At 42.8% G+C, this 53,608-nt stretch carries 49 protein-coding genes, 1 tRNA gene and 5 pseudogenes; 33 read left to right on the forward strand and 22 right to left on the reverse strand.

The genetic code is table 11. The features are described from left to right. Together Xedl_RS27240 and Xedl_RS04230 are read left to right on the forward strand one after the other, a co-directional pair. On the forward strand, positions 1–309 hold a 309-nt coding region (locus Xedl_RS27240), incomplete at its 5' end, for a hypothetical protein (RefSeq protein WP_158024342.1). 171 nt (positions 310–480) lie between these two features. Then, positions 481–666, forward strand: a pseudogene (locus Xedl_RS04230) (ATP-binding cassette domain-containing protein); the annotation flags it as partial. 215 nt (positions 667–881) lie between these two features. On the opposite strand, the gene Xedl_RS04235 reads toward Xedl_RS04230, so the two are convergent. From Xedl_RS04235 to Xedl_RS04245, 3 genes are all read right to left on the reverse strand, one after another. Next, positions 882–1,076, reverse strand: coding sequence for a helix-turn-helix domain-containing protein (locus Xedl_RS04235; protein WP_244149664.1), 195 nt, complete (start codon positions 1,074–1,076; stop codon positions 882–884). A gap of 228 nt (positions 1,077–1,304) precedes the next feature. Beyond that, positions 1,305–2,828: a p-aminobenzoyl-glutamate transporter gene (gene abgT, locus Xedl_RS04240; protein WP_074022603.1), complete on the reverse strand. Its 1,524-nt coding sequence runs from the start codon at positions 2,826–2,828 to the stop codon at positions 1,305–1,307. A gap of 40 nt (positions 2,829–2,868) precedes the next feature. Beyond that, entirely contained in the window at positions 2,869–4,185 is a 1,317-nt protein-coding gene (locus Xedl_RS04245) for a M20 family metallo-hydrolase (RefSeq protein WP_074022604.1), read from the reverse strand. Positions 4,186–4,447: 262 nt separating this feature from the next. Between Xedl_RS04245 and Xedl_RS04250 the strand changes: the two genes are divergently transcribed. Next, positions 4,448–5,347 carry a LysR family transcriptional regulator gene (locus tag Xedl_RS04250; protein ID WP_074022605.1) on the forward strand — a complete coding sequence of 300 codons (900 nt, stop codon included), beginning with the start codon at positions 4,448–4,450 and terminating at the stop codon, positions 5,345–5,347. A 94-nt stretch (positions 5,348–5,441) separates the two neighbouring features. Here Xedl_RS04250 and Xedl_RS04255 read toward each other — a convergent pair whose 3' ends face one another. Continuing rightward, positions 5,442–5,969, reverse strand: coding sequence for a P-loop NTPase family protein (locus Xedl_RS04255; protein WP_074022607.1), 528 nt, complete (start codon positions 5,967–5,969; stop codon positions 5,442–5,444). Between the two features lie 192 nt (positions 5,970–6,161). Then, a tRNA-Leu gene (locus Xedl_RS04260) sits at positions 6,162–6,246 on the reverse strand. Between the two features lie 396 nt (positions 6,247–6,642). Between Xedl_RS04260 and ampH the strand changes: the two genes are divergently transcribed. Beyond that, positions 6,643–7,848, forward strand: coding sequence for a D-alanyl-D-alanine-carboxypeptidase/endopeptidase AmpH (gene ampH, locus Xedl_RS04270; protein ID WP_074022611.1), 1,206 nt, complete (start codon positions 6,643–6,645; stop codon positions 7,846–7,848). Positions 7,849–7,927: 79 nt separating this feature from the next. Here ampH and lptG read toward each other — a convergent pair whose 3' ends face one another. Continuing rightward, positions 7,928–9,004 carry an LPS export ABC transporter permease LptG gene (gene lptG / locus Xedl_RS04275; RefSeq protein ID WP_074022613.1) on the reverse strand — a complete coding sequence of 359 codons (1,077 nt, stop codon included), beginning with the start codon at positions 9,002–9,004 and terminating at the stop codon, positions 7,928–7,930. After that, entirely contained in the window at positions 9,004–10,101 is a 1,098-nt protein-coding gene (lptF, locus tag Xedl_RS04280) for an LPS export ABC transporter permease LptF (protein ID WP_074022614.1), read from the reverse strand. Before lptF ends, lptG begins: the two co-directional genes overlap by 1 nt. A gap of 280 nt (positions 10,102–10,381) precedes the next feature. Between lptF and pepA the strand changes: the two genes are divergently transcribed. The 5 genes from pepA (at position 10,382) to Xedl_RS04305 (ending at position 16,292) form a co-directional block, all read left to right on the forward strand. Continuing rightward, the gene (gene pepA / locus Xedl_RS04285) at positions 10,382–11,890 is read left to right on the forward strand and encodes a leucyl aminopeptidase (protein WP_074022616.1); all 1,509 of its coding nucleotides are present in this window, start codon (positions 10,382–10,384) and stop codon (positions 11,888–11,890) included. An 81-nt stretch (positions 11,891–11,971) separates the two neighbouring features. Next, positions 11,972–12,466, forward strand: coding sequence for a DNA polymerase III subunit chi (locus tag Xedl_RS04290; RefSeq protein ID WP_074022618.1), 495 nt, complete (start codon positions 11,972–11,974; stop codon positions 12,464–12,466). Between the two features lie 13 nt (positions 12,467–12,479). Beyond that, a complete protein-coding gene (locus Xedl_RS04295) occupies positions 12,480–15,377 on the forward strand; it encodes a valine--tRNA ligase (protein WP_074022620.1) in 2,898 nt (965 codons plus the stop codon). 255 nt (positions 15,378–15,632) lie between these two features. Then, a complete protein-coding gene (locus Xedl_RS04300; protein ID WP_074022621.1) occupies positions 15,633–15,821 on the forward strand; it encodes a type II toxin-antitoxin system HicA family toxin in 189 nt (62 codons plus the stop codon). 63 nt (positions 15,822–15,884) lie between these two features. Next, on the forward strand, positions 15,885–16,292 hold the full coding sequence (locus Xedl_RS04305) for a type II toxin-antitoxin system HicB family antitoxin (protein ID WP_074022622.1): 408 nt from the start codon (positions 15,885–15,887) through the stop codon (positions 16,290–16,292). A gap of 93 nt (positions 16,293–16,385) precedes the next feature. On the opposite strand, the gene Xedl_RS04310 is transcribed toward Xedl_RS04305, so the two are convergent. After that, complete coding sequence (locus Xedl_RS04310; protein ID WP_074022624.1) at positions 16,386–16,715, reverse strand: AzlD domain-containing protein; 330 nt, start codon at positions 16,713–16,715, stop codon at positions 16,386–16,388. Beyond that, positions 16,712–17,392, reverse strand: coding sequence for an AzlC family ABC transporter permease (locus tag Xedl_RS04315; protein WP_074022626.1), 681 nt, complete (start codon positions 17,390–17,392; stop codon positions 16,712–16,714). Before Xedl_RS04315 ends, Xedl_RS04310 begins: the two co-directional genes overlap by 4 nt. Positions 17,393–17,634: 242 nt before the next feature. On the opposite strand from Xedl_RS04315, the gene Xedl_RS04320 reads away from it, so the two are divergent. The 7 genes and pseudogenes from Xedl_RS04320 to Xedl_RS04350 all read left to right on the forward strand — a co-directional run bounded on the left by Xedl_RS04320 (position 17,635) and on the right by Xedl_RS04350 (position 22,713). After that, entirely contained in the window at positions 17,635–18,402 is a 768-nt protein-coding gene (locus tag Xedl_RS04320; protein WP_074022627.1) for an amino acid ABC transporter substrate-binding protein, read from the forward strand. Positions 18,403–18,565: 163 nt separating this feature from the next. After that, positions 18,566–19,267 (forward strand): amino acid ABC transporter permease, encoded by a 702-nt coding sequence (locus Xedl_RS04325; RefSeq protein ID WP_074022629.1) that lies wholly within the window; start codon positions 18,566–18,568, stop codon positions 19,265–19,267. Next, a complete protein-coding gene (locus tag Xedl_RS04330; RefSeq protein ID WP_074022630.1) occupies positions 19,245–20,009 on the forward strand; it encodes an amino acid ABC transporter ATP-binding protein in 765 nt (254 codons plus the stop codon). Before Xedl_RS04325 ends, Xedl_RS04330 begins: the two co-directional genes overlap by 23 nt. A gap of 58 nt (positions 20,010–20,067) precedes the next feature. Beyond that, positions 20,068–20,841 (forward strand): amino acid ABC transporter substrate-binding protein, encoded by a 774-nt coding sequence (locus Xedl_RS04335; protein WP_074022632.1) that lies wholly within the window; start codon positions 20,068–20,070, stop codon positions 20,839–20,841. A 40-nt stretch (positions 20,842–20,881) separates the two neighbouring features. After that, positions 20,882–21,091 (forward strand): annotated as a pseudogene (locus Xedl_RS04340) (transposase); the annotation flags it as partial. Between the two features lie 6 nt (positions 21,092–21,097). After that, positions 21,098–21,718, forward strand: coding sequence for an aminotransferase class V-fold PLP-dependent enzyme (locus tag Xedl_RS04345; RefSeq protein ID WP_339373754.1), 621 nt, complete (start codon positions 21,098–21,100; stop codon positions 21,716–21,718). 491 nt (positions 21,719–22,209) lie between these two features. Beyond that, positions 22,210–22,713 carry a GNAT family N-acetyltransferase gene (locus tag Xedl_RS04350; protein WP_074022637.1) on the forward strand — a complete coding sequence of 168 codons (504 nt, stop codon included), beginning with the start codon at positions 22,210–22,212 and terminating at the stop codon, positions 22,711–22,713. A 105-nt stretch (positions 22,714–22,818) separates the two neighbouring features. Here Xedl_RS04350 and rraB read toward each other — a convergent pair whose 3' ends face one another. Continuing rightward, positions 22,819–23,241 carry a ribonuclease E inhibitor RraB gene (gene rraB, locus Xedl_RS04355; protein WP_139292462.1) on the reverse strand — a complete coding sequence of 141 codons (423 nt, stop codon included), beginning with the start codon at positions 23,239–23,241 and terminating at the stop codon, positions 22,819–22,821. A 232-nt stretch (positions 23,242–23,473) separates the two neighbouring features. On the opposite strand from rraB, the gene argF reads away from it, so the two are divergent. The 8 genes and pseudogenes from argF (at position 23,474) to pyrB (ending at position 31,894) form a co-directional block, all read left to right on the forward strand. Continuing rightward, positions 23,474–24,487 (forward strand): ornithine carbamoyltransferase, encoded by a 1,014-nt coding sequence (gene argF, locus Xedl_RS04360; protein WP_074022638.1) that lies wholly within the window; start codon positions 23,474–23,476, stop codon positions 24,485–24,487. 356 nt (positions 24,488–24,843) lie between these two features. Beyond that, positions 24,844–25,998, forward strand: a complete 1,155-nt coding sequence (locus Xedl_RS04365; RefSeq protein ID WP_422645900.1) for a trans-sulfuration enzyme family protein — start codon at positions 24,844–24,846, stop codon at positions 25,996–25,998. 44 nt (positions 25,999–26,042) lie between these two features. Further along, positions 26,043–27,467, forward strand: coding sequence for a Na+/H+ antiporter NhaC family protein (locus Xedl_RS04370; protein ID WP_074022640.1), 1,425 nt, complete (start codon positions 26,043–26,045; stop codon positions 27,465–27,467). Between the two features lie 22 nt (positions 27,468–27,489). Next, positions 27,490–28,470 (forward strand): D-cysteine desulfhydrase, encoded by a 981-nt coding sequence (locus Xedl_RS04375; RefSeq protein WP_074022641.1) that lies wholly within the window; start codon positions 27,490–27,492, stop codon positions 28,468–28,470. Between the two features lie 151 nt (positions 28,471–28,621). Continuing rightward, positions 28,622–29,358 (forward strand): annotated as a pseudogene (locus tag Xedl_RS35060) (sigma 54-interacting transcriptional regulator); the annotation flags it as partial. A gap of 27 nt (positions 29,359–29,385) precedes the next feature. Next, a complete protein-coding gene (gene rnz, locus Xedl_RS04390) occupies positions 29,386–30,303 on the forward strand; it encodes a ribonuclease Z (RefSeq protein ID WP_074022644.1) in 918 nt (305 codons plus the stop codon). A gap of 218 nt (positions 30,304–30,521) precedes the next feature. Further along, positions 30,522–30,650, forward strand: a complete 129-nt coding sequence (locus Xedl_RS35065) for a carboxymuconolactone decarboxylase family protein (protein ID WP_279625349.1) — start codon at positions 30,522–30,524, stop codon at positions 30,648–30,650. 299 nt (positions 30,651–30,949) lie between these two features. Continuing rightward, a complete protein-coding gene (gene pyrB / locus Xedl_RS04400; RefSeq protein WP_074022645.1) occupies positions 30,950–31,894 on the forward strand; it encodes an aspartate carbamoyltransferase in 945 nt (314 codons plus the stop codon). Positions 31,895–32,081: 187 nt separating this feature from the next. On the opposite strand, the gene Xedl_RS04405 is transcribed toward pyrB, so the two are convergent. Next, a complete protein-coding gene (locus Xedl_RS04405; RefSeq protein ID WP_074022647.1) occupies positions 32,082–34,400 on the reverse strand; it encodes an FdhF/YdeP family oxidoreductase in 2,319 nt (772 codons plus the stop codon). Positions 34,401–35,162: 762 nt separating this feature from the next. On the opposite strand from Xedl_RS04405, the gene Xedl_RS27245 reads away from it, so the two are divergent. Then, the gene (locus Xedl_RS27245) at positions 35,163–35,924 is read left to right on the forward strand and encodes a hypothetical protein (RefSeq protein ID WP_074022648.1); all 762 of its coding nucleotides are present in this window, start codon (positions 35,163–35,165) and stop codon (positions 35,922–35,924) included. A 61-nt stretch (positions 35,925–35,985) separates the two neighbouring features. Here Xedl_RS27245 and Xedl_RS38720 read toward each other — a convergent pair. The 3 genes and pseudogenes from Xedl_RS38720 to Xedl_RS04430 form a co-directional block, all read right to left on the reverse strand. Further along, positions 35,986–36,307 (reverse strand): annotated as a pseudogene (locus Xedl_RS38720) (IS982 family transposase); the annotation flags it as partial. 191 nt (positions 36,308–36,498) lie between these two features. Next, positions 36,499–36,960, reverse strand: coding sequence for an aminoglycoside 6'-N-acetyltransferase (gene aac(6'), locus Xedl_RS04425; RefSeq protein WP_074022649.1), 462 nt, complete (start codon positions 36,958–36,960; stop codon positions 36,499–36,501). Positions 36,961–37,024: 64 nt separating this feature from the next. Further along, entirely contained in the window at positions 37,025–37,699 is a 675-nt protein-coding gene (locus tag Xedl_RS04430) for a DUF819 family protein (protein WP_244149666.1), read from the reverse strand. A gap of 414 nt (positions 37,700–38,113) precedes the next feature. Here Xedl_RS04430 and pyrI point away from each other — a divergent pair, with 414 nt between their 5' ends. The 4 genes from pyrI to nrdG all read left to right on the forward strand — a co-directional run bounded on the left by pyrI (position 38,114) and on the right by nrdG (position 41,761). Next, positions 38,114–38,578, forward strand: a complete 465-nt coding sequence (pyrI, locus tag Xedl_RS04435; RefSeq protein ID WP_074022650.1) for an aspartate carbamoyltransferase regulatory subunit — start codon at positions 38,114–38,116, stop codon at positions 38,576–38,578. Positions 38,579–38,719: 141 nt separating this feature from the next. Beyond that, the gene (gene ridA / locus Xedl_RS04440) at positions 38,720–39,106 is read left to right on the forward strand and encodes a 2-iminobutanoate/2-iminopropanoate deaminase (protein WP_074022651.1); all 387 of its coding nucleotides are present in this window, start codon (positions 38,720–38,722) and stop codon (positions 39,104–39,106) included. Positions 39,107–39,372: 266 nt separating this feature from the next. Further along, positions 39,373–41,295 (forward strand): anaerobic ribonucleoside-triphosphate reductase, encoded by a 1,923-nt coding sequence (gene nrdD / locus Xedl_RS04445; RefSeq protein ID WP_074022768.1) that lies wholly within the window; start codon positions 39,373–39,375, stop codon positions 41,293–41,295. A 4-nt stretch (positions 41,296–41,299) separates the two neighbouring features. Further along, the gene (gene nrdG / locus Xedl_RS04450; protein ID WP_074022652.1) at positions 41,300–41,761 is read left to right on the forward strand and encodes an anaerobic ribonucleoside-triphosphate reductase-activating protein; all 462 of its coding nucleotides are present in this window, start codon (positions 41,300–41,302) and stop codon (positions 41,759–41,761) included. On the opposite strand, the gene Xedl_RS04455 is transcribed toward nrdG, so the two are convergent. Then, positions 41,758–42,189, reverse strand: a complete 432-nt coding sequence (locus Xedl_RS04455; RefSeq protein ID WP_074022653.1) for a YhbP family protein — start codon at positions 42,187–42,189, stop codon at positions 41,758–41,760. The genes nrdG and Xedl_RS04455 overlap by 4 nt on opposite strands. 117 nt (positions 42,190–42,306) lie before the next feature. Next, positions 42,307–42,558: a multiple stress resistance protein BhsA gene (bhsA, locus tag Xedl_RS04460; RefSeq protein ID WP_074022654.1), complete on the reverse strand. Its 252-nt coding sequence runs from the start codon at positions 42,556–42,558 to the stop codon at positions 42,307–42,309. 288 nt (positions 42,559–42,846) lie between these two features. On the opposite strand from bhsA, the gene Xedl_RS04465 reads away from it, so the two are divergent. Then, positions 42,847–43,197: a GIY-YIG nuclease family protein gene (locus Xedl_RS04465; RefSeq protein ID WP_279625351.1), complete on the forward strand. Its 351-nt coding sequence runs from the start codon at positions 42,847–42,849 to the stop codon at positions 43,195–43,197. Here Xedl_RS04465 and Xedl_RS04470 read toward each other — a convergent pair. The 5 genes from Xedl_RS04470 to Xedl_RS04495 all read right to left on the reverse strand — a co-directional run bounded on the left by Xedl_RS04470 (position 43,160) and on the right by Xedl_RS04495 (position 47,417). Beyond that, positions 43,160–43,669 (reverse strand): GNAT family N-acetyltransferase, encoded by a 510-nt coding sequence (locus Xedl_RS04470; RefSeq protein ID WP_074022656.1) that lies wholly within the window; start codon positions 43,667–43,669, stop codon positions 43,160–43,162. The two genes, Xedl_RS04465 and Xedl_RS04470, sit on opposite strands and share 38 nt — an antisense overlap. After that, complete coding sequence (locus Xedl_RS04475) at positions 43,663–43,803, reverse strand: hypothetical protein (RefSeq protein ID WP_208605025.1); 141 nt, start codon at positions 43,801–43,803, stop codon at positions 43,663–43,665. Before Xedl_RS04475 ends, Xedl_RS04470 begins: the two co-directional genes overlap by 7 nt. 302 nt (positions 43,804–44,105) lie before the next feature. Next, complete coding sequence (locus Xedl_RS04485) at positions 44,106–45,281, reverse strand: ABC transporter permease (RefSeq protein WP_074022658.1); 1,176 nt, start codon at positions 45,279–45,281, stop codon at positions 44,106–44,108. Beyond that, a complete protein-coding gene (locus tag Xedl_RS04490) occupies positions 45,281–46,426 on the reverse strand; it encodes an ABC transporter permease (protein WP_074022659.1) in 1,146 nt (381 codons plus the stop codon). The genes Xedl_RS04485 and Xedl_RS04490 overlap by 1 nt, the downstream gene beginning before the upstream one ends. Positions 46,427–46,445: 19 nt before the next feature. Continuing rightward, positions 46,446–47,417: an HlyD family secretion protein gene (locus tag Xedl_RS04495; RefSeq protein WP_074022660.1), complete on the reverse strand. Its 972-nt coding sequence runs from the start codon at positions 47,415–47,417 to the stop codon at positions 46,446–46,448. A gap of 664 nt (positions 47,418–48,081) precedes the next feature. Here Xedl_RS04495 and Xedl_RS04500 point away from each other — a divergent pair. Next, positions 48,082–51,159, forward strand: a complete 3,078-nt coding sequence (locus tag Xedl_RS04500) for an inverse autotransporter beta domain-containing protein (protein ID WP_074022661.1) — start codon at positions 48,082–48,084, stop codon at positions 51,157–51,159. Positions 51,160–51,447: 288 nt separating this feature from the next. Here the strand turns inward: Xedl_RS04500 and Xedl_RS04510 are convergent, their stop codons facing one another. Continuing rightward, positions 51,448–51,591, reverse strand: a complete 144-nt coding sequence (locus Xedl_RS04510; protein WP_074022662.1) for a type II toxin-antitoxin system RelE/ParE family toxin — start codon at positions 51,589–51,591, stop codon at positions 51,448–51,450. 100 nt (positions 51,592–51,691) lie between these two features. Between Xedl_RS04510 and Xedl_RS04515 the strand changes: the two genes are divergently transcribed. Together Xedl_RS04515 and Xedl_RS25040 are read left to right on the forward strand one after the other, a co-directional pair. Next, entirely contained in the window at positions 51,692–53,398 is a 1,707-nt protein-coding gene (locus tag Xedl_RS04515; protein WP_074022663.1) for a sensor histidine kinase, read from the forward strand. A 74-nt stretch (positions 53,399–53,472) separates the two neighbouring features. Continuing rightward, positions 53,473–53,608, forward strand: a pseudogene (locus tag Xedl_RS25040) (IS982 family transposase); the annotation flags it as partial.

The following is a 53,608-nucleotide window of genomic DNA, read 5'->3' on the forward strand; positions in this document are numbered from 1 at the left end:
AATGAGGTTCAAGCAGGCTCCAGGCGCGATCTGAAATATCGTGGCGGCGGTGTGCAGGTGTACTCATGGTTAATCGACTCTTATGATGGAATGATGGGGCATTATTATTGCACGAAATTTCTCATGACGACACCATCTAGCGTATTCCATAAAGATTTTGATAACATTGTTCTTGGCATGATGAGCTGGAGTAATGGTTTTTTCGCGAAGACAATGATACCAGATCATCATGCTGTTCAAATTCCCCTCACAAAACGTCAACACGCCCTAAATAGGATGAAAAATAAATTGCGTTATTATCATTCATAAGATAATCATAACCAATAGCATATTGTCACTGTTTCGGCTTTCAATTTGGGCTTACTGCGTTTATGATTCTGCTAGTTAACACAGTCTTTTCCCGTGGCGGCTCTATCTGCATTATTCCAAAGGATAAATGATAGTACAAATGACTGAGCCCCCCTAACACCGCTCGTTGAACTGAAAGCCTTGAGTAAGGGCTTCGGCGGTAAACAAGTTATTTTACAGCTCGATCTGACAATCAATGATGGCGAGTTCCTGACCATTATTGGGACATCCAGTTGTGGCAAAACCACAGTACTCCGTCTGATAGCAGGGCTAGAAGATGCAGATAGCGGCAAAATTTTATTGGAAGGGCAGAAATTACTACCTTCTTGGTAGAGCTGGATGGCACCAACGCAATCCCTCCCAACACTAACTAAGAGATCAAAATAGATGCTTACTGGCTATATGAAATCTGGCTTGCATACGGGCTATAATTTCACTGGAGTTCGGTAGTAAGTTATCGAAAAAATTAAATACTTCCTGACCTACAAGGTGCCTACTCCCAATCCATTCAATACAACGGTCAACTTGTTCATTTACCACTCCCTTGTCCAACCACTATTTGGCTTTGTTGAGGCATTATGCTCTGTAACTTGTAGCCCTAAATCTAGTACTGAGAGTAGCTTGAACAACGTTTCCAGTTTGCTTTTTTCAGGACTGTTCTCAAATCCAGAAACCGTACTTTGCTTTATTCCAAGTCGATCAGCCGTCTCTTTTTGGGTTAGACGCATTTTTTACGTTGCTCCCGCATTGCCACAGAAAGTGTTTGTGGTGATGTGATCTTCATAAATATCCCCTATAGAGGATAAATACAACATATCCTCTACAAGTTATACAGCGGGTTATTACAACCAAATGAGTTCCCCCGCCAATATAATTATGGATTGATATCTAATGATGCAGAAAGGCTATTTGAGAAATAACGCTATTATCAGCCAGACGCTTTAAATAATCATTACTTACAACGTCGGATAAATCCCCGGCCCAATCGGCAACCCAGCAAAATACCATCCTACTAACAACACTATCCAAACAGCATAAAACACCAGTGGATAAGGCAATATTAAGGTGTAATAAGTGCCTAACTGGGCATTTTTATAATAACGCTGGAGAAATCCCAGGAAGAGCGGTACAAAAGGTGATAACGGTGCTAAGGGCAAGACAGCGGAATCGGAAATACGGAAGACTATTTGGGCAAAAGCAGGATGAAAGCCCAGCAAGACAAACATCGGCACAAAAATCGGCGCCAGAATCGACCAGATGGCCGAGCCACTCGCGATAAACATACACAGGAAAGAGGATAAGAACATTAACCCGATGAAAGCCGGAACACCTGTCACTCCTAAGGTTTCCAGTATGTCGGTTAACCCTATCGCCATAAATTTGCCCATATTGCTCCAGTTAAAGAAAGCAACAAATTGCGCCAAAGGGAAGACCATAATGAAAAACCCCGCCATGCTTTTCATGGGATCAACCAGCAGCTCAGGAATATCATTAGGTTTTTTTATCTGTTTTATGGAAACACCATAGGTAATCGAAACCACAAAGAAAAACAGGATAATGACAGGCACGATCCCTTTTATAAATGGCGATGGAATAATGGTTCCGGTCTGTGGATCACGCAGTAAGGCATTTTCAGGGACGACCAATAACGCAATAATTCCAATGAAAACTAACGCTGATAGACCACTCATCAACAATCCACGGTTCTGTTGTGAAGTGAGTTTTTCCAGCTTCTCATTGTGATCACCTTTCCAGGCGGGGAGACGTGGCTCGACAAATTTATCCGTTAAAATTGCTCCTGCAATTGTCAGGACAATCACCGACGTTGCCATAAAATACCAGTTATCAATAACACTGACTTGTAAATCAGGATCAAGTATTTTGGCTGCTTCTGTGCTGATACCCGATAACAGAACATCGGTTGTCACAATCAATAGGTTCGCAGTAAATCCCGAAGCGACTCCCGCAATCGCAGCCAGTAATCCCGCAACGGGATGTCGACCTACTGCAATAAAAATCAACGCCCCTAACGGTGGCATGATAACAAGCGCAGCATCCGACGAAATATGGCTAAAAAAGGCAATAAATAGCACCATGTAACTGGCATAACGTTGATTAATACCAGAAGCCATTTTGTACATCAGGGCTTGCAATAACCCGACTTTTTCCGCAAGTCCCGCACCAATAACCAAAGCTAATATGGCTCCAAGTGGGGCAAAGCTACTAAAATTTTTAACGATATTCGGTAAGATCCACTGTAATCCTTCAGCACCCAATAAATTTTTAACTCTGATAAGTTCTCCATTGGTGGGATTTTTTACACTTAAATCAAACCAGGAAAAAATAGCCGTCGCTATCATTAATACAGCGGTTAAATAAACGAATAAAACAAAAGGATTTGGAATTTTATTTCCGATTCTTTCAATCCAACCAAGAATACGCCCCGGACTTTTATTTACAGGAATAGTTACTTCACTCATCGTTATTTCCTTTGTGCTTGCTGTTGTTATTATTTTGTCATCAGGTAGCATCGAAATAAGGGAGATGCAGGGCGATAGTCGCCAAGGTTTTTACTGCGGTTGTCATCACATTTTCATCAAAGTCAAACCGCTCATTATGGTGACCCGCGCTCAGTTCTGCGCCGAAAATCAGGTAGGTAGCTTGACCGCCATTCGCTTTGACACGTTCCATAAAATAGGTCGCGTCCTCCGAACCCGCAGGTTGCTGACGGCTTTTGACAACAGATGAAAGCTCTGGAATATATTGTCGGGTTTGTTGATCAATAAAATCGACCCATGCAGGGCTAGGTGGGCTACTTTGCGCAGCGCCCATTAACGCTATTTCATATTCAACACCCTGCATTTTTGCCGCCCCATCAATAATATTCAGGGCTTGATGGTAGACAAAATTATTGATTTCATTGGTTTTGCCACGTGTTTCTACTTTCATTAAGGCATAGTCAGGGATAACGTTACGGCCAATGCCTGCCCGCAATACTCCGACGTTGATGCGTGAACTACCCTCACTGTGGTGAGCAATTGCCTGTAACCCTAAAACTGCGTGAGCAGCGGCCAACAACGCATTTTTTCCATCTTCAGGTTTGGCGCCAGAATGGGCAGCAACGCCACGATAAGTGACATCGATTTTGGTCGTAGCAAAAAAATTATCACTCCCGCAGACCAGTTCTCCCTGAGGCACGCCAAGGCCGATATGAAGGGCGATAAATAAATCAACATCATCAACAACTCCCGCTTCCACCATGGATTTTGCCCCACGGGTTCCCTCTTCCGCAGGCTGAAAAATCAGTTTTATTTTTCCTGTCAGTTGGCTTTCATATTTTTTCAAGATATGAGCAAGCCCCAGGCCGATTGCTGTATGACCATCGTGCCCACAGGCATGCATCATATTTGCGTTGCAAGAGGAAAAACCTTCCGCGTAAGGGAGATGTCGATGAGTTTGCGCCTCATTCTGGTCAAGGGCATCCATATCAACCCGAAAAGCCAGCGTTGGCCCAGGCTTTCCTGTATCGAGTGTCGCCACAATACCCGTAAAGCCACCGGAAAAATGAGGCAGCCAGGCAGTCAAAGCACCTTGCTTAATCGCGCGCTGTTCCTGTGCTTGCAATGCCTGCTCCGGCGGTACGCCCATTCGAGCGTCTGCTTTGATAACCTCTTTTCCCATTTTTAGGCTATAACCTAAACGATGCAGTTCATCTGCCACGATAGTTGCGGTTCTGAATTCGAACCAACCTGACTCAGCAAACTGATGAAAATCACGGCGCCAGCTTTGTAATTTCCCGGCAATTTGCTGAATAGATTCGCTTAATAAAATATCCATAGTCATTATCTCTTTTAGTTGTCTAAAAAGATGGAGAGTGTTTTGCTTTATTTCATCAACATTGATTCACGTTAATAAATAAAGTTAATCCGATTCCAATTAAATTATTTCCATTTAATTATGAGAATAATTAATAAATATGTTCATTCTCTAACGTGGAACCTATTTTTATTACTCCACTCTAATGTAGACAGTAAATTCCATTTAAATAAGATACAATTAACTTTTCCTATATAATTAAAAGTTATCGCAAGAGAAAAAAATGACGACACCAATAAAACTCAATCAACTGCGTGCTTTTGTTGAAATCAACCGTCACGGCAGTATCAGAGCTGCCAGTCGTTTTCTGTCACTCTCCCAACCTGCTTTAACGAAAGCAATACGTGAGTTGGAGGATGTGCTCGGTACAAAATTATTTATCCGTAGTAATCAAGGTATTCATTTAACCGAATGTGGTAAAGGTTTTCTACAACGTGCCAGCTTAATACTTGAAGAGCTTAGGATTGCTCAGGAAGATATTCAACAACGTATTGGATTAATTGGTGGTGTTGTTAATATTGGTGTTGCCGGCAGTATTACGCGTACCATTATGCCAAAGGTCATTACACAGTTTCATCGTGATTACCCGACAATAAAATTAAGAATTGTAGAGGGTCAATTATTGACAATGTTGCCTCAACTCAGGCAAGGTGAATTGAATTTCACCGTAAATACTTATTATCCCGGCAATCTGGATGCAGAATTTAATGTCGAAAAACTGATGGAAAAAGAGTACAAAGTCATTGTACGAAAAGGACATCCCAAAGCGAATGCCACTTCTTTGGAGGAATTAGTGGATTGTGACTGGACTATGCCAACACCAAAAGGCACTTATTATCACCGATTATTTGAGAATTTTTCATCTCTGAATAAACCCCCTATCTTTAGTGTTACATGTGAAACATTGATGTCTTGTATGAGCTTAGTCGCTGAAAGTGATTTTTTAACGATTGTGGCGGTAGATGTCGTTAATGAGGCTTTATTTGCTCAGCAATTTGTCGCTTTAAACCTTAAAGAACAATTGCCGTTTGCAACTTTTGGACTTATTCAACGCAGGGATACAAAGCTCACTCCCGCAGGAGAACATTTAGCGAAGCTTTTTCGGATGTATTGTCGTGATTGATTTTTAATTGCATCTGCTACATCGGCAAATAATTCTGTTAGTTTATCCATTTAATGTACTTTTTCCACATGATGAAAATAATTTACATAAGTAACTACCGAATAAGTTCCCATTTATCAAATTGCTCCTTAATTTCTTTAATGGATGTCAGTTTGATCTTGGGTGTGGTCACTTGTTCAAATAAGTCCGCATAACGTTTTCTGCTCTTTGGTGCGACAACGGAAATATGATGGATCATTTTCCATTTGATACTATCCCTATTACCTTCCAGACCACCATAGCGATCGCGTTGGAATAGTGTTCTATTGACATAACGGAGCAGGCTTGAGGGTGTTGAGACATCCAATAAAATCATCCCTGTTGCTCTGGATAACCGTTGTGGTAAACATTTTCTATAATTCCCATCTATCACCCAATTCTCTTCTTCTATTGCCATATCATGCAATGAGATGAATTCATCTACAGAACGTTCTTGCCAGTTTGTATTGGGTAAATGAAAAAGCTGATCCAGATGAATGACCTTCAAGTTACACTTCCTTGAGATAGCATTAGCAAGTGTAGATTTACCGCTATTTGAAGGCCCCATAATGCAAATTCTATTGCCTAAATCTGAAAGTTTCATTACATTCACCAGTAGTAATAGCGTCAATTTTTGTTATCGAGATGAGAGCATTCGCTCACTTACATTAATGAAGCTATGGTATGAGTAAACTCATAATGATATTGATGACCAGAATTCTTATAGAAGCTTTGCAATACGTGAATTTCAGACATAAAAAAAGACGCTTCTTTTTATTGAGCGTCTTAATTTATATGGTGCCGAAGGCCGGACTCGAACCGGCACACCCGAAGGCGGTTGATTTTGAATCAACTGCGTCTACCGATTTCGCCACTTCGGCACTGAAATGGTTCGGAGAACGGGGGCCATTATACCTGTCAGAAGCGCATTCGCAACACTTATCCTTTCGATTTTGTTCAAGTGCCGAAAAAAGAATCGCTTATTCTGTTTTTTCACCAGACCTTTCCCCGTAACGCTTAAAATCCAACCATCTTTTCCACCACACCCCACCAATTCCTCCTCACACAATTCCTTCCAACCAATAGACAATCCATAAGCTCCTTATATAATTCAAAACAATACACTGCTATGAGGGAAATTATCATGACTATTATCAGTTGGATTTTTACAGGTATCCTGTTGGGTGTCGTTATTGGTGCCATTATGGCGATTTTTAAGAAAAACAAATAACTGCTTTATTTCCCACTTGAATGCTCCCTGATTGGTTAATCCAAAAATGAAAAAACGGCTATATAAACTGTGTGCAGTTTCTGTCATGGCATGGGCGATTTCAGCTTGTGCCGATTCTGGTCATTCACACCAGAAAAAATTTCAGCAATCCAATGCGCAACCTGCAAAATGGGAAGTGTTCGAGAGTAATGACAATATCAGGAAAATGGCTACAGCATTGGTCGATCAGTATTCTCAATCCATCTTCGAAGAAGGTAATCCTTTGGGAATGGCGATGGTGGTTATCGATAATAATCAAGTCATACATCGCAGTTTTGGAGAAACTTATCCAGGGAGCGGCGTTCGGCCACGGCAGGACTCTTTGATTCGTATTGCTTCTATTACCAAATTGATGACCAGCGAGGTCATGGTGAAGCTGGCACAGAGGAAACACCTCAAAATTACCGATCCATTGCAGAAATACACTTATTACGGTGTCCATGTGCCGAACTACGGCACAGGTCAACCAATTCTCTTGTATCATCTGGCGAGTCATACCAGCGGATTGCCACGGGAACAGCCTGGTGGAAAATGGGGACGCCCTGTATTTATTTGGCCGACCCAATCGAACCGTTGGGCTTGGCTGAAAACCGCCAAAATAGATACCACGCCCGGCACGACGGCTTCGTATTCCAATCTGGCCTATGATTTATTGGCTGATGCCCTTTCTAAAGCAACGGGAAAACCCTATTCCCGTCTGCTGCAAGAGGAGATTACTTATCCTTATCGCATGAAAGATACGACGCTGACGCCCACGCCATCCCAATGTACCCGCTTGATGGCAGGGGTTAAATCCAGCCCGTGCGTAAATACTATTGCTGCTGCGGGCAGTGGCGGGGTTTATTCCACTCCCGCCGATATGCAGCGCTGGATGCAACAGTTTTTATCTTCCCATAATCAGTTAAGGAAACAGACTGCCAGCCGTGAACAAGGTATCTACTTTAAGCGTGCCGATCTGAAATCAATCAAAGGGATGGATGTTGCGGGTCAGGCGGATGGTATCGGTCTTGGCTGGGTATATATGGATGCCGAAGGTATTTATCAGAAAACAGGCGGCGGCGGTGGATTTAATACCTATATGGCAATGATCCCTGAACGCAATATCGGCGTATTTGTGGTGATGACGCGCAAGGAGCAAAGTAAATTTAGTCACGTGACAAGTGGAGTTAATGAATTGGTTGCCGCATTGGCGCGCAATCATAATCAAATTTAGTTTCGTTAAGATAGGAATCGCCTCCACTATTGAAGGTGGAGGCGATAGATACATTTGATTATTTATCAGGTTATTATCGCTATTTTCTATGTAAGAGTAAGTAAACACTCACTACAAAAAACAACAAACTTGGCACCAGCGCCCCTAATATCGGCGGCATACTATAAACCAGACTGAGTGGGCCGAATATCTCATTTAAGACATAGAACACAAACCCCATACTGATACCCACAACGACCCTAAATCCCATCGGCACGCTACGCAATGGCCCGAAGATAAAGGAGAGAGCCATCAGCATCATCACCGCAACCGATAAAGGTGCGAAGATTTTCTTCCACATATTAAGCTGGTAACGTCCGGCATCCTGCTGACCCTGTTGCAGGTAGGTAATATATTGATGCAGGCCGCGTATGGAAAGCGCTTCAGGATCGAGAGAAACCACGCCCAACTTTTCTGGTGTCAGCCTGCTTTTCCAGTCCGCAGAAATACGTTGTGATCCAGTAATCTGCCCATTTTGAGTTAAATCGGATTCTTCAACCTGAGATAACTTCCATTGATGGTTATCTTGGTCATACACCGCTGAAGCTGCATATTTTATGGATAACAGTTTTTGATTATCATCAACATGATAGATGCTGATGCCGTTCAGAGCGTTGTCCTTATCAACACTCTGGATATAGACAAAATCGTAGCCATCTTTCGCCCAAAGCCCTTTCGTGGTGGACATCAGTGAGCCACCATACATTTTTTGCGAGCGATAATTACGGGCAAGCTGCTCTCCTTGTGGGGCAACCCATTCGCCAATGACCATTGTCAACAAAACCAGCGGAATTGCCGTTTTCATGACGGAGCCCGCCACTTGCAGGCGGGTAAAACCTGAGGCCTGCATCACCACCAGCTCACTGCGTGTTGCCAGTGCTCCCAAGCCCAATAACGCCCCAAGCAGGGCAGCCATTGGGAAGAAGATCTGAATATCTTTGGGAACACTTAGCAGAGTATAAATGCCAGCGGAAAGTGCGGTATATTCCCCCTGCCCCACTTTGCGGAGCTGATCGACAAACTTAATAATGCCGGAAAGTGATACCAGCATAAACAAAGTCATCAAGATGGTTTGCAGGATGGTACGGCCAATATATCTATCCAATACCCCAAACATCATGACGCTCCTTGAGTCTTAAAGCGTGAACGCAGTTTACGCATGGGCACGGTATCCCACAGATTAAGTGTCATAGCCAACGCAAAATAGACTCCGTTGACTAACCACATCCAGAACAGGGGATCTAGTTTGCCTTTACTGCCATTGGAATGCAGGGAGCTTTGCAACAGGAAGAAGATCAGATAGAGCAACATGGCTGGTAACATACTGAGTATCCGCCCCTGGCGTGGGTTCACGGCACTTAACGGCACCACCATCAACGCCATAACTAGCACCGAAACAACCAACGTCAGACGCCAGTGAAATTCCGCGCGGGAGTCGTTGTCAGTGTCATGCCAAAGCTGTTCAATCGATTTTTGTTCAACTTTGTTATCGATATCTGCTTTTTGGTGCCCAATCACGGCCTGGTAATCAGTGAATTCAGTAATGCGGAAGTCACGTAACAGAGCGGTGCCTTCATAGCGCGTTCCTTGATGGAGTACCGCTACCTGATTACCATTCGGGCGCTCTTCCATATGGCCACCATCGGCAATGACCACAGAAGGACGCTGCTCATTCGTCGGACGGAGCTGAGCCAAAAAAACATTTTCAAAAGAATTGCTCTTCACATTACCGATATACAACACCATGTTGCCATCACGGGAAGGCTTAAACTGCCCCTCCACGATCGCCGCAAGGCTTGGATTGGCTTTTACATCGGCTAGGACTTGTGCTTTATATTTGGCAGACCACGGCGTGATCCAGATAACGTTAGCCGCCGCCAACGCTGATGTGAACAGAGCCAGAATAATGGCTGATTTCACCAATACACTTTTACCCAACCCGCAGGCATGCATGACGGTGATTTCACTTTCGGTATAGAGTTTACTAAACGTCATTAATACCCCAAGAAATAAACTCAGGGGCAAAATAAGCTGCGCCATCTCTGGCACACCTAAACCTAACAACGATAAAACCAAATTTGCGGGAATATTCCCTTCCACCGCCGCACCTAATACTTCAACTAATTTCTGGCTGAAAAAGATCAGCGATAAGATGAACAGTATTGCGATTTGGCTTTTCAGGGTTTCCCGTACTAGATATCTAATGATGATCACGCTTATTACGCCTGTGAAAACTTGTCTTTTTGCAGGAAAGTCGCTAACTTCGTCGTATATCTACCATTTATATGAATCAGTTTGGCTTCCCCATCGCTAAAATGATACCAAAGCATTCCATATATTGGTTCCCAATTAGAACATAGTTATCGTTATCTAAGTACCAAAAAATAATGTGCTTAGCTTAACATAACCGTTAATTTTCTTTGGGATGCATTAATGCGGAACGCGGTATTTTAGCGATTGTATCCGTCTTTGTCTTTAAGATTCAGGAGAACTCATGGAGTTTAGTGTAAAGAGCGGTAGCCCAGAGAAACAGCGCAGTGCCTGTATTATTGTCGGCGTGTTTGAACCCCGCCGTCTTTCCCCTATCGCAGAGCAACTTGACAAAATAAGTAATGGCTATATCAGTGCCTTATTACGCCGTGGTGAACTTGAAGGCAAGGTGGGTCAAACCTTGTTGCTACATCATGTTCCGAATGTACTGTCCGAGCGTATTTTACTGGTTGGATGTGGAAAAGAGCGTGAACTGGATGAACGCCAGTATAAGCAAATTATCCAGAAAACGATCAATACCCTCAACGAAACCGGCTCAATGGAAGCCGTTTGTTTCTTGACAGAACTGCATGTGAAGGCGCGCAATAATTACTGGAAAGTACGTCAAGCGGTCGAAACAGCTAAAGAATCACTGTATGTTTTTGATCAGCTCAAAAGCAGCAAAAATGAACTGCGTCGTCCACTGCGCAAAATGGTATTCAATGTACCGACCCGCCGCGAGTTGACCAGCGGTGAACGCGCTATTCAGCACGGTCTTGCCATTGCATCGGGTATCAAGGCGGCGAAAGATCTCGCCAATATGCCACCCAATATCTGTAATGCTGCCTATTTGGCATCACAGGCGCGCCAGCTTGCTGACAACGCGGCTAACCTGACCACCAAAGTCATTGGTGAAGAGCAGATGAAAGAGCTGGGCATGCATTCTTATCTGGCGGTTGGTCAGGGTTCGCAGAATGAATCCCTGATGGCAGTCATGGAGTATAAAGGCAGCACAGACGCCAATGCGAAACCTATCGTATTGGTGGGCAAAGGGCTGACTTTTGATTCCGGCGGTATCTCGCTCAAACCAGCCGAAGGTATGGATGAGATGAAATATGATATGTGCGGTGCTGCTTCCGTCTATGGCGCCATGCGCGTTGTTGCCGAACTGCAATTGCCAATCAATGTCATCGGTGTCCTGGCCGGTTGTGAAAATATGCCTGGCGGACGCGCCTATCGTCCTGGAGATATTCTGACTACCATGTCCGGCCAGACCGTTGAAGTGACGAACACCGATGCGGAAGGTCGTCTGGTATTGTGTGATGCGCTGACTTATGTTGAGCGTTTTGAGCCGGAATCGGTCATTGATGTTGCAACCTTGACCGGCGCCTGTGTCGTCGCTCTGGGTGGCCATTATACCGGCCTGATGTCTAACCATAATCCCCTGGCGCATGAACTTCTGAATGCGTCAGAGCAAGCAGGCGATCGTGCATGGCGCCTGCCTTTGGCTGATGAATATACCGAGCAGTTAGAATCCAATTTTGCCGATATGGTAAACGAATGTGGACGCTCTGGTGGTGCCATTACCGCAGGTGCTTTCCTATCCCGCTTTACCAGCAAATACCACTGGGCACATCTGGATATAGCGGGTACAGCATGGCGTTCAGGTAAAGCGAAAGGAGTAACAGGTCGTCCGGTTGCACTCCTGTCACAATTCCTGTTAAATCGTTCAGGTTTGAATTCTGACGATTAATGCTCCTGCCGCTTAATGGAAGTAAGGGTATTGCAACTGCAATACCCTTACTGTTTCCAGTAACCTTGCAAGCAAGAAACTATGAAAAACGCCACCTTCTATTTATTAGAAAAGCTACCATCATTAGAAAAGCTGTCACCGGAAAAGCGGTTATCGGAACAATCATCGTCAGATGATCTACAGCCACATGAATGGCTGGCATGTCAGCTTGCTGCTGATCAATGGCGTGCAGGGAAGCGGGTTCTGATTGCTTGTGAAAGCCAGCAACAGGCTGAAAAATTGGATGAAGCATTATGGCAACGAGAGCCAAGTCAATTTGTACCGCACAATCTTGCCGGCGAAGGCCCCCGCTATGGTGCCCCCGTGGAGTTGTGCTGGCCGCAAAAAAGAGGCAATACTCCCCGCGATGTGTTGGTGACACTGCTTCCTTATTTTGCAGACTTTGCCACAGCTTTCCATGAAGTGATAGACTTCGTTCCTATTGATGAAAATCTGAAACAGTTAGCGCGCGAACGATATAAATCTTATCGTAGCGTCGGCTTTAATTTGACCATGGCAACCCCGCCAACCTATTGAATATCAAGACACAATGGAAAAGACACCCGCTAATCAAACGCAATCTGAGCCATCTCTCGATAAAACATACAACCCGACAGAGATAGAGCAACCCCTTTACAACCACTGGGAACAGAGTGGTTACTTTAAGCCGAATGGCGATACCAGCCGTGAAAGTTTCTGCATCGTCATTCCGCCACCAAACGTCACTGGCAGCCTGCATATGGGACATGCATTCCAGCAGACTATTATGGATACCATGGTGCGTTACCAACGTATGCAGGGTAAAAATACCCTGTGGCAAGCCGGGACTGACCACGCGGGTATCGCGACTCAAATGGTTGTTGAGCGCAAGATCGCGGCAGAAGAAGGCAAAACCCGCCATGATTATGGTCGTGAAGCTTTTATCGACAAAATTTGGCAATGGAAAGCAGAATCGGGTGGCAATATCACCAACCAGATGCGCCGTCTGGGTAACTCCGTAGATTGGGAGCGTGAGCGCTTCACTATGGATGAAGGCTTGTCCAAAGCGGTTAAAGAGGCCTTTGTTCGCCTGTATCAAGAAGATTTGATTTACCGTGGCAAGCGTCTGGTTAACTGGGACCCGAAATTACGCACTGCGATTTCTGATCTGGAAGTCGAAAACCGTGAAGTGAAAGGTTCTATGTGGCACCTGCGCTATCCGCTGGCTGACGGCGCTAAGACTGCGGAAGGCAAAGACTACCTGATTGTTGCCACAACCCGCCCAGAAACCATGCTGGGGGATACCGGTGTTGCCGTGAATCCGGAAGATCCGCGTTACAAGGATCTGATTGGCAAAGAGATCCTCTTGCCACTGGTGAACCGCCGCATTCCTATTGTTGGCGATGAACACGCAGATATGGAAAAAGGCACTGGCTGCGTGAAAATCACCCCAGCCCACGATTTCAATGACTATGAAGTCGGTAAGCGCCACAACCTGCCAATGATCAACATCCTGACTTTTGACGGCAATATTCGCGAAGCCGCAGAAGTCTTCGATAGCAACGGCGAAGCTTCTGATCACTACCCGACCGACATCCCTGCCGAATACCGTGGTATGGAGCGTTTCGCTGCCCGTAAGGCAATTGTGGCCGAATTCGAAAAACAGGATCTACTGGTTGAGATCAAACCTCATGACCTGACGGTTCCTTACGGCGACCGTGGGGGCGTAGTGATCGAGCCAATGCTGACCGACCAATGGTATGTTCGTACCGCACCACTGGCGAAAGTGGCGATTGAAGCGGTTGAGAACGGTGATATCCAGTTCGTACCAAAACAGTACGAAAACATGTACTACTCCTGGATGCGTGACATTCAGGATTGGTGTATTTCCCGTCAATTGTGGTGGGGTCACCGTATTCCGGCGTGGTATGACGCACAAGGCAATGTCTATGTTGGCCGCGATGAAGAAGAAGTTCGCCGCGAGAACAACCTGAGTGCAGATATCATCCTGACCCAAGACGAAGACGTACTGGATACCTGGTTCTCTTCTGGCCTGTGGACATTCTCTACCCTCGGTTGGCCTGAGCAGACCGACGCTCTGAAAACTTTCCATCCAACTGATGTGCTGGTCAGTGGCTTCGACATTATCTTCTTCTGGATTGCCCGCATGATCATGATGACCATGCACTTCATCAAAGATGAAAACGGCAAGCCACAAGTGCCATTCAAAACAGTCTACATGACTGGCTTGATCCGCGATGAAGAAGGCCAGAAGATGTCAAAATCCAAAGGGAACGTTATCGACCCTCTGGATATGATCGACGGTATCTCGCTGGAAAACCTGCTGGAAAAACGTACCGGCAATATGATGCAGCCACAACTGGCAGAGAAAATCCGCAAACGTACTGAAAAACAGTTCGCGGAAGGTATTGAAGCCCACGGTACTGACGCCCTGCGTTTCACTCTGGCAGCACTGGCTTCTACCGGCCGTGATATCAACTGGGACATGAAGCGCCTGCAAGGCTATCGCAACTTCTGTAACAAACTGTGGAACGCCAGCCGTTTCGTGCTGATGAATACGGAGGGACAGGATTGCGGCCAGAACGGTGGTGAAATGTCGCTATCACTGGCAGATCGCTGGATCCTGGCCGAATTCAACCAGACCGTTAAAGTTTATCGTGAGGCACTGGATACTTATCGTTTCGACATCGCCGCAAATATTCTTTACGAATTCACATGGAACCAATTCTGTGACTGGTATCTGGAGTTGTCCAAACCGGCAATCAATAAAGGGACAGAAGCCGAAGTCCGTGCGGCTCGCCATACCCTGATTGAAGTTTTGGAAGGTTTGCTGCGTCTGGCACACCCAATCATTCCATTTATCACTGAAACCATCTGGCAACGAGTGAAAGTCGTCAAAGGCATCGAAGCGGATACCATCATGCTGCAATCTTTCCCTGCATTCGATCAGGCGAAAGTCGATGAATTGGCGCTGAACGATCTGGAGTGGATCAAGGAAGCGATCATTGCAATACGTAACATTCGTGCAGAAATGAACATTGCGCCAAGCAAACCGCTGGAAGTTCTGCTGCGTGATGCAAATGATGATGCACAACGCCGTGTCGCTGAAAACCTCAATTTCATTCAGGCAATGGGTCGTCTTTCTTCTGTTACCGTATTAGCGGCAGGAGAAGAAGCACCTGTTTCTGTTACTAAACTGATCAATGGGGCGGAAGTGTTGATCCCAATGGCCGGTTTGATTAATAAAGATGCAGAACTGGCGCGTCTGGATAAAGAAATCGAGAAGCTGGATAAAGAAATCGACAGCATCGAGGCCAAACTGGCTAACGAAGGTTTTGTCAGCCGAGCACCGGAAGCCGTTGTTGCCAAAGAGCGCGAACGTCTGGCAAGCAACAAGGCTGCAAAAGAGAAATTACTGGCGCAAAAAGAGACTATCGCTGCACTATAATTTTTCCTAGTTGAAATTTCTTCATATAAGCCACTGTAATGTAATTTGCAGTGGCTTTTTTGTGCTATCTATTCTGCATTAACAGTATGCCACCATGAATATAGAGGTAACTTGCCTCTCCCCTATTTCGTCAATGAAGTTGGAGAAATATGTGTCATATTTATGACTAGCTTTATGGGTATAACACCTATAAATATATTGATCACTAGAAATTTTGTAGGCATTATACCCACTCATTAGCAAAATGGAGGGTTGATGAGTAGTACAGAGTTAATCAAACGCCTGATGGCTAACGGATGGACAAAGGCACGACAAGACGGAAGCCATATCACGTTAACCAAACCGGGGATCACAAAGATAATCACCGTACCGCATCCCCGAAAGGATGCGTCAAAGGGAGTTATCCGGCAGGCACAGAACATTTCAGGATTGAAATTGTTGTAACAAAAAGGAGCGGTATAACCGCTCCTTATCTGTACTACTTATCATAAATGACGAGGTAATATTATGATTTATCCGCTTTTTATCTTTAAAACAGAAGATGGTTTCGACGGTTACTTTCCCGATGTTGACGGTTGTTTTTTCGCTGGCAACACCTTGGAAGAAACTATCCGTGATGCTGAAAGAGCTTTCGGACAGCACATGGAGGTTTTGACTGAACAAGGCGGGTATGTCCCTGCACCCAAAAATCCATCGGATTACATCGGTGATGACCGCTTATCTGAAGATGGCGGGGTTATTGCGCTCATTGAGTTAGATCCAGCGAAATACGAATCAAAGGCGGTGAAATTCAACTTGACCATGCCCGGCAATTTATTAACTGCGATAGATCGCTACATTGAGAAAAATGGTCACTATAAAAACCGTTCTTCTTTTCTCGCTGAATTGGCAAGAAAAGAAATTGCTCACTCTTAACCTATAGGGCAGGAAACTGCCCTGATTTCCAACTTAGCCAATCACAGACTAATGCTTTTGTTTCAGCTCATCTGGATTTATAGGCCAGTTCTTTCACCAAACCCACTGCATCAACATAAAAAATAGCAGGGAAAGCATTAAACTTTTTAATATTGATCTCGTATACTTACTAATAAAATAAGCCAACATTACCGTAATCAATGCGAAAACATATTTAATATTAAAATGTTCAATTAATTCACTTAAGGATAAATTATTCAATGAAATATTAACGATAATCGTCCCCAGGATAAAACAGATGGCATAATCCAGGGAAGTAATTAGCAACCCCTTTTTCTTAAACCAGCGATTATTATTCATTAAAAAAGGAGCTATTCTTAATATGAAACTCATTAATCCCATCAATACGATCAACAGCATCATGATCTTCTATCCTTTCTGATTTTCCGTTCGATAAACGCAATCATTATTCCGCATAAAACAGGGACTGCCAGATCCATTAATTTCATATCTACTTCATTCAATAACGGTGCGCAAACCCCTCCCATTACTGTCGCCAAAACCGACATATCCTTGCCCGAACGCTTGGCAGTCAGGGAAGCAAAATGGATGGGAACCAACATCACGAGGAACAGCGAAAGGGAACCATAATCCAGATATTCGGCCGAAATATACCCCAGCAAAGTGGCACAAAATGTAATCACAAAACAGGGTACAGCAACACCCAGATAAAAATGAAATTGGGACTTTCCATCCGTGATATTTTCCGCAGAGAGATGTGAATGTGTCACTGTATAAGTGCTGGCGCTAAATCCCAGCATCGACAGCAAAATATTTCGCTTAGGGATGCCATGAAAATATTGTGACATCACCATTGCCATCAAGAAAAAGCGGAAGTTGATCAGCAAGGCCAGAATAATAACAGAAAGTATCGCCCCATCAGTCAGATAACCCACCGCAGCGACTTGTAATGGTGCTGCATATATCAACAATGATCCGACTAACGTTTCCATTAATGGAATACCGTGACTTTGATAAAGAGCACCAATCGAAGTAAAAATAAGGAAAAAAGAGATACAAACAGGCAAAGAGTCAACCATGCCTTTCCGAAAGAGTGAATTCAACACTTGGCACCTATATTTAACGTTATATTTAGGGTAGCTGAGATATCGATACATTTCATAATAATAAATATAATCAAACCATAATCAATATAAACCTTATTGATTAGAAATGACATCAGGATATGATATAACTTTATTTTATATATAAAGCTTATGATATTACCGCTATAGTAAAAATAATTTTAAAAACAATAATTCCCCTCGGAGAAATAGATAACATGAAAGCGGTATTAAATATATTATTGGCGGGCATTATTCAATTGGGTTTCACCCACTTCGCTTATGCACAATCTACTCTTGATAACATTCATTCCACGGGAATATTCAGGATTGGGACTGAAGGTGCCTATGCCCCATTCAGTTATCATGACACTTCTGGAAAATTGACCGGATTTGATGTGGAAATCGGTCGTGAAATTGCTCAGCGCATGAAAATGAAGCCTGAATTTATTGAAGGCAAATGGGATGGCTTGATTGGCGGGCTTGATGCCGGGCGTTTCGATGCCGTGATGAACCAAATCGCGATTACACCGGAACGTGAGAAAAAATACAGCTTTTCTTTACCTTACGTTATTTCAGAAGCTGTACTGATTACCCGAAAAGATAACAACGATATTAAGACATTTAGCGATTTAAAAGGGAAAAAATCGGCGCATACTCTGACCAATAATTTTGCCCAGATCGCCAGACATTATGGCGCCGACATTATCGGCACTAATGGCTTTAATCAGGAAATAGAACTGGTAAGTACAGGCCGTGCTGATGCCACCATCAACGATAAACTTTCTTACCTCGATTACAAAAAACATCGCCCGGATGCTCCAGTAAAAATTGTTGCCGCAGATACCCGTGCAGCACAAACTGCCGTGCTGTTGCGTAAGAACGACACTGAATTAAAAACCGCAGTAGATAAAGCCATTACTGAAATAAAAGCGGATGGTACTTATCAACGTATCTGGGATAAATATTTCGCTGAAAACAACTGACCAATCATTAAAATAAGGGCTTGATGGAATAGGCCCTTAATGTTTATTTCAGGTTCTAAGCTATAACTTTATTGTATATAGCGTTCACCTTTTCTTGCCATATCATCATTAAAACAACCACATAAAGAATAAACATATTTTTAATATCTATCAGGAAGGTTCTATGACTCCATCATGGCTTGATTTAACGTTGGATTCTCTATGGCCGATGATTTACGCTGGCCTGACATTCACTATTCCCCTCACGCTGATTACTTTTGCTCTTGGGATCTCATTAGGGTTTATCGTTGCTTTAATCAGGCTATATGGTCCTAAACCCCTGGTTGCTGTCGTTCGGTTTTATGTCTGGTTGATCCGCGGTACACCTCTGTTGGTTCAGCTATTCCTGATCTTCTACGCCCTGCCTAGCGTGGGCATTACTTTGGAAGCGTTCACTTCCGCCGTTATCGGCTTTACCCTGAATGTCGGTGCCTATACCTCAGAAGTGATCCGTGCTGCTCTCACTTCTGTTCCCAAAGGGCAATGGGAAGCCTCTCATTCTATCGGCATGAGCTGGTGGCAATCACTGCGCCGGATCGTTCTGCCACAGGCGGCACGGGTTTCAATTCCTCCTTTGTCCAATACCTTTATTTCGTTGGTAAAAGATACCTCGCTGGCTTCCGTGATTACCGTGCCAGAAATGTTTCTGGCGGCACAGCGCATCGCTGCCGTCACCTATCAACCGTTAATCCTGTATACCGAGGCCGCCATTCTCTACCTACTCTTGAGTTCAGTATTGTCAGCACTGCAAGTCCGGTTAGAAAAGAAATTTGCCCAGCAAAACAGTAATAAGGAAGCCAAAGATGATTCAGCTTACCAACATTGAAAAAAATTTCGACGGACAGAAGGTGCTGAAAAATATTAACCTGACCATCAAGGAAGGCAGCCTGACGGCACTTATTGGCCCTTCCGGTAGCGGAAAGAGCACCTTGCTGCGTTGTATTAATCTGTTGGAGATCCCACAGGCTGGCAAGCTGGAAATTGGTAAAGAGCAAATCAGTTTTACCGGTAAAGAGCGATTACCACATCGGGAAATCCAGCGTTTTAGCTTGCAAACTGGCATGGTATTCCAGAACTTCCAGCTTTTCCCGCATCTGACGGTGATTGATAACATTATGGAAGGGCTAATTTGGGTACAAAAATGGCCTCGCGAACGCGCCAGAGAACGGGCGCTGGCATTACTGGAAAAAGTCGGTTTATCCCACAAAGCGGAGGTTTGGCCGAATACACTGTCCGGCGGCCAGCAGCAACGTGTCGCAATCGCCAGAGCGATGGCACCTTCCCCCAAAGTGCTGCTGTGCGATGAACCAACATCGGCACTTGATCCTGAATTATCTAAAGAAGTCGTCTCAGTTTTGAAACAGTTGGCAGGAGAAGGCACCACCATGTTAATGGCAACGCATGATCTGCGCCTGGCTGCCAATCTTGCTCATGATGTTGTCTTTCTGGAATCTGGCGAGATTATTGAATCGGGTACGGCAAAAACCCTTTTTACCCGTCCTGCTAAGGTGCGTACTGTCGAGTTTATCTCAACCCTGACAGAAACCTTGCCGGACTGGGAAATATAGCGAGCAGTCACACGGTACATTACTTATTTAGAGAAATACAGTTACTTGGAGAAACGCAATGAAAAAAATTTTGAGTCTGTTACTGGCGAGTGCGACTGTCCTTGCTATTTCGGCTCCTGGCTATGCCGGCAAAGATTTTGACGCTATAAAAGCCTCTGGCATCTTTAAGATTGGCACGGAAGGCACTTATCCTCCTTTTACCTACCACGATGCCAGCAATAAATTAGTCGGCTTTGATGTGGATATCGCACGGGAAATCGCCCAGCGTTTGAACGTCAAACCTGAATTTATGGAGGTCAAATGGGATGGTTTAATTGCCGGATTGGATGCGAAACGTTTTGACGCTATTATCAACCAGGTTGGTGTCACCCCAGAACGGGCAGCGAAATACAGTTTTTCCATTCCTTACACGACTTCTCAGGTTGTGTTGATCACCCGTAACGATAACAGTGATATTAAAACCTTCGCGGATATTCAAGGCAAACGCTCAGCCCAATCACTGACCAGCAATTACGGGCAATTGGCAACGTCTTACGGCGCTAGTTTGGTCAGTACAGATGGTTTTAATCAGGCTATTGATCTGGTCGCTACCGGACGCGCTGATGCCACACTCAATGATCGCCTGTCATTCCTTGACTTCAAAAAACAGCGCCCTAATGCGCCAGTAAAAATTGTTGCCCAGCAAACCGATGCGAGTCAATCAGCCGTCTTATTGCGTAAAGGAGATGCCGAATTACTAGAAGCAGTTAATAAAGCCCTGCAAGAGATAAAGGATGACGGTACATATGCCCGTATCTCTGAGAACTATTTTGGCGTGGATATTACCAAATAAATTTTTCTTTACCTGAGAATAGGGCGGTATTTTTATAAAACCGCCTTACAGCCCAAACCTCAATCCGATAGAGCGATTGTGGAAGTATATGAATGAGCAAGTGCGTAACAATATCTATTTTCCGGATGCGAAGACCTTCCGTGAAACTCTTCGTCACTTTTTTCATGTCACTTTGCCAGAAAAAGCGAAAGAGCTCACGACTCGACTGACTGATAATTTTCAGATTTTAAAACCTGCATCTTCAAGTTAGATTGGTATAGACTACATTAAAAAACGGGAAAAAGAGCTGGTTGAACAAACACTCTTATATTGGAGGAATCTCCCTAATTTCGAGTTAATGGGTAATCCTTCCCTTCCCAGACTAGCCATCTTCTCATTTAATATTAAAGGACTGCACTATGGTGTGGTTGTTGCCATGCTAAATGACTTATTCGGAATTCAGGCAAGAGGTGGTTGTTCTTGTGCGGGACCTTATGCCCACCAGTTACTAGATATAAACCAAGACGATAGCCGGAATATCCAAGAAGAATTAGCACAGGGAAACAAGCTTGCCCGCCCTGGCTGGGTACGGCTAAATCTGCATTATCTGCTGGAAAAACCCACAGTTTGTTACATTCTGGAGGCCGTTTCACTCATCTCCCGCTACGGGCACTGGTTAGCAAAGCAGTATCATTACCACAATGACAAAGGTGTTTGGTTATACCAACAATACCAACCTCAATTGACCGTTTCTCTCGATCATCTAGAATTCTTTCACCAACAGAGGAATATCCGCCCAGAATCTCTTGAAGAATCCATGAAATCAGCTAAAAATATCCTGTTAAAAAGCAAGTCACATGTCAGTAGTGAGAAAATCGCTAATATATTAAATAGTTAGCTGTTATGGTAAACTCCATCTCCTTTTTATTGGTGGCGCATAGATAAAGTTGATGTCTATTGTATTTTGCTTACAATCCAATCTAGAGTTAAAGAACAAATCGTCGATATAACCATAAATACGCTAGCATTTGCAATACTGCTCGTTTGCTGAAAATCGCAAGGGTCACCGTCATGAGAACATGAAAAACTCACCGCCCAACACATGCTTATACTCGTGACTGCTCCCCGCCCTATCGGGCGAGGCTTTCCACTTCACAGGCCGCTGCTTGCGCCTAATTGAACGGGAATGACATTTGCCCTGTCTTAGCAGTGGATGAACAATGGTCTTTTGTTCGCCACAGAATATAATAGATGGAAAATTAGTGAATTTTTCCATTTAAACCACATGTATCCACGCCTCCATAGTGAGCTGATTAATTATTGATTAACTTAATATATTTCATGCTGTATTATTTCATTCCCTATAAATAAAAATATAAAGAGAAAATAATGACAGCAAAAACAACACACAACTACGTTATTCGCCCCATCACCCAACAAGACAATGCAGGCATTGCCGCTGTGATCCGTGAAGTCTCTGCCGAGCATGGCTTAACCGCAGACAAAGGTTTTGCCGTTGCTGATCCAATTCTGGATACCCTGTACGAAGTTTACAACCAGCCACGCAGCGCTTATTGGGTTGTTGAAATGGATGGCGAGGTCGTTGGTGGTGGCGGTATTGCTCCGTTAGCGGGTAGTGATGGTGATACCTGCGAATTACAGAAAATGTACCTTTCATCGGTACTACGGGGAAAAGGTATTGCCAGGCAAATCGTGAAGCAATCTCTCGAATTCGGTACAGAACAAGGTTTTAAACGCTGCTATCTGGAAACGACAGAGAATCTGAAAGCCGCCATTGCTTTGTATGAAAAGCTGGGCTTTAACTATCTTAGTGAGCCTCTTGGCAATACAGGCCACAGCGATTGTGAAGTCAAAATGCTCAAGGCACTATAACGCCAATGGCCTTCAATATTAAAGCTATTCGTAATAAATCAGCCCCACAGTTTAAGTGGGGCATTTGGTTTAACGCTACTTTTTTGCCGCAATCTTCAAAAGATTTTAATGGAGTCTGGGTTCATCGTCCTCAGGGGGAAAGAGATCACCGTCATCTTCATCATCAGGCGCATTAGGATCTTCAAAGTACGTTCCCCAACCGTCGTAATTTACACCGATCTTTCCAACCAGATCCATAAGCTGCTCAACCTGTGCGTCGATCAATTCAGCTTCCAGACGACTTTCGCTGATCACATCACAGCACATCAAAACAACACCGTCTTCTGTTTCCAGCTCTTCCGCATCCGTTACTTCATAGCCTAATCTGAAAGCTTCAAGGGCGGCTTTTTCCAGTTGGTCGAAGTTTTCTGCCGAAAAATGGTGCTCAATAATATAAAGTGCATCAGGATCACTGCCATCTTCCAATAATTCTTCGATGATCAAGCGAGTTTCTTCACACTGTTCTTCTAAAGCATGTGGGTCTGCCATGCCAATCCCCTCCGTCAGTTGGCTGTCTTGTTGTGCATTCTCCCATCTTTTATGTGCAAAGGATATATCTATCCAATTTTGCTCTAAAAGAAATGAATAACTAAGCTGCTGATCTATAACCTGTCTTAATACCTTCACGCCTATAAACGCTGAACACAGAGCTTGTAATTAAATTTTTTATCGATATATAGTGAATATAAATTCAATATTGCACTCATGGAGACAATGCATAATGAACCCATTTTTCAAGCGTTCTTTCCTAAGATTACTTGACATTACATCCACAGAAGTTGATACCCTTTTAACTTTGGCTCATGCATTAAAATCGAATAAAAAATCAGGTTCGGAATCTCGCTTACTTACAGGGAAAAATATTGCCCTGATTTTCGAAAAAGATTCCACCCGTACACGCTGTGCATTTGAAGTTGCAGCTCATGATCAAGGTGCCAATGTTACCTATTTAGGCTCAAGCGGCAGTCAGATCGGGCACAAAGAATCCATTAAGGATACTGCGCGGGTGCTTGGGCGTTTGTATGATGGTATCCAATACCGTGGACATGGTCAGCAAATTGTCGAAACGCTCGCGCAATACGCAGGGGTTCCGGTCTGGAATGGCCTGACTGATGAATTTCACCCAACCCAACTTTTGGCTGATTTAATGACGATGCAGGAACACAGCCAAAAGCCACTCTCCGAGATCAAATTTGCCTATTTAGGCGATGCCCGCAATAACATGGGCAATACCCTGCTGGAAGCGGCTGCATTGACGGGTATGGATCTCCGTTTAGTCGCGCCAAACGCATGCTGGCCTGACGAAAATTTGGTTACAGAATGCCAAAAACAGGCGGAAAAAACTGGCGGTCAAATCACCCTGACAGAAGATATTACGCATGGTGTAAAAGGAGTCGATTTTCTGTATACCGATGTTTGGGTATCGATGGGAGAAGCGAAATCGGTCTGGCAAGAACGCATTGCATTACTGAAACCCTATCAGGTCAATATGGATGTTGTGAAACGCACGGGAAACCCAGAAGTTAAATTCCTGCATTGCCTGCCCGCTTTCCATGATGAAGAGACGGTACTTGGTAAGCAACTGGCAGAGGAATTTAATGTATATGGTGGACTGGAAGTCACTCATGAAGTGTTTGAATCAAAACACAGCATTGTGTTTGATCAGGCTGAAAACCGAATGCATACCATTAAGGCCGTGATGATAGCAACTCTGGTGGAAAACCTCGTATTGTAATAGTTGATTCATATTTTGCTTCCTCTCGTACTGCAAAAATCACAATACCAACTTACCCAACTTACTTGGCTTCTGTATCTTCAAATAAGTTGGGTATTCTCCACCGACTTTCAGTTAAAAATCAGAAAATAGCGCTATCACTGTGCATAAATTTCCAATATATTGATAGTCATCACATTAAACCAGATTTATTTAACAATTTGATTTATATGAAAAATTATCAATTTTGAAAAAAATTTTCTCTATAGCAAAAATTTTTCGTTACTTTTTAGAAAATTTTTTTAATCACCCTATGCCATATTCTTTCTAAATAGTTCAATATTTCCACTAAAAAATATTAATAATCAATTTATAGGATTGCAAAAATGATAAAAAATATAGCCACAGCATTAATTCACGGCGGAAAATCACAGGACAAAGAAAATCATGCCATTTTTCCTCCCATTACAACAGCCAGTACTTTTGTACAGAAAGATTTATCTGAACAGGGTGAATACTGTTATTCTCGTTGCAGTAACCCGACACGCTATGCCTATGAAACATTATTAGCCGAAATAGAAAATGGTATTTACGCAACTGCAACCGCATCTGGTGTAGCAGCCGCTGCTTTAGTCTTGAACTTGTTACCTAAAGAATCCCATATTATCGCAATGAAGGGGGTTTATGGTGGCACATTTCGTTTATTTGAACGGGTAGCAATTGAAAATAATGGCCACCAATTTGACTATGTCGACTTAAATAATCTCACTGAAGTTGAGTCGAAAATAAAAGAGAACACTCGTTTAATTTGGATAGAAAGCCCAACCAATCCATTATTAGAATTAGTTGATATCAAACGTATTTGTGCATTCGCGAAAAATTACAATATTTTAACTTGTGTTGATAATACATTTGCAACTGCATGGAATCAAAAACCCCTTGAATTGGGGGCAGATCTTGTGATGCTATCTACAAGTAAATATATTGGTGGTCATTCGGATCTTATTGGTGGTGCGGTTATTACCCATCGGGATGATTTAGCCAATAAGCTGGATTTTTTAAAAACAACGACTGGTGCCATTGCATCTCCCTTTGATGCCTATTTAGCACTACGTGGATTAAAGACATTAGCGTTACGCATGTCAGCACAATGCGCCAATGCACTTGAAGTTGCCAATTTTCTTCAATCTCATCCAAACATTGAACAAGTCTATTATCCTGGCTTACCCACTCACCCGCATTATTCCATTTGCCAGCAGCAAATGCGCGCAGGTGGTGCTGTCGTTACAATTAAATTAAAAGGCGATTTGGAAGACACAAAGAGATTTTTAAGCAAATTACGCTATTTTGTTTTAGCAGAATCTCTCGGTGGGGTAGAAAGTATGGTTAACCATTCTGCAACTATGTCACATGGCTCAATGACAAAAGAAGAACGTGAAGAGATTGGTATTTATGATACTGTATTACGCTTATCAGTAGGGATTGAAGATATTCACGATTTATTGGCTGATCTTGAACAAGCATTAGAATAAATTTACTTAATATAAAAAATAACAAAAAATAAGGTGAGTAAAAAATGAATGATTACGGCATTTGGACTATCATTACTCCTGTTGTCACAATTATTTTGGCTATATTTACACGTCAGGTTATATTATCTCTACTACTTGGGATATTAGTCGGATTTACTGTTATTAATGACCATCATATTATTTTGGGTATACAAGGTACTATTGAAGGTATTATTGATACCTTTTCCTCTTCAGGCAATACAAAAACCATTATCTTTATGTTGATGATTGGTGGAATAATGCGGCTTGTGGTTGTTACAGGTGGCGTACGATCCTTAGTTCGTTTACTCACGGATAAGACACAACTTATTGAAAACAAAAAATCTGTTCAATTTTTGGCAATGATCATTACATCATTAATTTTCATTGAAAGCTCAATTAACCAATTAATTGCTGGAGCATCAACCAAAAAATTAGCCAAAAATTATGGTATCCCACCAGAAAAAATGTCTTACATTATCCAGACATCCTGTGTTTCTGTTTGTTCTTCTGCCATGATTAATGGTTGGGGAGCCGCAATGATGGGGGTCATCGGTGTACAGATTTCCAGGGGGTTAATCAGCGGTGAACCATTTGATATCCTGGCGGGTTCTATGGTTTATAATATTATGGCTTGGCTATCGCTGGCTTCTGTCTTATTTTATATTTTTTCTAATGTTTCCTGGGGGCCAATGAAAACCGCAGAAATGCGAGCCTTACATGAATATTTAAATAGTGAGATTGAAGACAAACACGGTGAAGATAGTGATGATGTTATTGAACATCCCAACTGCCATACTTCATTAAACTTTTTTATTCCTATTTTATCGACGGTATTAATGCTCCCTATTGCCCTCTATATCACAGGTGATGGTGATTTTAGTAAGGGCAGTGGTTCAACGTCTATCTATTGGAGTGTGATATTTGGAACCACTGTTTCTTTTTTCTGGTTCTTATTACGCCGAATTTTAACCATCGAAACTTTTTTTAAAGAACTTTATATTGGTTATGCCAGCATGATAAAAATAAGTTCTGTCATGGTATTGGCATTCTTAATGGGTAACGTTTCCGCCGATTTAAATACCGGTGCCTATATTGCACAAATAACTTCCGGTATCATTCCGGCAGGTTTTTCCATCGGTTTTATTTTCCTGATTAGTTCCATCATGTCATTGGCAACGGGAACTTCATGGGGAACCTTCGCAATTATGATCCCTATTGGAGTACAGCTAGGTATTTCCGTGGGTATGCCTCCTGAATATATGATTGGTGCTGCTATTGCAGGTTCTATTTTTGGTGATATGACATCGCCAATTTCCAGCGATGCTATCGTTGCATCAATGGCAACAGATTGTGACCATATTGAACATATTCGGACTCAAATGCCATATGCGGTAGTGACTGCAAGTTTTGCCCTCGTCATCTATTTCTATTTAGGCCTTACTTATTAATTGATAACCCGCTGAGGATAATATGTCTTTAAAAGAAAATTTAGCAAAATTTGCCCGCATTGATTTACTAAAAACGGCGACCATGATGGATAAATTGGAGAATTTATCCCACTATTTAGGGCGCGATGTTTATATTAAGAGAGATGATTTAACTCCCTTAGCGATGGGGGGGAATAAATTACGTAAATTGGAATACCTTATTGCTGACGCCTTACAAAAAAAGGCTAAAGTTATTGTTACCGCAGGGGCAATTCAATCAAATCATGTACGGCAAACAGCAGCTATTGCGGCGAAATATGGCCTAAAATGCGTCGCCTTATTAGAAAACCCCATTCAAAATCAGGATAGTAATTTTCTCAATAATGGTAATAAACTGCTGACGGAATTATTCAATACTCAATGTATCATGTGTGATGAATTGATCGATCCAAATAGGCAAATGGAAGAATTGATTGATCAACTTAATCTCAAAGAGGCTTATATTGTGCCTGTCGGCGGTTCCAATGCGCTGGGTTCATTGGGATATGTGCGTTGCGCATTAGAAATTGCCGAACAGCGCCCGAAAAATGTGGAATTTGCTGCTGTTATTGTTGCCTCTGGAAGCGCAGGCACACATGCAGGGTTGGCTATCGGGTTACATTCTGTACTACCTCAAACGCCGGTTATTGGCGTTACCGTCTCACGTATTACCACCGAACAAGCACCGAAAGTGAGTCAATTGCAGCAAGAAATCAGCTCGCTCTTAGGCCAAAAAACCTGTCCAGATGTTCTTTTGTGGGATAATTATTTCGCTCCCATGTATGGCATGCCAAATAAACAAGGATTAGATGCCATTACACTATTAGCACAAAAAGAGGGGATTTTATTAGATCCCGTCTATACCGGAAAAGCGATGGCCGGATTAATTGATAATGTGCTGAACAATAACATTGAAAGCCAGAAGCCATTGCTTTTTATACATACAGGCGGGGCTCCTGCATTGTTTTCTTATTCTGGAATATAAAAAGGGATCCTGACTATGTACTTACCTTACTCCAATATATAGGGTTTAAATTTTAAAAATTGCCATTAATCTAATGGGTTAGCTTTTACAGAAAAAAACAGCTATCTTTTTAGCTGTTTTTTCTGAATTTAGTTAGATATTTTGCCTTCATTTGGCAAAATCAACTGGTGCCGGTAAATCTTTTCTCGCCCGTCGAATCTATCAGTTACGGCAAACGCGCCATTTAATCAAAGGGCGATTTGTGGAAGTAAACTGTGCCACCTTGCGCGGTGATAATGCAATGTCTATGCTGTTTGGTCACATCAAGGGGGCATTTACAGGAGCGATTCAGCCACGCACCGGACTTCTTCGTGAAGCCAATGGCGGCATTCTGTTTCTTGACGAAGTGGCAGATGATTTTCAATTAATTGCCGGCACACACCCTGCGTGAGTGGGTGGCTCAAGGGAAATTCAGCGAAGATATCGAGCCAAATATCGATTATGAACTCGCCCGTTATGCCCAAATGCAACAAACGCAAGTTCGCTTTGACAAAGAAGCGGGGAAATTTTCGGGAACTCAGCGCTTCTATCGCACGGATGGCGACATTTGCCGAAAATGGGCGTATCAATCAACAGTTGGTTGAAGAAGAAATCACGCGGCTTAAACAACATTGGCGCAGTGAAGGGCAACCTTCTTTGCTACTCAATAACCTGCCAGAAATTGACCTGTTTGATCTCCAACAGTTGGAAACAGTGATTAAAGTCTGCCGTGAATCCAGTAGCTTATCGGCAGCCGGCCGCAAATTATTTGCCGTTTCCCGTCAACAGAAAAAACAGCCTAATGATGCCGATAGGTTACGTAAGTACCTTGCTCGATTCGGGCTTGATTGGGAAAATATTCGACATTAATTAGAAATCGACAAATAGGAAAACAACATGGAACTAAAATTTCTAGGCACTAGTGCCGGCATTCCCACAAAAGAGCGCAATGTCACCAGCCTGATCCTCGATTTACAGGGCATCCGCAACGCGCTGTGGATGTTTGATTGCGGTGAGGGAACCCAGCATCAGATCCTTCATTCTCCCATCAAGGTATCTAAACTGGAGAAAATCTTTATCACTCACCTGCATGGTGATCATATCTTCGGTTTGCCTGGATTACTGTGCAGCCGCTCGATGGGCGGTTCTACCGATCCCCTCACCTTATATGGGCCAACGGGGATACGTCAGTTTGTGGAAACCACATTGCAATTGAGCAGTTCTTTCTTGACCTATCCATTGGAAATTATCGAAGTCCAGACCGGACAACTGTTTGATGATGGAGAACTCAAGGTCACAGCTTATGCCTTGAATCATCGCGTAGAATGCTATGGCTACCGTATTGAAGAGCACGACAAATCCGGCGCACTTGATACAGAAAAATTAAATCAGGCTAACATTCCCCGTGGCCCGTGGATGCAGGCTTTAAAGCAGGGCGGCACAATAACACTGGAAGATGGCCGCACAATTTGCGGCAAAGATTATTTAGGCACTCCGATTCGTGGCAAATCATTGGCTATTTTCGGGGATACTGAACCGACACCCGAAGCACTGAAACTGGCTGCCAATGTTGATGTGATGGTGCATGAAATCACGTTGGAAGATGCATTTGCCACAAAAGCCAACGAGCGTGGACATTCCACCACTAAACAAGCCGCAACATTGGCACGCGATGCCAAGGTCAAACACTTTATCGCTACGCACATTAGCGGACGCTATGGAATTGAGGATTGCCCGCGATTATTGGCTGAATGTCGGGAAGTATTTCCAAATACTGATTTGGCCGCAGATTTTGCTACATTTATTATTAAATAAAATATAGGCAGAAAAATAGATTTATATCACCTATTTCTGGTTAACTCCCTTCAACAAAATACTTAAGAGATAAAAATGAATTACGCAAAGATCATGATATAGAACAAGTAAAACTGGATAAGTTACCTGCATGGTTTAATTCCAGTATCTACAACCCAAAAGAAAAACTGGCATTGGAGTGGTGCGAAGCCTTAACGACAAACCCTAGGCAAAGTATATTGGATAAGATCAAAGAACGCCTGGATGCTGTTTTTACAGAAAAAGAGATTGTTGACCTGACAGCAACAATCTCCTTAATGAATGCTCTTAACAGAATGGCAGTCAGTTTAGGTGATCGAAACGAATAATCACATCATTATGCAGGCTATTTAACCTGACCATTATATTGAAACAAAAATTTCTTCCGCCAATCCTTGCGATGAATGCTATCGTGAGTATAATGCGCGACGATTTGCAGGGAGAAAATATGAAAGATTGCGCTGTAAAAGCTGTTAGAAAACACCAAGCTAACAAAGCTCTGTCTGCTGGCAGCGTAAACGCGTTGTTTTTCCCATTGCTTAACCGAACATTTAAAAAGCCCCTCAATTGAGGGGCTTTTTTTTGCCTACCAGTCCAAGGCTATAAGTCATAAAAGAGGAACGTAAACATGGCTAATCCGTTATATCGCAAGCATATCATTTCAATTAATGATCTGAGCCGCGCAGATCTGGAACTGGTATTGCAGACGGCCGCTGCATTAAAAGCCAATCCACAGACTGAATTACTGAAACACAAGGTGATAGCGAGTTGCTTCTTTGAAGCCTCCACACGTACCCGTCTCTCTTTTGAAACTGCCATTCAGCGACTCGGCGCTTCCGTCGTGGGTTTTGCTGATAGTAGTAATACTTCATTGGGTAAAAAGGGAGAAACGTTGGCGGATACTATTTCCATTATCAGCCAATATGCCGATGCAATCGTTATGCGTCATCCACAGGAAGGTGCAGCGCGACTGGCGTCTGAGTTTTCCGATCAGATCCCTGTTATCAATGCTGGCGATGGCGCAAACCAGCATCCAACCCAAACCTTGCTCGACCTGTTTACCATTCAGGAAACTCAGGGCAGGCTGGAAAACCTGAAAATTGCGATGGTCGGTGATTTGAAATATGGCCGTACCGTGCACTCACTGACACAAGCTCTGGCAAAATTTAATGGCAACCATTTCTGTTTTATCGCGCCAGATGCACTTGCAATGCCAAGCTATATCCTGCATATGTTGGAAGAAAAACAGGTGAGTTACAGCCTCCACAATAACTTCGAAGATGTGTTGCCAGAACTGGATATTTTGTATATGACTCGTGTCCAGAAAGAGCGTCTTGACCCTTCAGAATATGCCAATATCAAGGCTCAGTTTGTTCTGCGCGCGGCGGATCTGGAAAATGTTAAGGAAAACCTGAAAGTACTGCACCCGCTGCCGCGTATCGATGAAATCACAGTGGATGTCGATAAAACGCCATATGCTTACTACTTCCAGCAAGCAGGAAATGGCATTTTTGCCCGTCAGGCATTATTGTCACTAGTATTGAATGAAAATGTTGTTATAGAAAATAAATAGGCATCAATATTATGATCAGGGAAATTATTCTTTGGTCATAATCGTGCTTTCCTTGAAAAGATTTTTATTTCTATCTCCTTCAGACATTTTATCCAGCTCGGTTTTTAATGAAAACTACATCGTTATCTTCAAAAACCGAGCCTGCATCACCATACTTATGATTACCTGATTTTGACCCACAGACACTTTATATAAGGCGTTGAGGTTCAGTTCCTCTCTGTTCAGTAAGGGATAATTTCACCGGTACAGATTTTGAGGTTGGCGTGCCTGTACCATCACCAATACTTTCCATTGGGACTAATGGATTGGTTTCTGGATAATAAGCAGCAAGGTTTCCACGTGGAATGGCATAAGGCACTAATTTAAAGCCGGAGACTTTGCGCTTGATACCGTCATGCCATACTGTTTCGATATCTACCAAATCACCGACCTGATATCCCAATTGAGCAATATCTTCCGGATTCATGAACAACACTTCCCGCTGACCATAAACCCCACGATAACGATCATCCAGCCCATAAATCGTGGTGTTATATTGATCGTGTGAACGCAAAGTTTGCAAAGTAAAAGGAACATCAGCGCCTTCAATTTGCGGGAACAGGGTTTTTGGCAGCGGTGCATGACTGAATTCGGCTTTTTGGCTCGGTGTTGCAAAACGTAATTCGGCTGCCGCATTACCAAGATAGAAACCGCCAGGATGCTCACATTTTTTATTAAAATCAGCAAACCCTGGAATAGTTGCAGCAATATGATCACGAATTTTATGGTAATCTCCGGCTAATTCCAGCCAGTTAATCGTTGCAGTATTACCTACAGTCGCATTGGCAATGCCGGCAACAATCGCTGTCTCAGAACGCTGGCTATCAAATAATGGCTTATTTACCCCCTCTGAGGCATGAACCATGCTGAAAGAGTCTTCTACTGTCACAAATTGTGCGCCCGTAGCCTGAATATCTTGTTCGGTACGCCCCAATGTCGGCAGAATAAGAGCACCTTTTTTACCAGTAATAAGATGGCTCCGGTTTAATTTTGTGCTGATGTGTACGGTCAAATCACAATGTCTAAGCGCTTCTTCTGTTCGTGCACTATCTGGAGCCGCGGCCGCAAGATTTCCACCCAGTGCGATCAGAACCTTAACTTCATCACGCAACATGGCACTCAATGCCTCCACAACATGATGGCCATGTGCACGAGGTGGCTCGAAACCAAAATGAGCAGCCATGTTATCCAGAAAAAGTTTGGCAGGTTTCTCATTTATTCCCATCGTCCGGTTACCCTGTACATTACTGTGACCACGTACCGGACAAAGCCCTGCGCCCAATTTACCCAATTGTCCAAAAAGCAATTGAAGGTTGACGATTTCACGTACCGTAACCAAAGAGTGTTTATGTTGGGTTATCCCCATAGCCCAGGTACAGATGACACGTCCAGCATTCTGATAAATGGTAGCCGCTTCGCGCAATTGAGCTTCGATTAATCCCGATTGATCTTCAATCAATGACCATGCGGTTGCTGCAACTTGTTGTAAGTAAGCATCCACTCCGTTGGTGTAAGTTGCGATGAATTCCAGATCAAAAATACCTGATTTGCCTTCAGCCAGCAGGGCGTTATGGGTTTCCAAAAGTGCTTTGACTATCCCTCGCACCGCCGCCATATCGCCACCAAGTTTGGGCTGATAGTAACGGTGGCTGATTTCCCCTGCCATTGGGGTAATTATTTCGAGCGGTTTTTGTGGATCAGCGAAACGTTCCAATCCGCGCTCACGCAGGGTATTAAAAGTGACAATGCGTGCTCCGCGTTCAGCAGCATGTCGTAGGCTATGCAGCATTCGTGGGTGATTTGTTCCAGGATTTTGACCAAATATAAAGATGGCATCTGCATGATCAAAATCTTGCAACCGAACGGTGCCTTTCCCTACGCCTAAGCTTGCCAACATACCGGAACCGCTGGCTTCATGGCACATATTGGAGCAATCCGGAAAGTTGTTGGTTCCCACGACACGCCCAAATAATTGATACAGCCATGAAGCCTCATTACTGGCGCGCCCCGAAGTGTATAGTTCAAGCTGGTTAGGATTATCCATCGCCTTAATGTGACTGGCAATCAGGGCAAAAGCGTCATCCCAACTTATCGACTCATAATGATCCGTCTGCGGGTTATAGCTCATCGGCTCAACCACTCTCCCCTGATATTCAAGGAAATAATCGCTTTGTTGGTAAAGTTGGCTTACGCTATGGGTTGCGAAGAATTTTCGGTCAACATAGCGACGTGTCGCCTCCCAAGTGACTGCCTTGGCACCGTTTTCACAAAAACTAAACAGGCTTTTGTTGTCATCCCCCCATGCGCATCCAGGACAATCAAAGCCTCTGGGCTTATTCATGCGCATCAGGTTAACCATATTTTTCAGTGCTTGTTTACTATCAAAGACAAAACGGGTTGTTGACTCCAGTGAACCCCAACCACCAGCAGCCGCATGGTAAGGTTTTATTTTTGATTTGAATTTCATAAAAATCTCTATTTTTTATGGCGTGACCAACACAATCAGGCCACTTCTTTACAGGTGAACCAATAACGTCGATTTCATTCATTGGCGGCTTACCACCGCTGTGATCATACTCCTATCTACCCATTATGATAATTATTCCGTGGTTAGATCACGAAAAAACCGAGTTATTTATCAAGTATTTTCAGCGAAGTTAGACTCGGTATCTGAATCACAAATGATATAGTCATATACCGACTTTTCAGCTTTCACCATATCTTTGAGGTAGCCAGTCAGTTTTTCTTCTTAAAAAAGTTCTTGGGCATAGTATGCCTTGTTACCAATACGGTGATATTTAATACCATCTACAATGACAATACCTAGCAGAAACTGGAATCAGGCACAAAAAATAGTAATGAAACTGGCTTAACAATTACCACCAACTATTGAAATGTCATATGCATCACAACACATAAAAAAAATCAATGAAATACTCTATTATGTGATATTGAGTTAACGTGTAGAATTAATATAAAACCTATTTACAACAACCAATTAAATATTAATATAAAATTTTAAATTAAAAAATAAATTACTATATTTACTCCCATCCCCCCTAAAATGAACATTTAAAAACAATCAACAAGGCATCCAATAGATAAGAATAAATCGTTATAAAAAAACTTGTAACACAAGTATTATTATTTATATAAAAACTCACAGTTATAGCTAATAATATTTTTTCTGGTTTTAATATGAATCAACTAAAAATTAGGAGAAAATAAAATGCCATTTTATGAGCCTTTTACAAAAAAAATAAAAATTGGAGATCTAATTTACGGATTGAATTCAGAAAGAATAAGATATTTAAAACAATACGAACAATTTAAAGACGTTGACCCTGCTAAAAACATTAATAACTTTGAATATGTTTATGCATTTAATAACTATCGACCAATATTCATAGATCATTATGTGCTCCCACAGGAAAAACCTCGACTAAGGGGGACATCACAAGAGGAGAAAGAAGAATATAGAAGACGCTATTTCATCTGGGAATTCCAGTCGAACAACATGAAATTGGCGAAAAACCATCCCTACCAAAAAAGCTTTACTTCATATGGTGATAACCATCAAAAATATAATACTGCGTTTAGCGAAACACTAACAAAAGAAGGGGTTGGTAAACTTTTTTCACGAAAATGTAAGGCTGGATTATCCTGGATAACCATGAGCGATGGTAATAATGATATAGTTAAAAATAATACGATACATTTTATTCTTGATAATATAGACATGAGGTATGTAACAAATAAATTAAACTATCGTCACGATAGATCTGATGTAACTGCAATAGAATTGAGGTGGATCTATAGAAACAGGGAAAATCCTAACGTGCAAAAAAAAATACAGTTTTGGCTGAATGGCCACCCCACTCTACCACCTTGGGAAAATGAAGCAGGAAAAAAAATGTGGAAACTATATACACCAAACTCTGAAATTGAAGAGGCTTTTAACTCTAACTTACCTATAGATTTATATTTCTAAGGCATAGAGAAAAAGTTTAAATCACTTATGCTTCTTTGCGATCCTTTGAAGAAGTTTTGAGGCTTGTCGCTTTACGTGACGAAAGAAATGCGCATAAAGGAGTCAGTGCCCTTTTCTTCAGGGTGAGCATGCGGGTATAACTGACTAATCCGAGAAAATCGGCGGTAAGGTATTGTTTTACATTTTTATTATAAAACGTTTTAAAATCAAGGTAATGGCTCATATGGAATAGAATGAGGATCATCATGACTTCGCTGAGCGAAAGGGACGCTTCGCGGTGCCGTTTATGTAATCCGTTTTCAATGAGCTGTTGATGCCAGAAAGGGATAATTTTTTGGCAAAAGTCATCGACGCAACAGTAAAAGTTCTTCTAAATTAGACATGCCTGAGGGTATCCACGATTTTGTTTTCTTTAACAAAAACTTTGATCATGCCTCAGGCACTTTAGTTCCCTTCTTAAGCGGAGTTCAGGTTAGATTAGGCTATGAATTAGTATCATGATTATTTGAAGGACTAATCCAACATTCCTCCCCCAAATCAGGAATAAAAAGACTCATATTATTAATTCAATGGATTAATTTAATGATTTTTTAAAAAACACAACTTTTTCAGTTACTTGAAACCCCAATCCAAAATGTGCTTTTTGCGACACAACGTTATCCAATTCAGTATCGGATGCGAGTTCCTTACACCCTTTTTTTATCCCCCAAGATTGCACTTCGTCGACTAGTATCTTGGCTATCCCACATTTTCTGTGATTAGGAGAAACAAAAACTCCTTCCAGAAACGCCACAGGGCTGCTATTACATCCGTTGACATAATCATATCGAACTGAAGCGTCAACAAAACCAAGCCCGTTACCGTCTTTATCCAATGCAATAAATGAAACTAACTGATTGGAAGAAATAATATCTTCCCCATCCGCTTGATGGGCTTCTTTTGCATGGTCAGGCCATAACTGTTTCCGCAATGCTACCCATACATGAAGGTTATTTTTATTAAGCTCTTCAATTAATATATTGATATTATTCTTCATTAATTATGATTAGCCCCCACTCTACTTAATTCCTGCATATCCTAAAGAGCAGCATTATGCCACATCACAAATTACCTACCATAAAATAAACAAACGTCCCCACATAATTACCAATGACATAACCAACAGTACCAATCACCATAATCGGGCCGACCAGATTAATCCAACCACGGCTAATTGCCATCGCTGCGGCGGTAGTTGGCCCACCGATATTGGCATTACACGCCAAAATGTTTTCCTCAAGGCTGAATTTAAACACTTTTCCCACGGCAAAAGTCAGTATCAAGTTCAGCATAGTAATCACAAAAACGAAGGCAAATAGTAGTGGCGCATGGCTGATAATGACCTGAACGGATGCAGGTATGCCAATCACAACAAAAAACATATAAACGGCGTAAGTACCCAATTCCTGAGTGCCATTCAGTTTGCTGAATGTCTCTTTAAATATTGAGACGATAATAAAAGTGACGGTAGTCAAAAGCAGGTATTTATCGGAAATTAGGCTGAAAATCAGCTCTTGGTAAACGTCGTTTGGCTGCCCAAGCAAGGTTTTTAACCATGATGAAAGCTGAAATGATAGCGCAACGATAAAAATTGACCATGCCAGTGATATAGCGATGTCTTTCAGGGCGATATTTTTGGGTTTCCAATAAGCAGCAGCCAAGGGTTGGGATTTATCTAAATTAGGCGTATTTTCAACCAAATCGGTATATGGACTGCCCCAGAATTTTCTCGCCACTGTCCAACCAGATAATAAACCGGTTTTTGTTTTAATTTCTCCGAATCAGTAATCATTTCTAAAGATTCATGGCATTCATAAATAGGTATTTCATTAATTACTTTCCAATCAAAATCGCTCTCTATCGAGATTTTTTCCGCAGCATTTTTTCCCACGTTTATATTTCCAGAAGAAGTAGATAGCAACATGTTCAACCTTACACTGTGATATTGTATTGATTTCATTTAAATAACAATATGTTTACAGTTTAGAAACATAAGTGCTATCCATCAAATTTTATTTATTTTCTATTATTGAGTTAAATCGTCTTTTATATTCAAAAGGTAATCAGGTGAAATGCCAAATCGTCTATGACAAAATAAGCCGACCCTAATATCTGGAGGAGGAATACCGAGACGGTATTCATGACACAACATGACGCAAGACCATCAACTACAAGTAGAAGCCATTAAATGTGGCACGGTTATCGATCATATCCCAGCCCATATCGGCTTTAAATTATTGTCTCTGTTCAAACTCACTGAAACAGACCAACGCATTACGATTGGCCTGAATCTGCCTTCCAACCATTTGGGTAAAAAGGATCTGATCAAGATTGAAAACACCTTCCTGACAGAACAACAGGCAAACCAGCTCGCCATGTATGCCCCCCATGCCACAATCAATAATATTGAAAATTACGTTGTCGTCAAAAAGATGCCAATCAATTTACCAGACCAGATCGACAGTGTTCTTGTCTGCCCAAACAGCAATTGCATCAGCCATAATGAACCTGTCGAGAGCAGCTTCTATGTTATGTCAGAAAAAGATGATGTGGTGTTACGCTGTAAGTACTGTGAAAAAGAGTTTGATCGTCAAGCCGTTATTGATAACGATTAACCGCCGATTCAAACAATCGACCCGCTGTCGGTTCAGGCAATCTGCAAGAATGCCCTGTATCAATTGATGCGGAACAAAGGATCACTATAATGGCGATCCAGAAAATTTTTTTTCCATTTAGACGTTAAACAGGAGTTTCTAATGTCACGTTCTATTCATACCGAAAATGCACCAGCAGCAATCGGCCCTTATGTTCAGGGTGTTGATCTGGGCAGCATGGTTATCACTTCCGGCCAGATCCCTGTTGATCCAAAAACCGGTGCTATCCCTGAAGAGGTGACTGCCCAAGCCCGTCAATCTTTGGAAAACGTTAAAGCAATTATTGAACAATCTGGCTTGAAAGTTGCTGATATCGTCAAAACCACGGTATTTGTCAAAGATCTGAATGACTTTGCTGCCGTGAACGCAACTTACGAAGCATTCTTCGCTGAACACAATGCACCGTTCCCTGCCCGTTCATGTGTTGAAGTTGCCCGTCTGCCAAAAGACGTGAAAATCGAAATCGAAGCTATCGCTATTCGTGGCTAATTTGTCGTTTTCTCAACCCTGATAGCTCCGGTATCAGGGTTGCTATTCCCGTCTGATTTTCCTTCTTCCCAATAACCTGCCCTTTCTTTGTCTTAGATCAGCTTTTTAGGTTGTATATTAGCTCACAAGCCCTACATATTGTGATTTAATGTAATTAAATCACTACATATAGTATTTATGCACAAGATTATCCACACTAAAGCAGAAAGTGAGCTTTCATCTCATTTTGGCCTGTGGATAACATATTGAGGAGCTTTATCGTGAAAATGGTTGTGACGCAACAGGATGAGGTTATTAAGGGCAATACCTGCGAACAAGCCTCTCATACATGGCACGATCGACTCGATCAAGATATTCGAGGCTTGATCGAGCAAAGCAATTTCCCTCTTCTTAATGAAAATGCCAATAAAGACAGCAAGGTCATTCCAACCCAGCGTGATTTATTGGCTGGAATTGTCGCCCGACAATATGCCAAGCAGCATATGTTGCCACACGATGTGGTGCAGGCACACGAGAAAGGAGAAATTCACTATCATGATCTGGATTACGCCCCGTTTTTTCCTATGTTCAACTGTATGCTGATCGATTTGCAGGGCATGCTGACTAACGGCTTTAAAATGGGCAATGCGGAAATTGAACCGCCCAAATCCATTTCTACTGCCACTGCGGTCACTGCCCAAATCATCGCACAAGTTGCCAGCCACATTTATGGCGGCACAACCATTAATCGCATTGATGAAGTCCTCGCTCCTTTTGTGAAGGCCAGTTATGACAAGCATCTGGCAATTGCCAAAGAGTGGAATATTGCCGATCAGGCTGCCTATGCAGAAGCCCGCACCGAAAAAGAGTGTTATGACGCCTTTCAGTCTCTGGAATATGAAGTCAATACACTACATACCGCCAATGGACAAACGCCGTTTGTCACTTTCGGTTTCGGATTGGGAACAACCAAAGAAGCCCGCTTGATTCAAATCTCAATTCTACGCAACCGCATTGCGGGTTTGGGAAAAAACCGCAAGACCGCGGTCTTCCCCAAACTGGTTTTTACCATTCGTGATGGATTGAATCACCGGTTTGGAGATCCCCACTATGACATCAAATTACTGGCGCTGGAATGTGCCAGTAAACGCATGTACCCCGATATCCTCAATTATGATCAAGTGATCAAAGTAACGGGATCGTTTAAAACGCCAATGGGCTGCCGCAGTTTTCTCAGCGTGTATGAGGAGAACGGCCAGCAAATTCACGAAGGGCGTAACAATTTGGGGGTTATCAGTTTGAATCTTCCCCGCATTGCGCTCGAAGCTAAGGGCAATGAGGCTGATTTTTGGCAAATTTTGGATCAACGTTTGTTGCTCGCTAAAAAAGCACTGATGACCCGAATTTCTCGCCTCGAAAATACGAAAGCGCGGGTTGCCCCGATCCTCTATATGGAAGGTGCCTGTGGTGTCCGCCTGAAAGCAGATGACAATATTGCCGATATTTTCAAACACGGCCGTGCTTCCATTTCATTGGGCTATATCGGCATTCATGAAACAATAAATGCGTTATACGGTAATCACATTCATCTGTTTGATGATGAACAACGCCAACAGAAAGCTATCTCTATTGTTAAACGCTTACGTGAGGCCGTCGATCAGTGGAAGCAGGAGACGGGTTATGGGTTTAGTTTGTACAGTACGCCAAGCGAGAATTTATGTGATCGCTTCTGCCGTTTGGATACCGCTGAGTTTGGCATAATCCAGGGTGTCACCGATAAGGGCTATTACACCAACAGCTTCCATCTGGATGTGGAAAAGAAGGTCAATCCCTATGATAAGCTGGACTTTGAAGCGCCCTATCCACCATTAGCAAACGGGGGTTTTATTTGCTACGGCGAGTATCCCAATCTGCAACATAATTTGAAAGCGTTGGAAGATGTCTGGGATTACAGTTATTCACGTGTGCCTTACTATGGCACCAATACGCCTATTGATGAGTGTTATCAATGCGGTTTTACCGGTGAGTTTGCCTGTACCAGTAAGGGATTCACCTGTCCTCAATGTGGCAACCACGATCCAGCCCATGTTTCAGTTATTCGCCGTGTTTGTGGTTACCTCGGTAGCCCGGATGCCCGCCCATTCAATGCAGGTAAGCAGGAAGAAGTGAAACGTCGCGTGAAACATCTCGGCAATGGGCAAATAGGTTAATAGTATGAATTATCATCAATATTATCCGGTTGATGTGGTGAATGGCTCCGGAACTCGCTGTACGCTGTTCGTATCAGGTTGTTTGCATCAATGCCGTGGTTGCTACAACCAAAGTACATGGCGAGTCGACTCAGGCCAGCCTTTTACACAAGCAATCGAAGATCAGATCATCACTGACCTGAAAGATAGCCGCATTAAACGACAAGGTCTGTCACTGTCTGGCGGTGATCCTCTGCACCCCCATAATGTTCCCCGCATACTGCAACTGGTTCAACGTGTACGGAAAGAATGCCCAGATAAGGATATCTGGCTATGGACAGGTTATGTTCTTAATGAATTAAGTGAAGCTCAACAGGAAGTGATCCGTTATATCCAAGTGGTGGTGGATGGGAAATTTGAACAAGCACTGTATGATCCTTCGTTAATCTGGCGGGGCAGTCATAATCAGGTTATCCACTATTTTTAACGCTGCCAATGCAATTTTTTGCCAAAACCAAGGGTATTGTTCACCATTTTGACTTCATTGAGATTGAGCTGCCAGATTGGGGATTTGGCTGCCAAAGCGATGGGAAAACGGCGGCAATAACGTGCTCTGGCGATGGTTTCAGCTTCACCGGTCAATGGAATGACTTCACCACGAAATTGAACACCCTTGATTTGCGCGATATTGCGTGTCTGGCCGGCAACCGTGCCTGCAACGATAGAATTATTTTGCATCATCTGGCCGTGGCGGGTTTCCGGTTCAGTCATAAACCAGAATGCCATGCTATCAGTATCAAAGACATAAAAGCAGTTTGCACACCATAAATCCTGGGCGGAAGATGTGCAAAGAGTAAATACATGCTGCCTGGCAAGATATTGACTAATTATTAAAATATCTTTATTTAAATTCATATATTTCCATATCGTTATTTTAATCAAGCCATAACAGAATACGATAGGCGCCTTATCCAGTTACGTATTCTGTATTCGACTCAATAAACCCTGAGGTCTGTATAGAAACACTATAAATTATTTATAAATTTCGGCAACTCCACTGAGTTGATTCTGACCATTTGCAGACACAATACGGAAATAAGTTGCGCCGGCTTCATCAGCTTTTTTGGATAATTTTGCAGTTAGGCTATCTAGTGTTTCTGCACCACTAACTGAAACAACTCCGATTTTTTCTCCCTTAACATTCTGAACTTCCGTGGCAGCAAAAGAACCGAAAGAAAGCGCACTTAATGCTAAAACAGCGACGATATTTTTTACATTTTTCATATTTTGTTCCTCTACTCATTTTTAAAATGGAGTTAATCTTTTGTAATTGTGAGCATGTTATACGCTTGTTCAGAATATTATAATTAGCAATTATTGTTATAATATTTCAATTTTTTTGAACAAGAAAAGTAGTTATTGGGTAATGATCGATATATAATTCAATAAATTCATTTTGTTATATTAAAATATCAGCAAAAAATTCAACTTAGAATTAAACTTATTACTGAAACATGCATTAATTTTCCATATAAATTAAATTACTGAAATTATTAAAAATAAATAATGAATATTACAGTATCTCACTGGTATATCTATCTGATCAGAACACGGGATGGGAGCCTGTATACCGGAATAACGAACAATATCGCTTGTCGATTTAAGCAACATGCAGCCGGCAAAGGCGCAAAATACCTGAAAGGAAAAAATCCTTTGACTTTGGTCTATCAAAGTCAGGTAGGGAACAAAAGCGTGGCATTAAAAATGGAATATCGCGTAAAAAAACTGAGTAAACAGCAAAAAGAAAGACTGGTTATTGACCAGCCTCTCTGCATAATAACTTATTTAACAAGCATCAATTCATCTAAGAGATTTCTCACTCAGGTTATGACCACAGGTGAGCAAAATAAGCAGGATAAGTAACCTGCCCATGACAGTCTCTCTGTGAAATCTCAGCCAGGGGATAGATCAAGAAATAGTCCTCACAATCAGGCCATTGGCAAGACACTTGATATTCACTGGCAAGTTTAAAACCAAAACGGTAGTAGTATTTCGGTTCCCCCAGTACGACAACCGCTACATATCCAAACTCGTTCAGGCTATCCAGTCCTTCATAAACCAATTTTTCACCAAGTCCATGACAACGATACGGTTCCGCCACAGCCAATGGCGCCAAACCTACCCATTGATGATCTTCACCATTGATATCAACAGGCGCGAAACCGGCATAACCAATCACATGGCCTTCATCGTCGGTCGCAACAATGCCTAGTGTCAATAAACCCTCTTCTCTTAGTTGATGAATTAACTCAGCTTCTGCCGATGTTTCAAAAGATTGACGCAGTAAACGATCAATCCCCATAGCATCAACAGGAATTTCGACCCTGATTAACATGACGATAACACGCGATCGTTCTGATCAGCGCCCTCTTTCTGTCCCACTTTGATCAATTCAGCCAGCCGCAATAGACCAAAGTGAAGGATGGATGGCATAGATCCCATTCCAACGGAATCCAGCAAATTTTTCACATGTAATCCCAATTCTGTATTCCCTTCAACCCGTAAACGATGCTGAAAAACAATGTATCAGGAAAGTGATTATCTTGTACACTGATAGCCCGTGTCAGCCAGGCTCCCGCACTTTTACCTTCACCAGCGGATACAAAATACCCGCACCCATCAGCCAAAAAACAGTTTCAGCACCTGATGCTGTAAGAGGTAAAAAGATTACTCGCAATGGGAAAATTGATAATAAATCCCTTATCACAAAACGTCTACAGGGCAAACCGGCAAAAGCCATACATGACAATCAAATTGTGATTTGATGAATATTATGAAGAGAAAAACCGTTTAATACGCAGGGTGATACAACGAAATTCTTTATTACGTAGCATACCAACCAAAATGCCCAAAACCATATACATCACACCAAGCAATAACATCATGCCGATATCTTTGTATACATTGTGCAATGGCAAGCCCATTTGATTAACGCCGGCAATTGCTTTTGTCGCCCATGTCGAGGGCAATGCCGATGAGATCACTCTGACCCACTCAGGCATCGCCTGAGGCGGCCAGATGGTGCCAGAGATATAGAAGATCGGTGTAGTAATAAAAGCCAGGGTTAAATAAATCATTTCCACGCTGCGCAAGCATTCTGTCACCAATTTTCCTAACCCTAATACGGCTAACAGGAATGGGAATGTCAGCAACAGCACAAGATAAATCGGCGCATCTTGCCGATATCCCAATATCCACGGCCATAGGATAAAAAAGATCACAGATAAGAACAGCCAGATAGGGATCAGAGCGGACAATGTTCCCAAATAGACTGGGAGTGGCGGGTTGTTGCCCTTGGGCGTTTCCCGTAGGGTAATACTGACGCGGACACACGCAATCAATAAGGAGTGCTGCAATAGCATGACCAATAAACCTGGAAAAACTATCGCAGCATAGCTGATGCCCGGATTAAATAATGCAACGGTTTCACCCCGAATCGGTTGCAGTAAGATTTTCACTTGCTCAATGCTGAAACCCGATTTCAAAAGCAACATGCCGTTGTATTCTGACAAGAGTTGTTGATAAGCCAGCGCTAAGTCCTGTTGGATCTGCCCATTGGCGAGACGATTTGTCGCATCACCATAAACCGGCACGGTGACATTCTGTCCGCTCAACAGGCGTTTTTCAAAATCCACGGGTACGATGATAATGGCGAATATTTTTCGCTGGAGCATGTCACGGCGAGCATTCTCCAGATTATTGTAGCTTTTGGTTTCCACCTTTGCCGTGGAATCAATATGACGGATCAGCACGCGGCTTGCATGGCTGTTATCCCGATCGATGACTGCAACCGGTAAGTCCCACAAAGAAGGATGGATGTAAACCAAGCTCATCACACATAACGAAACCATCAGTAGCAACCACATGGGTTTTTCCAGCATCCCCAAAAATACATTGCGAAATGTCTGCCAGTACAACGCCCAACTTGTTTGTCCATAACTTGACATTATGCAACTTCCTCTGATTGATTAAGTCGCTTCCACAAGCGATTGCGTACCAGAAGGCCACAAACCGCAGGATAGATCATCAATATCAGGCAAACATGCAAAATAATCTGTAGTGATACTTCCCGCAGAAAAATATCAAACATGGCATTCAAAGCATAGGTTAATGGCTCAAGCGTGGAGATAATCCTTGCAGGTAATACCATAGACAATACCGGCACGATCATGCCAGAAAACACCATCGCAATACTGACTAACATCCCAATCAAGGTATAGGCAGTTATTACACTGTTGGTGAAGGTAAACAGTAATAGGCCAATACTTTGTGCCGCAATCACATAGAAAAACCCAACAATCGGCATATACAAAGGATTACCCGCTACTTTTGCCGCCGAAAAAAGAACCAGCGCCGTAATTTCCACCATCAATAGCAGTGTGAAAATCAAGGTATAAGGCGCCAATTTTCCCAACAATGCGCCGATGAAATATTTCGCCTCCAAAAGCTGCTTTCCTCTGGCCATTGTGTAGATAGTACATGTGACGACAAAAAGTTGTAATAGATGAATGGTTGCCGCAAATTGCTGGTAATAAATATAACTGCCACTGGCGTTAAACAAGCTGTCATAGGACAGGGTTGCTTTAGCTAATGGAGGTAACGGCCGACCTATTTCGGAAGCAATGATGGTGCGATATTTTGCATTAGTTTCCGCCACCAATCCGCTGAAATCCTGAGTCGAGTAACGACCTGCGCCATAAAATAGGGCGTTGTAATACATACTTACCGTTGGCTGTTTCCCGCTTAGCGCCTGTTTTTCAAAATCTTCAGGGATATAAAGCAGGGAGTAATCCTGTGCCCTACGTAACCGTTCTATAGATTCTGGCAAGCTATTGTTATAAGACTTAATATTCGCATGGGGTGCAGCGTCCAAGTCACGGATAAAGGTGCGCGACAGCGTACTCTGGTCATTATCCACAACCGAAACAGGCAAATTAAACAGGGTTCCTTCTGAAAAATTAGCGCTAATTAAGATAAACAACAGTAAAGGGAACAGCCACCCCAGCCAGTGAAAAACCGGACTGTGCAGCGCAGTACTAAATTCTCGCGTAAATTCCTGTTCGAAACTGCTCCACACAGCTTTTCTATTCATCAGGATGCCCTTAATACTCTTACTTATTCCAGAGCCATAAGGCACTCATGCCCGGACGTAAGCCATCAACGGGTTGCAATGGGTATAACCGAACCTCAAACGTTCGCAGGTCAAAATCTCCCGTCGCACGGGTTGCACGTTTTGTCGCATAATCTCCCATTGGCGCGATATAACGGATTTCAGCCTCAATCTCTTCATTACCCAACGCAGGCACACGCAATGTAATTTTGTCGCCTTTACGAACGTGAGCCAAAATATCTTCACGCAAGTTATAGACGAAATAGGCCTGTGAAATACGTACCAATGTTGCCAGCGGGCTATTTGCATTAAAAAGTTGCCCCTCTTCTGCGGGTAATGGCCCAACTTCACCATTAACAGGGGCTTTAACTTGCAGATCATCGCGTTGTATTTTTAATTCACGCAGATTTTCTTCTGCTTCATTCAATGCGGCCTGAAGCTGTTGTCGTAATTCTATGCGGTCTCCATTTTTCCCTTCATCCAGCTCCGCTTTAGCCCCAAGCATTTTCTGATAGGCAATATTTCGTGCATTACGCGCATTATCCAAATCACTGGCAGATACATAGCCTTGGGTTGACACATTTTTGAGACGATCAAATTCACGTTGTGCATTTATATAGCCTGATTGAGCTTGCGCAAGAGCCGCTTCTAAATTTCGAATATTTTCCTCACGCGTCCCATGCAGGGATAATTCAAGTTTGGCTTTCGCTTGATCGCGTACCGCTTGCGCTGCGGCAACTTTCGCCGCCAGTTCAGGGCTATCAAGACTCACCATCAGTTGCCCTGCTTTGACTCTTTCCCCTCGTCCAATATGAACTTTAACGACTCGCCCCATCGCTTTGGAAGCAATGATAACTTCCGGTGCGTCAACCTCTCCCTGCAACAAAAGTTCCTGGCTGTGGGAACGGAAAAGCACAGCCATTGCGATCAGGAAAATGATCAATAAGATTGTGAAAAGTGTTCTTTTCTTCATTATGTTCTGTAAGCCCTAAGCGTACTATCAGGTCAAATCTATCAGGTCAAAACGCTCGATAAATTAGCCGCCCAGTCCGATGTTAGTCACAGTACCCGCCAAGATGTCAGGAACAGCATAATATCGCCTAAATATCCTCCACTGCCTAAATTTTAGCACCCCTGAGAAAAACCCCATGAATTAGTTATAAATATTGCTATTAGGCATATTAATGCTAATAAACAAGGAAATAACGGCACAAAATACCACAATAATAGTATTATATTTTTAACAAATGCAAAACATTTAACCTGTCACCACATAAAATACTCTTACAATCATTCCACCATCTTCTCTCGTTTCCGATTCTATTCAAACAAATCGGTTGATAATAAAAGTTATATTGATCAAAAAATGATTTTATGTTGGAATAAAAAACCCCACAAAGGCAAAATGTCAGATCAATAATCTGATTGTTAACTATTAAGTAAAATTTGTTAAGTATTTTGTGATATTTCAAATCAGGCAATGCCGTGTTGTCACCCTTTTATTGCGTCACACTCTGGCGTTTTTCTCTGATTACACGACTCATGGCAGACAGTAAATAGAAAGTAATATCCTGAAATGGATAGGTTTACTGTTGGCTATCGTCTGGTGTTTTTTTTATTGTTATAGGGTTATAGCTATGAACAAAAAATCCGATAAGCCGTGGCTACCACATCAGCAATACCTGGTGAAACGTGTAGCTTGGGTAAACATTGTGACCCAACTTGCGTTTCCCATTGCTGGTGTATTCACCCCCGCTATTGCTGCCGCTAAAACTCACTCAGCTTTTCAAAATGAAAAATGGGATTTACCAACAGAGCCTTATGTCCTGAAATCAGGGGAAACGGTCAAGATAGTCGCTAAACGTTATGGTTTAACTGTCTCTGATTTAAAAGAAATCAACCAATTACGTCTATTTGATAAGCCTTTTACCGCACTCGGAGTGGGTAGTAAGATTGATGTTCCAAAACCTCGAAACAATAAATTTTTGCCCTATAACTATTCCTCATCAGAAATCTCTTCATCAAAGCAACCTTTATTATTAAAACAATCCCCACCATTAGAAAAATTCTCATTAGACAAAACCGCTATTAAAGAAGACAAATCTTCTATTGATGAAAATTCTAGTCATCTGGCTGAGATTTCCTCTCGCATTGGTCAGTTGATAGCCAGTAACGACATTAAGGATAATGCAGTAAGCCAATTAAACAGTCTGGCAATGGGAGTTGCCAACCAGAAAATTCAAAATTGGTTGGGACACTACGGTACAGCCCGTGTACAACTTAATATGGATAGTCATGATCATTTGAATGACAGCCAATTTGATATGTTACTGCCGTTGTATGATACCTATCACCAGATGATTTTTACGCAGTTCGGCCTGCGCCATATCGATAAACGCAATACCGCCAATATTGGATTTGGACAACGTCATTTTTTTGATGATTGGATGCTGGGCTACAATGCTTTCTTTGACCACGATATCACTGGCAATAATAGCCGACTCGGTCTTGGGGCAGAATATGCCCGCAATTACCTGAAATTAGCGGCTAACAGTTACATTCGCTTAAGTCATTGGAAAGAATCCCGCCTGTTGACCGATTATGATGAGCGTCCCGCCAATGGCTTCGACCTGAAAGTGCAAGGTTATTTGCCTTCTTTACCACAACTCGGTGGTAAGTTGATGTATGAGCAATATTTCGGTGATGAAGTTGGGCTTTTGAATAAAGACCATCGCCAGAAAAATCCCGCTGCTTTTACTTTCGGGATTGATTACACGCCTGTCCCATTGCTGACTTTCGGCATTGATCGCAAACAAGATATGTCGGGTGGTGGGGAAACCCTGTTCAATATCGCGCTGAATTATGAGATTGGTACGCCGTGGGTCAAACAGATTGATTCAGATGCCGTAACGTTTAAGCGTTCTCTGCAAGGCAGCCGCTATGATTTAGTCGATCGCAACAACCAGATCGTTTTGGAATACCGCAAACGTGAAGTGATCTCTCTGGCAATAGATAATCTGATTATTGGCTATGCGAAAGAGACCAAACCTCTCCATATCAGTGTCAACAGCAAATATGGGTTTAAAGATATTAAGTGGGAGACAGCAGACTTTTTTGCCAATGGGGGTAAGATCCAACACCAAGGCGGCACACACTACCTGTTGACCTTGCCCAACTATCAATCTCAGGGCAACAACACCTACACAGTGGGCGCAACCGCTTACGATGAACACGGCAATGCATCCAAACGTGCCGAAATGAAAGTACAAGTGCTCCCCAGCATCGTTAACGCCAATAAATCCACCTTCTCGACAAAAGATAAAGAGTTATTGGCAGATGGTCATGCCACCACCCTCCTGATCTTAATGCTGAAAGATAAGGACGACAAACCCATCAGCGGAGTTGCCTCAGACATCAAATTGCTTTCAAGTGGGTTAAGTGGGAATGGCAGTGATCCGAAAATCGATCAAATGAAAGAAGTCCGTCCAGGTGTCTATGAATCTCAGCTTACTGCTGGCGAAAAGATCGGGGTACTGAAAATTACGCCGAAAGTCCATGGCATTACTATCAAGCCCGTCGAAGTCATGTTCGTCCATCCTGAAGCACCAATCGTCAAAAACTTGACCCTGGTTGGCAAATTAGAGATAGGGCAGAAATTAAGTGCCACCTATACCTTTAATGCCAATCATGGCGATAAAACGGATAAATCGCGTTATGTGTGGGGCAATAAAGGTAATATTGACATAAACAAAGGCCATACGATAACAGAATCAGGCACGATCCCTGACTATACGTTGACACTGGCAGATGCAGGTAGGGTGAAAGCGGTTTCGATCCAGGCACAAAATGCGATGGGGCGAATCGGAAATACTTTGAACGTTGATACCAGCATGACTGACGGACAAGGAAACCATACTCATGATGGAGGAAAAGGGGGGACTGTCAGAGGGCTTGCCGATAATATGGCGATCACGGTGAGTGCTGATAAGGTTAAAAAAGACGAACCGATCATACTGAAAATCAAAACGCTAAATCACGGCCAGCCCATCCGAAATGTCGCCGTCAGGGTGAAAGCTATTAAGGCACTGAATCGCCAGAATTTGGCTGAGAAAATCACGGCATTTATTAATGAAACAGAGAGTTTGTATCAAGGTGTTACGGATGATCAAGGTGTTTTATCTATTACCGTGACCGACCCGAAAGGGCTTGGTGTAAAGACGACGCTGTCTATCTCGGCAGACGGTACTGCTGCACCACAAACTAAAGATGTTATTTTTACTGTGGCAACCAGTCCGGACGTTTCCGTGGCTAATTTTTGGGGGCATATGGCTGAAACTGCAGTAGGTGAAAATGGCGTTGTCTTTTGGCGCCCTCTATTGAAGGCGGAGCAGGCCGCGCATCATGTATTCACAAATGACACTTTCCCTGAAAGCGGTGAAGTATGGCCGCGCCGTACCAACACAGGCGCAAACTGGTATTGTAAGCAACTAAAGAAAAAGTTGCCGACAAAAGACGACTTAATGGCGTTATATCGAGCCCATCCAAACAATGCAATGCATGACCAACTTGGTTGGCCTGAACATCGTTCCTATCGTTCTTCGACAGTAGGGAAAGATGAAAAAGGGAGAAATGAACATTACACTGTGAATATAGACGTAGGATTCGAACACGTTATCAATGATAAAGTCTATGATTACGCGATCTGTAAGGAATAACACAATGAGTTAGTCATTTTCAGCGAGTAACTCAAAAATCCGCCCCCTTGGGGTAACACTATTCAGTTAAGGATGTTTTGATTGAATGGGATAGCGGATTTTCGACAGACAAACGGCCCGATTTTTGGGCCGCTTTCTTTTCTCAGGCAAAATATATCGCTTGACCCTTTCCCTCAGTGCACATACTAAGCAATGTATTGATGAATTCGAACTCATCATTTAATTCATCATAAGCCTGTTTCACTTCTGGGTTTTGTAATGCTTTAGCTTTAAGGGCTTATAATTGACTCATTTTTTCACCTCTTTCATACGGCTTTTGGCTAAGTCTAAATCTTTCTTAGGTGTTTTCTGGCTCTTCTTAACAAAAGCATGGAAAATGGATACGCATATGCCTTTGCCCCTGACATCCATTGGTAGAGTGGACGACCACATTACTCCCAATATTGACGATGTTTAATTCAACCTTTGATAATAGCGGGTAAAATTTATTTACCGTTATTAATCACACACTTTGAACATAAAATGAAAAAATATGTACGAATTTAACCTCGTGTTGTTATTACTCCAGCAGATGTGTATCTATCTGGTGATCGCTTGGCTGCTGAGTAAAACCCCTCTGTTTATTCCCCTATTGCAAGTGACTGTCCGTTTACCGCATAAGTTGATGTGTTACGTGATTTTTTCCATCTTTTGCATTATGGGTACATATTTTGGGCTGAATGTTAACGATTCAATTGCCAATACCCGCGCGATTGGGGCGGTATTGGGTGGCTTTCTTGGCGGGCCAACCGTCGGAGCAATGGTCGGATTCACTGGCGGGCTGCACCGTTATTCTCTCGGTGGCATGACCGCATTTAGTTGTATGGTATCCACCATTGTAGAAGGAGTACTGGGCGGCCTGGTGCATATTTATCTGATGAAAAAAGGACAGCTCAATAAGTTATTAAACCCGTGGACGGCGGCCATTGTCACTTTCCTGGCTGAATGCACTCAAATGGGTATTATCCTCCTACTTGCCAATCCTTTCAGTGAAGCGCTGAGTTTGGTAAAAGATATAGCTGCCCCCATGATCATCGCCAATAGTATCGGGGCGGCCATGTTTATTCGTATCTTATTGGACAGGCGAGCCATTTTCGAAAAATACACCAGCGCTTTTTCTGCCCAGGCACTAAAAATTGCCGTCTGTACAGAGGGAATTTTACGTAAGGGATTCAATGAAGATAACAGTATGCGTGTAGCAAAAGTGATCTATCAGGAGTTAGAGATCGGAGCTGTCGCGATTACGGATAGGGAGAAGTTACTGGCGTTTATTGGTATCGGTTCGGATCACCATTTACCTGGTACTCCCATTGCTGCTAAACAATCTCATCGTGCCATTGAGAATAATGAGGTCGTGTACGCTGATGGCAATGAAACGCCTTATTGCTGTTCCCTTAGCCCAACCTGCAAACTTGGTTCCGCTCTGGTGATCCCTTTACGGGGGGAAAACCAACAGGTTATTGGTACGATCAAACTCTATGAAGCCAAGAATCGTTTATTCAGTTCCATCAATCGTACATTGGGAGAGGGAATTGCCAGCCTGCTCTCTGCCCAAATTCTTGCCGGACAGTATGAACGAAATAAACAATCTTTACTGCAATCAGAAATAAAGCTCCTTCACGCGCAAGTGAATCCTCACTTTTTATTTAATGCGTTAAATACACTGCAAGCGGTTATCCGTCGAGATAGCCAGCAGGCAGGCCAGCTTGTGCAGTATCTCTCAACATTTTTCCGTAAGAATTTAAAGCGACCTGAAGATATTGCCACGCTGGAAAATGAGCTAGAGCATGTAAACGCTTACTTACAAATTGAAAAGGCTCGTTTCCGTGAGCATCTCCAAATTGCTATCGAGATACCTGAATCCTTACACGATGCACGGTTACCGGCTTTTTCTCTCCAGCCAATGGTAGAAAATGCCATTAAACATGGCACATCACAGTTACTGGATACAGGAAGAATTACGATTAGAGCCTATCAAGAAGACCAATTGCTATTGGTGGAGATTGAAGATAATGCAGGGTTATATTGCCCCAAAAAAGTGGGGGATGAGGGGCTTGGGATGAGTTTAGTCGATAAACGTCTGCGGCTTCGTTATGGTAAACAGTATGGGGTGAGAGTTGATTGTCAGCCAGAAGAATTTACTCGTGCCATTTTGTGTTTACCATTAGAAAAAAAACAAGTTAACCCGAATTCTGGATAAGAAATTGACGAGAAGCCTGTTCCAGGAGCAAAGTTTTGGTGCACACCGAAAACAACTCCGAGGGGGAACAGGCTATGGACAAGTTAGTTGAAATTTTCTGTGATGTCGATGATTTTTGCCGTTTTTTCATTCCTCAATGGGAACAATTTTGTCTTGAGAGTGGGCATCGTTTACGCCGCCGACAAGGTCATATGTATCCCAGTGAAATCA

The sequence above is a fragment of the Xenorhabdus eapokensis genome, from assembly GCF_001908105.1.

Bases quoted from the DNA above. Each gene is read 5' to 3' on its own strand.
- Xedl_RS04300 (WP_074022621.1), top strand. From the start codon at position 15,633: ATGAGTAGTACAGAGTTAATCAAACGCCTGATGGCTAACGGATGGACA.
- rnz (WP_074022644.1), top strand. From the start codon at position 29,386: ATGGAACTAAAATTTCTAGGCACTAGTGCCGGCATTCCCACAAAAGAG.
- Xedl_RS27245 (WP_074022648.1), top strand. From the start codon at position 35,163: ATGCCATTTTATGAGCCTTTTACAAAAAAAATAAAAATTGGAGATCTA.
- nrdG (WP_074022652.1), top strand. From the start codon at position 41,300: ATGAATTATCATCAATATTATCCGGTTGATGTGGTGAATGGCTCCGGA.
- Xedl_RS04485 (WP_074022658.1), bottom strand. From the start codon at position 45,281: ATGTCAAGTTATGGACAAACAAGTTGGGCGTTGTACTGGCAGACATTT.
- Xedl_RS04315 (WP_074022626.1), bottom strand. From the start codon at position 17,392: ATGGTTGACTCTTTGCCTGTTTGTATCTCTTTTTTCCTTATTTTTACT.
- Xedl_RS04335 (WP_074022632.1), top strand. From the start codon at position 20,068: ATGAAAAAAATTTTGAGTCTGTTACTGGCGAGTGCGACTGTCCTTGCT.
- Xedl_RS04305 (WP_074022622.1), top strand. From the start codon at position 15,885: ATGATTTATCCGCTTTTTATCTTTAAAACAGAAGATGGTTTCGACGGT.
- rraB (WP_139292462.1), bottom strand. From the start codon at position 23,241: ATGGCAGACCCACATGCTTTAGAAGAACAGTGTGAAGAAACTCGCTTG.
- Xedl_RS04330 (WP_074022630.1), top strand. From the start codon at position 19,245: ATGATTCAGCTTACCAACATTGAAAAAAATTTCGACGGACAGAAGGTG.
- ampH (WP_074022611.1), top strand. From the start codon at position 6,643: ATGAAAAAACGGCTATATAAACTGTGTGCAGTTTCTGTCATGGCATGG.
- Xedl_RS04495 (WP_074022660.1), bottom strand. From the start codon at position 47,417: ATGAAGAAAAGAACACTTTTCACAATCTTATTGATCATTTTCCTGATC.
- pepA (WP_074022616.1), top strand. From the start codon at position 10,382: ATGGAGTTTAGTGTAAAGAGCGGTAGCCCAGAGAAACAGCGCAGTGCC.
- Xedl_RS04500 (WP_074022661.1), top strand. From the start codon at position 48,082: ATGAACAAAAAATCCGATAAGCCGTGGCTACCACATCAGCAATACCTG.
- bhsA (WP_074022654.1), bottom strand. From the start codon at position 42,558: ATGAAAAATGTAAAAAATATCGTCGCTGTTTTAGCATTAAGTGCGCTT.
- ridA (WP_074022651.1), top strand. From the start codon at position 38,720: ATGTCACGTTCTATTCATACCGAAAATGCACCAGCAGCAATCGGCCCT.
- Xedl_RS04455 (WP_074022653.1), bottom strand. From the start codon at position 42,189: ATGAATTTAAATAAAGATATTTTAATAATTAGTCAATATCTTGCCAGG.
- Xedl_RS04250 (WP_074022605.1), top strand. From the start codon at position 4,448: ATGACGACACCAATAAAACTCAATCAACTGCGTGCTTTTGTTGAAATC.
- abgT (WP_074022603.1), bottom strand. From the start codon at position 2,828: ATGAGTGAAGTAACTATTCCTGTAAATAAAAGTCCGGGGCGTATTCTT.
- lptG (WP_074022613.1), bottom strand. From the start codon at position 9,004: ATGTTTGGGGTATTGGATAGATATATTGGCCGTACCATCCTGCAAACC.
- Xedl_RS04320 (WP_074022627.1), top strand. From the start codon at position 17,635: ATGAAAGCGGTATTAAATATATTATTGGCGGGCATTATTCAATTGGGT.
- Xedl_RS04325 (WP_074022629.1), top strand. From the start codon at position 18,566: ATGACTCCATCATGGCTTGATTTAACGTTGGATTCTCTATGGCCGATG.
- Xedl_RS04290 (WP_074022618.1), top strand. From the start codon at position 11,972: ATGAAAAACGCCACCTTCTATTTATTAGAAAAGCTACCATCATTAGAA.
- pyrI (WP_074022650.1), top strand. From the start codon at position 38,114: ATGACGCAAGACCATCAACTACAAGTAGAAGCCATTAAATGTGGCACG.
- Xedl_RS04375 (WP_074022641.1), top strand. From the start codon at position 27,490: ATGTCTTTAAAAGAAAATTTAGCAAAATTTGCCCGCATTGATTTACTA.
- pyrB (WP_074022645.1), top strand. From the start codon at position 30,950: ATGGCTAATCCGTTATATCGCAAGCATATCATTTCAATTAATGATCTG.
- Xedl_RS04370 (WP_074022640.1), top strand. From the start codon at position 26,043: ATGAATGATTACGGCATTTGGACTATCATTACTCCTGTTGTCACAATT.
- nrdD (WP_074022768.1), top strand. From the start codon at position 39,373: ATGGTTGTGACGCAACAGGATGAGGTTATTAAGGGCAATACCTGCGAA.
- Xedl_RS04255 (WP_074022607.1), bottom strand. From the start codon at position 5,969: ATGAAACTTTCAGATTTAGGCAATAGAATTTGCATTATGGGGCCTTCA.
- argF (WP_074022638.1), top strand. From the start codon at position 23,474: ATGAACCCATTTTTCAAGCGTTCTTTCCTAAGATTACTTGACATTACA.
- Xedl_RS04490 (WP_074022659.1), bottom strand. From the start codon at position 46,426: ATGAATAGAAAAGCTGTGTGGAGCAGTTTCGAACAGGAATTTACGCGA.
- Xedl_RS04515 (WP_074022663.1), top strand. From the start codon at position 51,692: ATGTACGAATTTAACCTCGTGTTGTTATTACTCCAGCAGATGTGTATC.
- Xedl_RS04470 (WP_074022656.1), bottom strand. From the start codon at position 43,669: ATGTTAATCAGGGTCGAAATTCCTGTTGATGCTATGGGGATTGATCGT.
- Xedl_RS04235 (WP_244149664.1), bottom strand. From the start codon at position 1,076: ATGCGTCTAACCCAAAAAGAGACGGCTGATCGACTTGGAATAAAGCAA.
- Xedl_RS04245 (WP_074022604.1), bottom strand. From the start codon at position 4,185: ATGGATATTTTATTAAGCGAATCTATTCAGCAAATTGCCGGGAAATTA.
- Xedl_RS04510 (WP_074022662.1), bottom strand. From the start codon at position 51,591: ATGTGGTCGTCCACTCTACCAATGGATGTCAGGGGCAAAGGCATATGC.
- Xedl_RS04350 (WP_074022637.1), top strand. From the start codon at position 22,210: ATGACAGCAAAAACAACACACAACTACGTTATTCGCCCCATCACCCAA.
- Xedl_RS04295 (WP_074022620.1), top strand. From the start codon at position 12,480: ATGGAAAAGACACCCGCTAATCAAACGCAATCTGAGCCATCTCTCGAT.
- Xedl_RS04405 (WP_074022647.1), bottom strand. From the start codon at position 34,400: ATGAAATTCAAATCAAAAATAAAACCTTACCATGCGGCTGCTGGTGGT.
- Xedl_RS04310 (WP_074022624.1), bottom strand. From the start codon at position 16,715: ATGATGCTGTTGATCGTATTGATGGGATTAATGAGTTTCATATTAAGA.